The organism is Haemophilus parahaemolyticus (assembly GCF_018373095.1).
GTDB lineage: Bacteria > Pseudomonadota > Gammaproteobacteria > Enterobacterales > Pasteurellaceae > Haemophilus_A > Haemophilus_A parahaemolyticus_A.
The window spans coordinates 1-42,567 of sequence record NZ_JAHAHT010000005.1; the positions used below are offsets into that span (position 1 = coordinate 1).

Consider the following 42,567-nt stretch of genomic DNA (forward strand, 5'->3'; position numbering starts at 1 on the left):
ACCAATGAAAATTTGGGGCGTGTTGAAAAGTTATAGGCAATAATTTCTCGGTTAGCCAAGTCCATCAACGGTGAAAAATAAAGCTTTTCTTGCGTAAAATGGAATGAATACCTAACTCGTTCATCAGCTTTAACACCGTTTTATGATTCAAATTAAAACCCATTTGGCGTAATTTACACGTCATGGGGCGATAACCATCTCGTTTTCTGTTCTTTTTATACAGCGATAAGATAGCCTCTTTTACCTCGTGATAATTTCGCTTAATCTCTTTATAGTAAAAGCTTGAGCGAGGCATTTTAGCCACACGAAGTAAATCATTTAACGCGTGGTCTGACTTCAATCTTTCAATGATTTTTCTTTTTTCTGTCGTTGTTTTTGACGGTCGAGCTTCTCCAACTCCTTTAGATAAGCAATCTCCGCACGAGCCAAGGCGAGCTCTCGCTGCAGCTTTTTAAACGCTTTAGGTGAAAAGTCTGTGGTTTCTGGAATTTCAATGTCTTTCTTTTTCATCTTTAGCTTCACTATTTTCGGTGTCTGAAGGTTTGTATGAGGCGATTTTACGCCATCAAGCCCTCTTTCGCGAAATGCTTTTAGCCAATAAATGACGAGAGCGTGGGAAATTTGATGAAGTTTAGCCACCTCACGGATACCATAATTCTGTTCAGTGACGAGTTTGATAATTTTCAAACGAAATTGATAAGAGTAGGACATAATCTGCACCTCAAATTAGGTGTCCAGGTTTTGGGGTGCAGATCATTATGAACCTTAGCGATTAGTAAAATTCTATGCTTTCAACGCTATTTGTTACACGCGTTCCCGCTTTGCCTGCTACAATATCTTGAATCTGGGCAAGTGAGCCAATCGCCGCATCTTTGCCTGTTGCTTTAACGAAGTTGATCACAGCCTGCACTTTTGGCCCCATTGAACCTGCGGCAAACTCAGAAGCCAAGGCTTCGAGTGCTTCTGGGCTGCCTTTAGCGATTTTACGTTGGGTCGGTTTTTGGAAATCAACACAAGCAGCATCCACATCGGTGGCGATAATAAATAAATCGGCATCCAAGTGTGTTGAAATCACCGCCGTCGCTAAATCTTTATCTACCACTGCTTCCACGCCTTGTAATTCGCCTTTTTCATTACGGAAACTTGGCACACCACCACCACCGCCACAAATCACGATTTGATCTTGTGCAAGTAATGCTTTCACCGCTTCAATGCCAGTCACACCGACAGGTTTCGGACTTGGTACAGCACGGCGGAAGTATTGTCCGTCAGCCATCACTGTCCAGCCTTTTTCCGCGGCTAATTTTTCCGCTTCCGCTTGACTATACACCTGGCCAATCGGTTTACTTGGTTTAGCAAACGCAGGATCGTGTTTATCGACAATCACTTGAGTCACTAAGGTTTGCGTTGGGTGTTGAGGAATTAGGTTGGTTAATTCTTGTTGTAACATATAACCAATCATTCCCACGGTTTGTGAAACTAAAATATCTAACGGATAGGGCTCAATTTTCGTATCTTGAGCGTAATAAGCTGCGTGTTGTAACGCAAGTAACCCCACTTGTGGCCCGTTGCCATGTGAAATTACAAGCTCATTATTGGGTTTAATTTTAGCAAGCTGTTCTGCTGCGATGCGAATATTCGCTGCTTGATTTTGTGCCGTCATCGGCTCACCACGTTTTAATAATGCATTGCCACCGAGTGCTACTACGATTTTCATTTTTTCTACCTCTTACGCCAAACTCGCCACCATCACCGCTTTAATTGTATGCATACGGTTTTCCGCTTGTTCAAATGCCACATTTGCTGGTGATTCAAACACATCTTCTGTTACTTCAATGCCATTTGCCAAAGCGGGGTATTTTTCTGCGATTTGCTTACCAATTTTGGTTTCGCTATTGTGGAACGCAGGCAAGCAGTGCATAAATTTCACTTTTGGATTGCCTGTGCGTTTCATCAATTCAGGTGTAACTTGATAAGGCATTAACATATCAATACGTTTACCCCAAGTTTCAAGCGGTTCCCCCATTGACACCCACACATCAGTATGCACGAAATCCACACCTTTCACTGCTGTATCAATATCGTCGGTTACCGTAATGCGAGCACCCGATTCTGCCGCAAATTTTTGGCACATTTCGACCAGCGAATCTTCTGGTAACAATGCTTTTGGTGCACAGATACGCACATCCATTCCTAATTTTGCCCCGATTAACAAGAGTGAATTCCCCACATTGTTACGTGCATCACCAATATAGACGTAACTAATTTGACTCAATGGTTTTTCGCAGTTTTCAATCATTGTGAGCACATCGGCAAGCATTTGTGTTGGGTGGAATTCATCAGTTAAGCCATTAAATACTGGCACGCCTGCATATTCTGCTAACTCATTGACAACTGATTGTTTAAAGCCACGATATTCAATCGCATCATACATTCTACCCAATACGCGAGCGGTATCTTTCATTGATTCTTTATGCCCAATTTGCGAAGAGGTTGGGTCAATATAGGTTACGTGAGCACCTTGATCATAAGCCGCTACTTCAAAAGCACAGCGAGTACGGGTGGAGGTTTTCTCAAAAATTAACGCAATGTTTTTGCCTTTTAAACGAGGCTGCTCTGTGCCAGCATATTTCGCACGTTTTAAATCGCGTGATAAATCTAACAAATACTTAATTTCACGTTCGGTATGGTTCACTAAACTGAGTAAATGTCTATTTTTGAGATTAAATGCCATAATATGTACTCCTGCAATTGTGGATTAAAAAATCGGACTATTCTAGCAAAGCAAACGATTGCTTTCAAATAATACTTTCTTATGAAGAGATTTCATTCTTGAAAAATTATGCATTTATTTTGCATTTTTATTCAATTTAAAGCAAGAAGAATTTTCCAAAAATAAAAAAAACGTACTTACTAAGTACGCTTTAAACCATAGATAAAACTAGTTTTTCATTGACTGAACAGGTGCTGGAATACGCCCGCCACGGTTGACGAACACTTCGCAAGAGCCTTCTTTGACAGGCATAATCGGTGCATAACCAAGCAAGCCGCCGAATTCCACGGTTTCGCCTATGGTTTTACCCGTGACAGGAATAAGGCGCACTGCGGTAGTTTTACTGTTAATCATCCCAATTGCAGCTTCATCAGCTATAATGCCAGAAATAGTGTGAGCAGGAGTATCACCTGGGACAGCAATCATATCCAAGCCCACCGAGCAAACCGCTGTCATCGCTTCCAGTTTATCCAACGTAAGTACGCCACTCTCTGCTGCAACAATCATCCCTTCATCTTCTGAAACAGGAATAAATGCACCACTTAAACCACCAACCGCGCTCGATGCCATCATTCCGCCTTTTTTCACTGCATCGTTAAGCAATGCAAGGGCGGCTGTTGTGCCGTGGGTGCCACATACGCTTAACCCCATCGCTTCCAAAATACGGGCAACAGAATCGCCTACAGCAGGGGTTGGAGCAAGGGAAAGATCCAAAATACCAAATGGAATATTGAGCATTTTAGAAGCTTCTTGCCCAATCAATTCACCTACACGGGTAATTTTAAACGCCGTTTTCTTCACCACTTCCGCCACTTCGGTAAGTGTTGTTGCATGGGAATTTTCTAACGCCTCTTTTACTACACCTGGCCCTGAAACACCAACGTTAATCACTGCATCGGCTTCGCCCGAACCGTGGAATGCCCCCGCCATAAAAGGATTGTCTTCCACGGCATTACAGAACACCACGATTTTGGCACAGCCGAAGCCTTCATGGGTAATTTCAGCGGTTTGCTTAATCATTTCGCCCGCTAATTTCACTGCGTCCATATTGATGCCCGCACGGGTTGAGCCAATATTGATTGAGCTACACACGATGTCGGTAGTTTTCATCGCTTCAGGAATTGAACGAATCAGCACCTCATCAGACGGCGACATCCCTTTTTGCACTAATGCTGAAAAACCGCCGATAAACGACACGCCAATCGCTTTCGCCGCACGGTCGAGGGTTTGGGCAATCGAAACGTAAGAATCCGCTTTGGTCGCTGCCGCAATTTGGGCAATAGGGGTAACAGAAATTCGTTGATTCACAATCGGCACGCCATATTTTGCCGAGAGAATTTTGGCGGTTTCCACCAAATCTTTACCTACTCGGGTGATTTTATTGAAGATATTTTGGTTCAACTCATCAATATCGCTACTGATGCAGTCGTGCAAATCAATGCCAATAGTAATGGTGCGAACATCAAAATGCTGATCCGATACCATTCTAATCGTTTCTAAAATTTCGTTAGATTGAATACTCATCTCGCCCCCTAAATGCGGTGCATCGCTTTAAATATTTGCTCATTTTGCAAGCGAATATCTAATTGTAATACTTTGCTTTTTTCACTACACAGTGCGGCTAATTCAGGGAAAGAAAGTGAACATTGAGCAGTGTCAACAAGGATAATCATCGTAAAATAATTTTCCATCAGCTGCTGGCTAATGTTAAGAATATTAATGTTATTTTCGGCTAAGATCTTCGCAACATCGAATACAATCCCAACACGATCTTGTCCAATAACGGTAATAACTGAATGGCTCATAAAGGTTCCTTTTAGGTAAAATGCAAACAAGCGGTCAAATTTAACCGCTTCTTTACTAGGTTAGCTATTTTAAATTAAACATTAAAAATTCTACCTCGCTTTGCGTTTGTAATTCAAGCAAAGTTTCCTGACTTACTGCCAACGCATCGCCGCTATTTAGTTCCACACCATTGACAGTTAAACTGCCCTAAAATTTCCATATCTTTATGCGGATGCATTCCAAAGCCCATTGTCGGCTGGACAAAATCTTCGTTAATCACCCGTAAATCGGAAAAAGGCATATGATTACAGTCGAAATAATCCGCAAAAGAGGGGGTTTATGAAGAGATTGTTTAGCAAAAATGAATAAAATAAAAAGCGGTCAAATTCTCTTTCATTTTTGCAAAATAGAACAGAAATTTGACCGCTTAAAATCATTAACTTTGAAGTGCTTGCCTTAACTTGCCTTGATTCTCAGCAAGCATTTTTTCGGCTTGGGGTTTATCCACATTGGCTAAAATCATAAGAATAGCAACTTTGGCGTGGTTATCGGCTTGAAGCAAGGTGATTTCTGCGGTTTCTTTGGTGCAATCGGTGGCTTCCATCACGATTTTCACCGCTCTTGCTTTGAGTTTTTCGTTGCTGGCTTGCACATCTACCATCAAGTTCTGGTAGCATTTGCCGATGCGAATCATCGAAGCCGTAGTAAGCATATTAAGCACCAGTTTTTGTGCCGTACCCGATTTCATTCGGCTTGAACCTGTGAGCACTTCCGCACCTACGACGGTTTCAATTACAATATCGGCAATTTGCGACATCGCACAACCTGCGTTGCTGGCAATGGATACCGTAATCGCACCTAATGAGTTGGCATATTCTAACGCACCAATCACATAAGGCGTCCGACCGCTGGCTGCGATGCCAACTAAGACATCTTTTTCGCAAAAATCGACCGCTTGTAAATCGGCTTTGCCTTGCTCGTAGTTGTCTTCCGCCCCTTCGATTGGATGGCGTAGTGCTCGTTCGCCACCTGCAATAATACCTACCACCATTTCAGGAGGAACACCGTAAGTAGGCGGGCATTCAGACGCGTCTAATACGCCTAATCGTCCGCTCGTGCCAGCACCAATATAGACAAGTCGCCCGCCGTTTGTGAATGCGTATTCGATTTTTTCGACTGCTTCGGCTATGTGAGGTAAGCATTTTTCTACTGCCTTAGCAACTAACAGATCTTCTTGATTGATAAGTTGCACTATATCGATTGCTGTCATGCAATCAATGTTAAGAGAACAGGGATTGCGTTGCTCGGTGGTCATCTGAGCAAGCGAATGGAGTAGTGTTGGGTTCATATTATACTCGTTTTACTACCAAGCATTTAATTTGTGGTTATATTATACCCTATTTGGCTAAAAGCATAGAACGGGATGAGATAGGTTGATGTGATGAATATGCAGACAATGATTTTGTGACAGTTCTTTTCATGGCCAGTATCATACGTCGTGATATAACTGACTACGCAAGTATTTTAGGCTAAATGGAACTTTTAGTTCGTATCTCATACAACTTCTAAGATTTTTGTGATCTACTCCACATTTTTCACTTCAATCCTTTGCACTCCAATTCATTCACGATTATTCTTCAATTATTCATCAATCAAGATAAGGAAATACTATGACCAATGCAGAACTCTTTGGCGAAGGTGTCAATTTGATGATTTCTGGTATGGGATTTGTGATGTTCTTCTTATTCATCCTGATCTATGCCGTCGCTTTTATGTCTAAGCTCATCAATCAATATTTTCCCGAACCTATCCCCGCTCCCGTAAGCAAACCTCAAGCGGCAACGCCACCTATTCAAGATGATCTTGAGCGTTTACGCCCTGTGATTGTTGCCGCTATTGCACATCACAGAAGAAAACAAGGTTTATAAATTATCAGAAGGATTTGAATTATGACAACTCAACCCAAAAAAATTGCCATTACTGACGTGGTATTACGCGATGCTCACCAATCTCTTTTCGCAACCCGTTTACGTTTAGATGATATGTTACCGATTGCCGCTGAACTCGACAAAATCGGCTATTGGTCTTTAGAAGCATGGGGCGGTGCAACTTTTGATAGCTGCATTCGTTTTTTAGGCGAAGATCCGTGGGTGCGTTTACGTGAATTGAAAAAAGCGATTCCAAACACTCCATTACAAATGCTTTTACGCGGTCAAAACTTATTGGGCTACCGTCATTACGCAGACGATGTGGTTGATAAATTCGTTGAACGCTCTGTGGCAAATGGTATGGATGTGTTCCGTGTGTTCGATGCGTTAAACGACCCACGCAATATGAGACAAGCCCTACAAGCGGTCAAAAAACAAGGTGCACACGCACAAGGTACGTTGAGCTACACCACTAGCCCTGTACATACATTGCAAACGTGGTTAGAGGTAACAGAGCAACTGCTTGAAATCGGCATCGATTCGCTTGTCATCAAAGATATGTCAGGCATTCTTACCCCGATGGCAGCACAAGAATTAGTGAGTGCCATCAAAAAACAATTCGATGTAGAACTCCACCTACACTGCCACTCCACCACAGGTATGGCGGAAATGGCGTTGCTGAAAGCGATTGAAGCAGGCGTGGATGGCGTAGATACCTCGATTTCTTCAATGTCTGGCACTTACGGACACCCTGCAACAGAATCTATCGTTGCCACCCTGCAAGGCACACCATACGACACAGGTTTGAACATTCCTGCATTAGAAAAAATCTCCGCTTACTTCCGCAATGTGCGTAAAAAATATGCGAAATTTGAAGGACAACTCCGTGGTATCGACAGCCGTATTTTAGTGGCTCAAGTGCCGGGCGGAATGCTTACCAACCTTGAAAACCAACTCCGCCAACAAAATGCCTCTGATAAACTCGATCTTGTGTTGCAAGAAATTCCACGCGTGCGTGAAGAGTTAGGATACATTCCGTTAGTAACACCAACCTCACAAATTGTTGGTACTCAATCGGTAATGAACGTGTTGATGGGCGAACGCTACAAAACTATCGCCAAAGAAACTGCGGGCATTTTAAAAGGCGAATACGGCAAAACCCCAGCCCCAGTTAATGCTGCATTACAAGCTCGTGTGTTAGAAGGTGCTGCACCATTAACCGACCGCCCAGCGGATCATATTGCCCCAGAATGGGATAAATTAGTCGCCGAAGTAACCGCACAAGCCAAAGAAAAAGGTATCACTCTTTCAGGCAACGTAGTGGACGATGTATTAATTGTGGCACTCTTCCAACAAGTGGGCTGGAAATTCTTGGAAAACCGCAATAACCCAGAGGCATTTGAACCGACACCAACAGGTCAAGAATCTGCAAAATCTGCGGAAAAACCAACCGCTTCTCAAGCCCCAGCAGCGAAAGCAGGCGAACCAGCGATTTATACTGTGGAACTCGAAGGCAAAGCCTTTGTGGTAAAAGTGAGCGAAGGCGGCGATATTACTCATATCACACCGACTGCAGCTCCAGCAGCTGAACCACAAGCGGTACAATCTGCACCAAGTTCTGCAAATGCTGAACCTGTGAAAGCCCCAATGGCGGGAACCATCTTAAAGGTAGAAGTGGCAGAAGGTCAGCAAGTAGCTGAAGGCGAGGTGTTGCTCATTCTTGAAGCAATGAAAATGGAAACCCAAATTTGTGCAGCGAAAGCGGGCAGAGTGCAAGGCATTAGCATCAAACAAGGTGACTCTGTGGCAGTTGAACAAGTGATGATGAGTTTGGCGTAGTTTTTAAAATAATGCAGGGTGCGTGAGTTTTCAATTCACGCCCCCTACAAAGAAAAGGACAAAATATGGACAGCATTATTGCACTTTTCCAAGGCATGGGCATTATGCATATGGAGTGGGGGCAAGCGGTGATGATTATCATCAGCCTTGTACTACTCTGGCTGGCGATTGCACGTGGCTTTGAGCCACTTCTGCTCCTGCCGATTGGTTTTGGGGGATTACTCTCGAACATTCCTGAGGCAGGAATGGCGATGACAGCTCTCGATAATCTTTTACACCACGGTACACCTGAGCAATTGGCGATTATTGCCGCTAAAGTGAACAGTCCAAGCATTGATATTCACAGCCTGAAAGAAGCGATTGCCTTAGCCTTGCCTTCCGTTCAAAACGAACTCGAAGTCATCGCAGGCGATATGGGCTATACCGCAGGCGTGTTGGCATTATTTTATAAAGTGTCGATTGGCTATGGCGTGGCTCCTTTAGTGATTTTTATGGGCGTAGGGGCAATGACCGACTTCGGTCCACTACTTTCTAACCCGAAAACCCTACTTTTAGGTGCAGCGGCACAATTTGGGATTTTCTCCACTGTATTAGGGGCATTAGCTCTTAACTGGATTGGCGTGATTGATTTTACTCTACCACAAGCCGCAGCGATCGGCATTATCGGTGGGGCGGACGGTCCAACTGCAATTTACTTAGCAAGTAAACTCGCCCCTGAATTACTGGGTGCAATTGCCGTTGCTGCTTACTCTTATATGGCATTAGTACCGCTCATTCAGCCGCCAATTATGAAAGCATTAACGACAGATGCAGAACGTCGCATTCGTATGGTACAAGGTCGCCAAGTGAGCAAACGTGAGAAAATTCTCTTCCCAATCGTTTTACTCGTGTTAGTCGCACTCTTATTGCCAGATGCTGCTCCATTACTTGGTATGTTCTGTTTCGGTAACTTAATGCGTGTGAGTGGCGTGGTGGAACGCTTAAATGACACAGCTCAAAATGCGTTAATCAACATCGTAACCATCTTCTTAGGCTTATCTGTTGGTGCGAAATTAGTGGCGGATAAATTCCTACAACCACAAACCCTTGGCATTTTGGTGCTTGGCGTGATTGCCTTTGGCATTGGTACTGCAAGCGGTGTATTAATGGCGAAATTGATGAACAAATTCACCAAAGACAAAATCAACCCGCTTATCGGCTCCGCAGGCGTTTCTGCCGTACCAATGGCAGCACGTGTGTCGAATAAAGTTGGTCAAGAATACGACAAACAAAACTTCCTCCTTATGCATGCAATGGGACCAAACGTAGCAGGCGTTATCGGTTCAGCCATTGCCGCTGGGGTGATGTTGAAATATATTTCAGCGATGATGTAATTAGTTGTAGGGTGGGCTTTTAGCCCACCATTCTATAACGCTCTGAACTCATTATTAGTAGGCTAAAAGCCCGCCAACGACATAAGAGAGCTATATTTTTAGACGATTTCGCTATAAAATACCGAATTTTACAACATTAAGGACTAAAAATGACATTCCCAGCTTGCCCAAAATGTAACGGCGAAAATACCTACCACGACACTATCCAATTCGTTTGCCCAGATTGTGCTTATGAATGGACAGGCGAAGAAGTAGCTGAAGACAATGAAGATCAACTCATCGTCAAAGACAGTAACGGTAACTTATTAAGCGATGGCGATGATGTGTTATTGATTAAAGATTTAAAACTCAAAGGCTCATCAGAAGTGTTGAAAAAAGGCACAAAATTCAAAAATATTCGCTTAGTGAACGGCGATCACAACGTAGATTGTGGCAAAATTATGCTGAAATCGGAGTTTTTAAAAAAAGCGTAGTCTTTGATATACAGATACTAACGGCGGACTTTAGTCCGCCATTTTTTTATAAGCAAACATAACTATTTCAAATAATCATTTAAGGAAAGCGGATGAAAATTGGCTTAGTGCTTGAAGGTGGCGCGATGCGAGGTATGTACACTGCAGGTGTGCTGGATACTTTTTTAGATAAAGATTTTTGGGTGGATGGCGTTATCTCAGTTTCAGCAGGGGCATTGTTCGGCGTAAATTACCCTTCTAAACAAAAAGGCCGTGCTATTCGCTACAACAAAAAATTTATGCCAGATGCCAGATATATCAGCCTAAAAAACCTAATTAAAACGGGTAATATTATCAGCAAAGCGTTTGCCTTTTACGACGTGCCATTTAAACAAGATGTTTTTGATAATGCCACTTTCCAACAAACACAGATAGATTTCTACGCCACTATTACCAATCTGAATACAGCTCAGGCAGAATATGTCAAACTGACTGATCCACTGGCTCAAATGGAAGTGCTGAGAGCCACTTCCGCAATGCCTTATGTTTCAATGCCTGTCGAAATCAATGGTGTACCTTACCTTGACGGTGCGATTGCCGACTCCATCCCACTTGAGCAAATGAAAAAAATGGGCTACGACAAAATCATCGTGGTGCTTACTCGCACGCTTGATTACCGAAAATCCAAGCCTAATCCGCTACTTGCCAAACTTTGGTATCGTAAATATCCTAAATTTGCGGACGCAGTAAACAACCGCTATGCGATGTATAACAAGCAAGTCGAAAATGTAATTGAACAAGCCGAAAAAGGCGAGATTTTTGTGATCCGCCCTTCTGTTGATTTAAACATAAAACGAATTGAAAAAGATCCGAATAAACTCCAAGCCATGTATGATTTAGGTGTAAGTGATATGCAACGAGAATGGGAAAATTTGCAGGCGTTTTTAGAGAAATAGATAACGAGAAAGCTAGTACAAAATTCCCTCTTTTCATTTATAGATGAAAGGAAATTGATTATAAAATCAGCTTAAAATTACTACATTTAATTTGGCAATTAAAAATACGAGGCTAGGTAAAAATAAATTGCAAAAAAGTACGGTGAATTTCATCGTACTTTTTTTGTATAATAAAAGAAAAACGGAGGAAAAACGTGCAATTCAAAAGTGCAAGAGAAGGCTTATTTTTAGCAGGGCTGTACAACTTTATCGCTATCTTAGGCTTCACCCAATTTTTTACTGATACTACTTTAATAGATAACGACCCAATTGTTTTCTCGTGGCTCGGACAAATCTCAATTTTGTTGTGGGGTTTAGCATATTGGTCGGTTGCTAAACATTTTTGGCAAGTGCCTGTCTTGCTTTGGATTTTCTGCGTAGAAAAATTGGTTTATTTCGGTGCTTGGTTACATTGGTTGCTCACCACTCCAGAAAAATTAGATGTGCTTGCGGGGCAATCAATGGTTTATTTCTGCTTTTTTGCCAGTTACGGTTTCGGTTATTTCCTCTTTGCTATTTTCTTTGCAAGAGTGGCAGTGAGGAGTATGAAAGGAAAATTTAAGTAACAAAAGGGTGGAAAACCACCCTATTATTTTTACTAGATTGAATTATCAATTTAGCTGTTCTTTATTTTTATCCACTTTCACCACGCCACTTAACTTGGTTAATCGTTGAATAACCACGTAAAGATGAGCATTATCAGTAACCGAAATTTGCAATTTCACTTGATAATTACCGTTTTCAATTGGGTAACTTTGCACCGAACCAATGTTACTATTAAGAGATGCAATGGTATTGGTAAGGCTTGCCAACACACCTGGTTGGTCTTTAATTTCCAACACCAATTCCACGTTAATCTCTGTAGGCTCTTCGGTTTCTAAAGCTTGATCCAAAGCATCAAGCTGTTTTAAGGCTTGTTTGATTTTCGAACGTGCTTTAGCACTCACTGCAAAATTCAACCAGCTTGAGCTTGGATAACGACCTGTTTCAGTTAAAATTTCAATCGTTTGACCAGATTGTAACGGTTGTGAGATTGGGTATGGCTGACGATCCACAATCGCACCCACACAGTGATCACCAATATCTGAATGCACCGCATAAGCGAAGTCGATAGCGGTCGATTTTGCAGGCAATTCTACAATTCTACCTTTTGGCGTGAAGACGTAAATGTCGTTTGAGAACAGCTCCGATTTCACGCTTTCGATAAACTCTTCTGCATTGCCTGCACTTTGTTGCAATTCGATGATGCTTTGTAACCATTTTTGCGCTTTTTGTTGCACGCTGGTTGCGTGAATTTGCTCATCGTTATATTGCCAGAATGCTGCCACACCAAGTTCTGCCATTTGATCCATCTCTTCGGTGCGAATTTGCACTTCAATCGGCAGACCTTTATGCCCAATCATTGAGGTATGGATCGATTGATAGCCGTTACTTTTCGGCACGGCAATGTAGTCTCGCACTTGGTATGGACGAGGTTTATACAGAGCGTGCACCCGCCCCAATGCTCGATAGCAATTATCCACATCATCTACCACCACGCGGAACGCATAAATATCCAAAATTGAACGGAAACGTTGATCGCGTTGGCGGAGCTTGTGATAAAGGGTGTAAAGATGTTTTTCACGCCCATAAATACGCGCAGGAATACCTGCTTCTTTCAAGCGGCTTTCCAATTCGTGCGAAATAGTCGCAAGCAAGTCTTGGCGCGTACCGCGTGCCATTTCAATTGCCATTTTCAGCACGTTATAACGGTGCGGATACATCGCTTTGAAACAGAGATCTTCTAACTCGTTTTTCAGATGCGTAATACCTAAACGATGGGCGAGTGGGCTGTAAATTTCGAGCGTCTCTTTGGCAATGCGTACGCGCTTATCAGGGCGGAGTGAACCCAGCGTACGCATATTGTGCGTTCGGTCAGCAAGTTTGATTAACACCACACGAATGTCTTTAGTCATCGCCAAAATCATCTTGCGGAAGTTCTCCACTTGTGCTTCTTGGCGAGTGCGGAATTTTAATTTATCGAGTTTAGAAACCCCTTGCACAATTTCGGCAACGTTCTTGCCAAATTCAGCTGCAAGTTGTTCTTCGGTATAAGGCGTATCCTCAATTACATCATGTAAAAGCGCCGCCATCACGGCTTCGTGGTCGAGTTTCATTTCCGCAATAATGCCTGCAACGGCAACAGGGTGCGTAATGTAGGGTTCACCGCTTGAGCGAGTCTGCCCCTCATGAGCGTCTCTCGCAACAACAAAAGCACGTTTGACCAGCTCAATTTTATCGGCTGGCAAATACTGACGAATTATGCGATCTAATGGTTCAAAAAGATACACGATACCCCCAACACTAAAAATGGATAATGGACAATAAATTGCAATTGATATGGTTAATTTAACCGCTTGCGTTTTAATTGTCCATTATCCATTTCAGGAATTTATAAATTTTAATTAAGCATTTGCTTGAACGTCTGCTAAGAATGAAATTGCTTCTTTTTCTGCGATATCTTGTTGAACAGCTTGTTGATTATCAAACTGATCCATAATTTCACCATTGATTAAGCCTTCTTCAATTTCTCTTAAAGCAATTACAGTTGGCTTATCATTTTCTTCTGGCACTAATGCCTCACGAGTGTGAAGCTGGATTTGTCTTGCACGACGTGCTGCAATTAAAATTAAATCAAAACGGTTGCCGATCATCTCAGCAGCTTCTTGAACAGTTACACGAGCCATTTGTTACTCCAACGATTTGCGATTCTGGGAATTATAGTTTATTAGTATATAAAGGGGTAAGATTATACAAAAAATAGGCTAAAGTGACAATCGGTAAGTAAAGTTACGCAATTAATTTTCTCAATAATATCGTACTTTCTCAAAAATTTGGCTTTTTAGACGGTTCATTTTTCTTTATTTCAGCAAAAATCGTAGGGCAAAACCAAGCCGTTTTTCGTTCGGCTACCTCTGTTTATTCTTTTCTATTACGATTCAATCGGTGCAAAATATCTTCGTTAAATAACTTGCCCAACGATACTACGTGATGGTTATTAGTGCCTTCACTGTCACTTTTCCGCATTGATTTGCTTTGTGATAGCAGGGCAAGCGGTCAATTTGTTGATCTGAGATTGAGAAAAGAATTGAAAAAGTAAATTAGGGCGTGAGGGTTATGATCTTCACCTCCTATCTATTAAGATTGATTAGAAAATAAGTTAATTACCAGCACCCCGCCGATAATTAACGCCATTCCAATTACACTCGGTAAATCTGGTTTTTGCCCAAAAACGAGCATAGCCACCAAGGTGGTAAGAACAATTCCCACCCCAGACCAAACCGCATAGACAATACCAAGCGGAAGCGTTTTAGTGATCATAGAAAGTAGATATAACGCCACTACAAATGCAACAATAGAAATTACAGTTGGAAGTGGTTTAGTGAAACCATTGCTTGCTTTAATGCAATTTGAACCGAGTACTTCGATTACAATAGCAAAACCTAATAAAATCCAAGGGTTCATGGGTTCCTTATAAAATCAAATTTAAATATATACGATTTTTATGAATATCTTTTTAATAAGCTCCATCACGTCTTAAAACAACATTCACTGTTTTAAATAAAATCACGAAATCATTCCAAAGCGACCAGTTTTTAACATACCACGCATCTAAATAAACACGAGTAGCATAATCAACATCATTTCTACCGCTCACTTGCCATAAGCCAGAAAGCCCTGGGCGAATCATTTGGTAGTAAATTACATCATCGCCGTAGTATTTCAACTCTTGTCTTGTAATTGGACGAGGACCGACTAAGCTCATTTCACCTTTAAATACATTCCATAATTGAGGTAGTTCATCAAGGCTGGTTTTACGCAAAATGTTACCAATTGGGGTAATGCGTGGATCGTTTTTGAGCTTGAATTCTTTGTTCCACTGCCTACGAGCCTCTGGATCTTTGGCTAATAATTCTCGCAGCACTTGCTGAGAATTGACTACCATCGTGCGGAATTTATAGCATTTGAACACCTTACGATCTCTTCCTACCCGCACTTGGTTATAAACGGCTTTTCCGCCATCTTTACGAATGATCAAGAATAAAGCAAAGAACAATGGCGAAAAGAGCAATAGCAGCAATCCAGAAACTATAATATCAAAACTACGCTTTACAAAACGTGTTGAACGTTTGGCGAGATTATTTGGAATACGCAACATAATAGTTTCAGAGCTGAAGAAATGCGAAATTTCTGCCCCGTAAAGCGGAATACCTTGCAAAGAAGGGATAATAGATACATTACGGAAATTCAATGTAGACAATTTTTTCACCCAATAGGCAAGTAAATCGGCTTCATGGTATTCTAAAGCAATAAACACCTTTTCATAGCGTGGCAATTGCTTTAAAAACGCCTGTTCAGAAATAAAATCTAGATGCTTTGCTATTAATCCAATATTTTGTTTGGAAACAAAGGCTTGCACTTTATAGCCTAGATTGCTTTCATATTGAATAGCTCGATAAGCACGCATGGCATTACACCCTATACCGATAATGACACAGGGCATTTCCCACAAGCGACTGAATTTGAGGATCTTTTTACAAATGATTCTAAACAATGGGAAACAAAGAAATAACACAGCATAAACACTAACCCAACTTTCAACTGGATCTGGCACTTTTGCGAAAACCAATAACGCTAAATTTACCAATGCAATCACAAAAAGTGAAAAATAAACATCTTTCAACTCGTCCCAGAATGGTTTGCGATAAGTGTAGTGACGATAAACAACCCATAAAATGCTGACACTAGCAAGCATCGCTAAACCAAAAGACCCTGCGCGATAAATAGAACCTTTGAGTTCTAAAATATCACTCGAAAAATCATTGAGAGGAGAAATCCAATAGCCTACAGAAATGGCAAAAACAAAGGAAAAAAAATCGGTACAAACCAGGCTGATTTTATTGATCAGCGGTGCTGAACGTTGTGTTTTTGTCATCTTTCCAATATCCCTTGTGCATACTGAATGCCTTACGCCACGCATAAGGCAGTTTGTGGTAATGATAACCTAATTTAAAGCCAACCCATTTGGCAAATGTAGAGAACATTGCTTTGGGTAGTAAGTGCGGTGCATTGTTGAAGAGAAATTGTAGCTCAGAAAGTACAAACCTTTTCCCCTCAGAAGCAGCCCTACCAAATTTTTGTTGAATCCATTGCTGTTCTTGCTGAAATACACCCGTATCAAAATAACGTTGGAATTCTTGTTTTAGTGTATAGTTATGACTGTGAAATACTGTTGCCTCAGCGCAGTAAGCAACTTTATATCCCGATAAAATCATTTTTGCCGTCAAATACATATCTTCCGCTAAAATAGTGTTATCCGGGAATCCACCTAATTCCTCAAAAACTGATAGACGATAGGCAGCAAAAGAATTTGACATAAATGCTGCTTTTATTCCAAGTGTTGGAATATCTGCCTGTGATTTAACTTTTGATTCAGGCGGATAATTAAAATAGCGGGCATGGGTGGCTAACATTGTTGCATTATGATGTGGTAACTGTCGACCACAAACAGCGGCCACCTTAGAGTCTACAAAGGGAGCGAGTAAATTTGCTAACGAATCTGGCGATGCTAAAATTGCATCTTGAGTCATAAACACCACTACATCAGTAAAACTTTTGCCAAATTCAACCGCTTGATTACGAGTTCTACCATGATTAAAGGCCGATTGCGGAATAGAATAGACTAAAAATCCTGCCTCTTCCGCTAAATTTACCGTATTATCAGAAGAGGAAGAATCAATCACAATTACTTTATCAGCTTTTAAGGATTGGGATTGATAGGCTGCGATCCAATCTTGCCATTGATTGCCAGCATTATAGGTTGGTACACATAATACAAATTGAAGAGCGGTCATTTTTCGTCCTTATTTTACCAAAAGGGATAATAGCCACTGCTTTAATTTTGGCACACTTTGGTATTCTCTTTTTGAAGAGGGAGGTAAACAATGTGGCTTGCCATATTGTGTAGCAAATTGTTCAAACATTTTAACTTGCCGGATTGCCTGGCGAATATTTTTCCAGTAAGACTTAAATCGAATAAAATAATAAAATAGACGCAACTTATGGTTAAACACCCCCACTTGATTTTGGCAATGTTGACGATAATCTAGTAAAGACTTATCTATAAATTGTGTTTCACCATAATAACGCGCTAACAGTGCCAACCACCAATCGTGCATATAAAGCTCAGAAAGTCGAATATAAGATAAAGAATCTAGTGCTAGATTACGTAAAGCACGATTGATCATACAGGCGGCACCTTGCACACAGTTTTTATATAAAATTGAATCATCACTTAAACATTTCGCACTTAAAGCCTGATAAGCAAAAAAACTTGGCGAAATTTCATTATTTTGCTCATCAACCAAACACGCATCACTAAAGATGAGCATTGGAATAGCATTATTTTTCTGCTTAGCAATTTTAGCAAATTCAACTACTTTATTTATATGCCAAATATCATCTTGATCTGCTAAAAAGGTAAAATCTGCTTCGCTATATTTTAGTGCAAATAAAAAATTAGCAATCACTCCTTTTCTCGGACCTTGCATAATGTCATAAGCAGTAAAATTAGCATCAGCAAAGGTATTTCTGATAACAGAAAGCGTCTCATCACAAGATCCATCATCAGACACAATAATTTTCTGCGGCAAAATGGGTTGAGATAAAATGCTTTTTAATTGTGAAGATATAAAAGATGCACCGTTGAAGGTGCATACAATTACGTCATATTTTAATGCCTTATCCATATGATTTTTTTATTTTGATAAAAAATAATAGATTATTTAGCTTCCCTGTTATGTAATTAACCAATGGATAGACTAAGTAACCATAAAAAAAACTTAATGTTATTACAGTTATTAATATAGAAAATTTCACAAAATTATTTGAGTGAGCGACATCAAATGCACTATAAAAAAGTAATAGCATTTGATGATGAACTAAAAATGCTAGAAAGCTGTAACGAGATAACTGACTAAAAAGTTCCCTCATATATTTAGGAATAAAAATTATATCAAATACGCTAGATGTAATAACAAAGAAAGAAATCCCAACCATAATAAGCACAAAGTGATATGGTATTTTATCTAGTAAAATTGATGTATTTACTAGGATAGCTAGAGCAACAACTGTCAAAATTCCTCTTAGCAACTTGTCTTTTCTAATATTTTGAGCAAAACAAATACCAAAAAAGAACTCTGGTAATCGCATCAGAGGGTTTATTGGCTCCCACATTTCAAATATAGACCCATATTTTATGTGCAAAGAAGCAACTAATCCTATTAAAAGGAGAAATGATAACAAAGGCTTTTTTAAACCATATAGAAATAAGAATGGAAAAAATATATATGTTATTAACATATATCCAGTATACCATTCACCAACCAAGTAGAAAGTAGGAAACTTATAAAGGAATAGTCCATCTAAACCGATTATTGTTAACAAGAACCTAATACCTGGAACATCTTCACCTATTGGCTTACTCAATAATATAAATAATAACGCAACAGCAGCATAACTAAGCCAATACGAAGGATAAATAGCTAGAAATCGCTTTCTTATATAAGAGGTTAGAGAAAAATTTTCTTTAGCTGACAGCCCCAAACCAAAACCAGAAGATATAATAAAGAGAGATACTGCGATATCTCCAACATTCATTCCTAAAAATTTTAGTCCAAAAAATAACGGAGCATTATTATCTGCATAAAAAGAATGCATATCCAAATGAAATAACATTACAGCAATGCAAGAAATAACTTTGATAAAATCAATATAGAAAAATTTTTCCTTCATAAATTTCTACCTATTTTTTCCCCCACACAGCCATGGAATCATAAGGGCGAGCAGGGAAAACATTATATTTAGGCTTAATTTTCAGGTTATGTACTGCAATAAACTCTTCTACTGCTGTTCGTAAGCTCTTTGGTTTACCTGAGCAACAGTTAAATATACCAGACTGTTTGCTTGAAATTCTTTCTTCTATTTGTGTCGAAAGCTCTTCAATATCAATAAAATCATAAAGCATTTCACCACTATTCAATGGGAAAAACTCTTGTCCTTCATCTTCAGCCTTTAAGATCTTTGTAAAAATAGAATTACTAAAACGATCATCTCCTGTAATATAATAAAAGCGTAACCACTGTAAATTTAATTCAGGAGTTACACTAGCAAAATCAAACATTGCTTGGCGTAAGAAGTTTTTTGCAATTCCATAAGGATTTCTAGGATTACAAGGTGTATTTTCATCAATAGGTCCAACAAAGTATCCGACCTCATGCATTGTTCCTGCAACAGAGATATTTTTTATACCTAATTCTGTCATAGATGTGAGAAATTCATAATGTTTCATCACGTTAGCTAAATGAGATGGGTCTCGATGATTAAACCCAGCCTGCCAAGCCAAATGCAATAAACATTCTGCATCTTTAACTAAGTCACATTTTTTATCTTGAGATAAAGCGAAGATATTCCCATAAAATAAGCTTGCTCCATCTAAAAAATGATGGGGTGTTTCTCCATCAAAAAGCATTGCTGTGACTTGATGTCCTTTATCTAATAAACCTCTTACAACATTTCTACCGATATAACCATTGGCTCCAGTTACAATAATATTCATTGAATTAATGTCCTCTTAATTTATGATAATAGTGTCTTAATTTTCTATATGGCATACGTGTTACTTTGGATAATTTAGGATAATTACCTAATACATGATTTTTTAATAGGCGTACCACATTAATTATAAAATAACGGCTAATATTTGGATTTCCAGATGAAATATTATTTCCCACCATATATTTAGCATTATGAGCCAGACTAATTTGATATGAAATGTCTCCATTAGAAAGATTACTTACTAATCTCTGCATTTTATATTCTAACTTAGTGTAATTAAGCTCCATCATTTCTGACGACATAATGTTACATGCTAAGTAACCTGCATCATGAGCGGTATAAGCTAATAAACGTTCTAGGACATGAGCCAACGAGCCATCACAATGCATTGGCTCTTTATTAAACTCTTCAAACTTCCAGTTATATTTAAAAAGTTTACGCAATGCCTTTGGTCTGAACCAAAACATAGTACCGTATGCAGCAAATGGAGAAATGTCATCAAATGGAATTTTAACACCAACCTTTTCTGCTATTTTTATAGCTAATTCCCTATTAGTAAACCAAGCATGACCTAAAGTAGGATGACCTATATGCACCATTGAAGGCATTGCAAATCCTATTGATTTATTTTTATCTAAGTAATTTAATACCTTAGATGTATAAGCTTTATCTTTTAAAAGATTTAGATACATCATCTCTTTAAAGTGTTGAGACATATTATGAGAATTTTGTGGTGATTTTTTAGAATGTAATCGACAAATCCAATCATATTCATTTGATAAAACTTCTTCTTTACATGTAATAAAAAGAGATGACATATCTCTACCACGATTTTGCTCTACTACTTTTACATTAATTGATTTTGCACCACTAGATTGTAATATTGAATTAGATTCAATCTTACATTTATTTTCTGTACTAGAAGTAGTAATAAGTAAATCATAAGAACAAGGTATATTTTTAGTATAACCAACGATTTCATCGAGCATATCTGGATAATAAATATGCGCAATAACCAAAATTTTAATATCGGATCTTACTTTTTCTTCACATTGTGAATCAAAAACTTTCAATAAAGTTAGGTTAGTCGAAAGATCCTTAGGTTTAGTTGTTCTAAGTATATTTTTAAATATAAGAGTCGTATCATAATCAGAGTTATTTTCAATATACTCTATACTTCTACGTAAAAATAAGCATTCTACGTCATGATAAAGCGGATCATGAAAAAAAGGTCTTCTTTTTAGTATAGGACAACGGTGTTTTAACGTATCTTCTATTGATAGAAAAGTTGGGTAATTTACGGAAAAATCATCTGAATCAATATAAACAGAATAATTATATCCTTTTGTTAAGAAATGATTAGTAAACCTAGATTCATGCATTAATACTGAATCAGTATATGAATGAATCATAGGCATATTCTTCCAATAATCTTGGAACTCATGAGAGACTAATAAAGTTTTTCTAATTGCAATAAAATGCGATTGAATATGTTTAGGTAAAATACCTGTTCCCGTATAAGGATTTGGTTTTATTTCAGCATGATCAGAAATCCCCCAGAAATCAACATCTTGCTTTTCTGACCACTCAAATAATTCTGAGAATGGGAAAATAGGCGCAAAGAAAGTATAATTTAATAAAATAACTTCATCATATTCAGCTAGTTTCTCAAAGCCAATTTTCTCAATTGCCTCTTTATATCCCCAGACATCAAATCCTACATTTTCTCGGCACATAATATAATCTGTGCAATGTTGAATCTTTTTACGTGAATCAACAGTTAATCCTGAATTTGAAATAAACCAAATGTCTTGGACAAACTCTTTTAGTTTTTCTAGTTTATACGGGATATAATCATCTACGATTCCATCGTGATCATAGAATAAATAAATTGCTAATCTTTTCATTTTTTTCCTTCGATTTAGTTATTAACGATAAAAGATATATATTCTTGAGAAACAGAATAAGTATCCCCTATAGCCCTTACTTCACCATTATCAATCCAGATAGCGTTAGAGCATAACTCTTTAACTTGCTCAATTGAATGAGATACAAACAATAATGTTGTGCCATTGCTCAACAAATGTTCCATTCTCTCTTTACACTTTTGTTGAAAGGCAAAATCACCTACGGCTAATACTTCATCAACAATCAAAATATCAGGTTTCTGCACTGTTGCAATAGCAAATCCTAATCTAGCAGACATACCTGAAGAAAAATTCTTAATAGGAACATCAATAAAATCATTTAATTCTGCAAAGTCAACAATCGCTTGGAAATGAGATTCAATAAATCTTTTACTATAGCCTAATAATGCCCCATTAAGAAAAATATTTTCTCTTGCTGTCAATTCCGGATCAAAGCCAGCTCCTAATTCAATTAATGGTGAAATAGAGCCATTGACTGTTACATTTCCTTGGTAAGGTCTGATAATTCCTGAAATTAATTTAAGTAAAGTAGATTTCCCTGAACCATTCTTCCCAATTAATCCCCAAGACTCCCCTCGTTTTACAGTAAAATTAATATTTTTAAGTGCCAAGAACTCTTGAAACATTAGCTCTCGTTTTAACATCTTAATAATATATTCTTTTAAACCACTAATACTTTCAGCTGATTTATTAAATCTTACTGTAGCATTTTTTACTTCGATCACTATATCATTCATAATTATTTAGATATAAAGTATAAATTCATTTTCTTTACGATTGAAAAACCAAATACCGACTAATAATAGAATTATCGATATAATAAAACCTTGAGATAAAGACTCCATTGACAAACTCTGCCCATTTAGAATTACATTTCTAAACTGCTCAACATAATTCACCATAGGATTAAGGTTATCATACCACCAACGATATTCTTGAGAAATAATAGACACAGGATAAATTATAGGGGTTAAATACATCCAAATAGAAGTAAAAACACCCCATAAATATTGAATATCTCTAAAAAATACAGTTGAAGCCGATAAAATGAATCCTAATCCTAAACTAAAAATATAAAGCTCTAAGAAAATTATGGGAACCCATAAAACATTCAATGTAATTTCTACTTGGGTAAAAATCATCACAAGAATTAGGGCTATCATTGCAAACAGCATATTAACTAATGAGCTTGTTATTTTAGATAAAACAAAAATATACTTTGGTACATATGTCTTTTTAATTAAAGAAGCATTATGAACAATAGCTGTGACTGAACTAGAGGTCGCCTCTGAAACAAAACCAAAAATTAATTGTCCTGTAAGAAGATAGGCTGAAAAATTAGGAATATCGAATTTAAATAAGTTTGAAAAAACCACTGTTAATACAATCATCATTAACAAAGGATTTAAAATACTCCAAATATAGCCTAAATAACTTCTTCTATATTTTAGTTTTATATCCTTAAGAACCAACTGCTTCAATAATTCGATATATTTAATTTGATTTACAAATAATTTCATAAACAATATCTTATTTAAATTTCACAGCATCCTTTAAAATTTTTCCAGCTAAATCTTTTGCTGACAAACTCGGTTCGCTCTCTAAAGGCCATTCAATACCGACGGTCTCATCATTCCAAATTAAGGAATGCTCTGCTTTAGGATTATAGTAATCAGTACATTTATAGGTAAATTCAGCTTCATCAGTTAAAACATAAAAGCCATGTGCAAACCCTTCAGGTACCCAAAGCTGACGTTTATTTTCAGCAGATAAAATTTCACCTACCCATTGTCCAAATGTAGGAGAGAATTCCCGCATATCAACGGCAACATCAAATACAGCTCCAGATACTACACGCACTAATTTACCTTGTGTATTTTCAGTTTGATAATGTAATCCACGTAATACTCCTTTTACCGATTTTGAATGATTTTCTTGTACAAAAGTACGATCTGCTATATTTTGTTTAAACCATTCATCACGGAAGGTTTCCATAAAGAAACCACGTTCATCACCAAACACTTGAGGTTCTAATAATTTTACATCGGGAATTTTAGTATCAATAACTTTCATTATGAATCCTTATATTTTCTTATTCTGCATAAGCCTTAATATTTTTCAATGCTTTTTGCCAATCACTTGGCTTAACTCCAAACGCTTGCTGAATTTTAGTTAAATCTAAGCAAGTATTGGCTGGACGTTTAGCTAGGGTTGGATAATCCGCAGTCGTAATATCATTTACAAAAGGAATTTTCTCTAACACATTTTGTGAAACAGCCTCAGCTAAAATAGCTTTAGCAAAATCACACCAACTAACATATGGCACTCCACTAAAATGATAAATGCCATATTCGATACTTTCGCCTCTAATAATTTTTTCAGCAATCTGAACTAATGTACTAGCAATATCTCCAGCATAAGTTGGCCCACCAATTTGATCCGCAACAACGTTTAATGTATCGTGTTTTCTGGCTAAGTGAAGCATAGTTTTCACAAAATTATTGCCATGTTCGCCAAAAACCCAAGAAGTACGCAAAATGATCACTCTTGAAACAAGGGAAAGAAGCACCTTATCTCCCTCTGCCTTACTTTTGCCATAAGCACTTAAGGGACAAGTAATATCGGTTTCTGTATATTTACCTTTTTTATATCCATCAAATACATAATCAGTAGATATATGCAAGATAGTTGCATTAACTCTATTTGCAGCCTCAGCTAAATATTTTAACCCTTTAACATTAACATCATGAACTAGTGACTCTTCTGTTTCAGCTCTATCCACATGCGTGTAAGCTGCCCCATTAATAATAATATTCGGCTTAAACGAATCAACCAAAGACAGTACAGTATTTTTATTCGTGATATCAAGCTCGTTATGTTTTAAAGCTAATATATCATGACCGTTTTCGAGCCTTAACCTTTGTGTCAAAGCGAAACCTATTTGTCCATTTGCCCCTGTGATTAGGAATTTTGCCACACTATTTTTTTTCCTTAATTATTCTAAGCAAGTATTGCCCATACTCATTTTTTGCCATTGGTTTCGCTAGTTGTTCCACTTGTTCAGACGTGAGCCAACCATTACGCCATGCGATTTCTTCTAAACATGCTACTTGCAAACCTTGCACCTTTTCAATGGTACGAACAAATGAAGCCGCTTCATGTAAACTTTCGTGTGTACCCGTATCTAACCAAGCAAAACCTCGCCCAAGCAATTGCACGTTGAGTGAGCCATCGTTTAAATACATTTCGTTAAGAGTAGTAATCTCTAATTCTCCACGAGCAGAGGGCTTGACTTGTTTTGCAAATTCCACCACACGGTTATCATAAAAATATAAACCTGTTACAGCATAGTTTGATTTTGGTTGAGCTGGTTTTTCTTCAATCGAAACCGCTTTGAAGTTTTCATCAAATTCCACTACACCAAAGCGCTCAGGATCTTTCACTAAATATCCAAATACTGTGGCACCGTGGGGCTGTTTAACTGCCTCTTGCAACATTTGACTGAAGTGTTGACCGTAGAAAATGTTATCTCCAAGTACTAAGCAACAACTATCACCATTAATAAACTCTTCACCAATAAGAAATGCTTGAGCTAAACCATCTGGGCTTGGTTGAATTGCGTACTGTAAATTCACACCAAAATCTGAACCATCACCTAATAAGCGCTTGAAACTTTCATTATCTTCAGGGGTAGTAATAATAAGAACATCACGAATACCCGCTAACATTAATACTGAAAGTGGATAGTAAATCATCGGTTTATCATAAACAGGCAAAAGTTGCTTAGATACGCCTCGAGTAATAGGATAAAGGCGAGTACCAGAACCGCCTGCCAGAATAATACCTTTCATAAGAGAACCTTTAAAAGAGCGGGCCGATATTCTTAGATTTTTGCAAATCATTAGAAAAACTTCACCGCTTGTTAATAATTAGTTACCTAAACGTTCACGGTTATATGAGCCATCTAATACACGACTCCACCATTTTTGATTATTTAAGTACCATTCCACCGTTTTGCGAATACCTGATTCAAAAGTTTCTTGTGGCTTCCAACCTAATTCTCGGCCAATTTTGGCTGCATCAATCGCATAGCGCACATCATGACCAAGGCGATCTTTCACATAGGTAATAAGATCTTCATATTTTGCTACACCTTCTGGTTTATTTGGCACTAACTCTTCTAATAAACTGCAAATAGTACGTACTACATCAATATTTGCTTTCTCATTATGCCCACCAATATTATATGTTTCACCTACCTTACCTTCTGTTACGACTTTATATAATGCACGCGCATGATCTTCTACAAATAACCAGTCTCGAATTTGTTGACCATTTCCATAAACTGGTAATGGTTTTCCATCTAGTGCATTTAAAATCATTAATGGGATAAGTTTTTCAGGAAAATGAAATGGACCATAGTTATTTGAACAGTTAGTCACAATCGTTGGTAAACCATAAGTACGCAGCCATGCACGCACTAAGTGATCACTTGAAGCTTTAGATGCTGAATAAGGACTGCTAGGTGCATAAGGTGTAGTTTCAGTAAACAAATCATCCGTGCCTTCTAAATCACCATAGACTTCATCGGTTGAAATATGGTGGAAACGGAATGCCACTTTTTTCTCATCGCTTAATGTATTCCAATAGGCTCGAGCTGCTTCTAATAGCGTGTAAGTACCTACGATATTTGTTTCGATAAAAACTGCTGGCCCATCAATAGAACGGTCAACATGGCTTTCTGCCGCTAAGTGCATCACCGCATCTGGTTGATGATGTTCAAATACACGTGCCAATGCTTTTGCATCACAAATATCCACTTGCTCAAACGCATAACGTGGATGATTTTCCACCGTTTCTAGGGATTCTAAATTACCAGCATAGGTCAATTTATCAACGTTTACTACGCTGTCTTGCGTGTTTTCAATAATATGGCGAACTACTGCAGAGCCGATAAAGCCTGCACCGCCTGTCACGAGAATTTTCATTATGTTACCTTTAATAAGAAATGACATCAAACAGCTTTTATTTTACCTGATATTAGAGGATAATGCTGCAATTATTTTATTAGAATAAGTGAGAACAATTAATGAGCGATATCCAAATTCCTCTTATCTTTACAGATGCTGCGGCGAGAAAGGTGAAGAGTTTAATTGAAGGGGAAGATAATCCAAATCTACGTTTGCGTGTGTATATCACAGGTGGTGGCTGCAGCGGGTTCCAATATGGGTTTACCTTTGACGATCAAGTTAATGAGGGAGATTTAACCATTGAAAACCAAAATGTCAGTTTAGTGGTGGATCCAATGAGTTTGCAATATTTGATTGGTGGTACAGTAGATTACACCGAAGGGCTAGATGGTTCGCGTTTTGTGGTGCAGAATCCGAATGCGAGTTCAACCTGTGGCTGTGGTTCTTCTTTCAGCATTTAATTTGCTTTTTTTAACCAAAAGAGACCACTTATATGAGAGATATTTATCCATACAAGCGGTCTTTTACTTATAACCAATATCTACTAAACTGAAGTATCATCATCTGATTTTTGATATTTATAATGAATCCGCCATAACATTCTGGCATCTAAATTGCTGGATGCAATCATAGTGAGAAAAACAGCGGAACCAAAGAAAAACGCTGCATCGCCAACCGAAAAACTCAAAATATTACCCCGTTCTAACAGCGACATCATCAACGCTAATACAAACAAATCCAACATCGACCAACGCCCTACAAAGTGAACGTAATGGAGTAATTTCATTTGAAGATGGATAGGATGCTTCCATTTGTAGTGAATAGCTAGCAATAAGTAGAACAAAATGGCGACTTTGCTAAACGGCACAGCGATACTTGCGACAAATACAATTGCGGCAACCGCATAACTGCCCATTTTCATAAAGGTAATCACGCCCGACATTAACGTATCCGCAGACACTGAGCCAGCAAGCCCTGTGGCTGAAATCGGCAGCAGGTTGGCAGGAATCATCATAATCGCACCAGCAATCAGTGCCGCCCAAACACGTTGTAATTTGATTTTATCCGGCACATCTAAATTACTTTCACAACGAGGGCAGCGATGGCGACCTTTTAAATCGATAATGTTCTCATCAAATGTAAAATCACACACTGGGCATAGCGAAGGCGGATGCGGATAATCCGACGCAAGCGGCCGACATTCTGGATAAAAATACGCCCACGCTTGTTTGAGATCGATTTTGCTAAATAACAAGGTAATGAGTAGCGTTGCAAGCACAAAAGCAGAAAGATGGATGCTAAACTCAATGCTGGCGTAGTCCTTGATTTTAAATGCGGCTACGGCAAGTGCTACAAAATAGACATCAAACATTACCCACTCTTGGATTTTGCCAAGAAAAATCAGCGTATAGCGAGGGCGCCGCCCAATTAAATGTTGAGCTGTTATTGTTAAAATTAGCAATACAAAGGCAATAGGGGCAACAACCGAACAGAGCAAAATCATAAATGCGGTGTAAGCGTAGCCTTCTACTGCCATTTTCCACACACCGCCCCAAATAGTTGCGTGCACAGGCACGCCGAGCAAGTCAATACTCATCAGAGGAAATGTAAGTGCAAAAGGGAGCAAAATAAGCACTGCAAGCGCAATAACGGCACAGCGGCGTAAATTCCACGCATTGCCCTTTTCGAGCGTATGATGGCAGTTCGGACAATTTGCAATATGGTTATAGAGCAGATGCGGAACTTTCACCAAGGTTTCACATTCGGTACATTGTTCAAGGGTTAATTTCTGTATTTTCATTCCGTTATTATAAAACAAAACGCCCCAAACATTTGCTTAGGGCGTAAAATTATTGCCTAAAGATTAAACTTTTTTCACTTGTGCACGTTTACCTAAAATTACTGATAAACCAAACGCAACTATGAATGAAATCACCATACCGATTGAGTACATTGCAAGGCTATCTGGTTTGATAGAAGCCACCCCCAAGAAGCCTGCTGCACCTAAAGCAATCGCTTTTACGTTAAATGCTGCAATGAATGCACTTGCTAAGCCTGAACCGATCATTGCAGAGATGAATGCGTGGCGATAGCGTAAGTTAACACCAAACATCGCTGGCTCTGTAATACCTAATAAGGCAGATACGCCAGATGGAATCGCTAAACCACGGACTTTGGCATCTTTCATTGTAAACGCCACGCCTAAACACGCCGCACCTTGTGCGATGTTAGACATTGCTGCGATTGGGAAAATGAACGTACCGCCAGTGTGTGCAATGTCCGCTAATAATTGGGTTTCTACCGCAATAAAGGTTTGATGCATACCCGTGATAACGATTGGAGCGTAAAATGTACCGAAGATTGCACCGCCTACAAAACCTAAGCTGTTATATAACCAAGTTAAGCCTGAAGAAATTAAGCTACCTGCTTCACGTCCGAATGGACCGATAACGGTGAATGCCAAGAAACCAGCGATGAATAAAGAGAACATCGGAGTCACCAGGTTATCTAAATATGAAGGTACAAATTTGCGGAAGCCTTTTTCAAGGGTTGCAAGCACCCAAGCTGAAATGATTGTTGGGATTACCGTGCCTTGATAGCCCACTTTTTCGATTTCTAAACCCAGTACGTTCCAGTATTTGATGTTACCTTCCATTAAGGTTTTCGCATAGTTCCAACCATCTGCTAATGCAGGGTGAACTAAAAGCATACCAAGTGCCGCCCCTAAGAATGGATTGCCGCCAAATTTACGGGTTGCCGAGAAACCGAGTAATACAGGTAAGAAGACGAAAGGTGCGTTCGCGATGGTGTTAATGAAATCCACTAAGTCCGACACATCAGGGTATTTGGTGACAACTGAATGCCCTTCCCAGAAGAAGCCGACCGAGGTTAGCATCGAGTGGATACCCATCAGCAAACCGCCTGCCACGATAGCAGGAATGATTGGTACGAAAATATCCGCTAAACCTTTCACCAAACGTTGTAATAATGGTTGGTTTGCAGCCCCTGCTGCAGCTACTTCAGAGGTTGACATATCACCAATGCCCATCTGTTTTTGCATTTCAGCGTGTACTTTGTTTACCGTGCCCGAACCAAAAATGATTTGATACTGACCGCTGGTAGAAAATTGACCTTTCACGCCTTCGATATTTTCGATAGCTTCTTTATCAACTTTAGACTCATCAGCAAGCGTTAAACGCAAGCGAGTTGCACAGTGTGCGAGAGTGGTAATATTCTCTTTACCACCCAATTTTGCGATGGTTTGTTCCGCAATTTTAGGGAAGTTCATAACGACCTCTTTTGATGAAAAATAAAACGTAGCTATTCTAACTAAAACGGTTTAGCCAAAAAAGAAGAAAGTGTTGTAAATGTGATTTAGTTCACAATTTTTGCAAAAATCTGGAAAAATTAGATTGCAAAGTAAATCTATTTTTCCAGTTTTAACCCAATATCTAAAGTGGTGATAAATATTTTATTCTCTCGCTTCTTTGTTATGAATTATCAACAGATCCTAGGGTTAGTTTGTTAGCTTAAAAAAATCCCCAAACTAAATAGCAAATTGGTGATTAACGCTAATCCTGCCATCTGCCCTAAAATTGGGCGGAGTTCTATAGGGGCTTGATGGCGATATACAAATAAACCGTGTTTCATTAAAAGTGGTACAGCAAGCAAGAAGAAGTAGTTATACCAATGCTCGAAATTGAGAATCGCAAAAATCAGGTAAGAAACGACCGCTAGTACTAATAGAATCGCGTGGTAAATGCGTCCGTTTTTCGAGCCAATGCGTACGATTAACGTATTTTTACCCACTTTACGGTCTTGGTTAATATCGCGGAGATTGTTGATATTAAGCACAGAAACCGAGAGTAATCCGCAGCCAAAGGCAGGAATAAAAATCATCGCTGGCAAGCTGTGGGCTTGCAAATAGAACACACCAATTACCGCCACAAAACCGAAGAAAATCAGCACGAATAAATCGCCTAAACCTAAGTAACCGTAAGCTTTTTTACCGACCGTGTAAGTGATAGCGGCAACAATCGAAATCACGCCTAGCCCTAAGAAGACCAACAGATCTTCAATCCCTTCATAAGCGTAGAAACTTAAAGCAGCCCCAGAAAGGAAAGAAAGCACGCTTAATACGATAACCGCCATTTTAAGCTGTTCGCCTGTAATGGCACCGTGTTGAATGGCACGTAATGGCCCGATGCGTTCTGCGGTGTCTGAGCCTTTCACGTGGTCACCGTAGTCATTCGCAAAATTAGAGAGTACTTGCAATAAAATGGTGGTAATAAAGGCAAGTAGGGTGGTGATCAAATCAAATTTGCCTGCCCAATAAGCGAGTGCTGAGCCGATAATAATAGAAGCCAAGGCAAGCGGTAAAGTCTTCGGGCGAGCCGTGCTAAACCAGATGGCAAAGGTAGAATTTTTGTTCATTTTGATGGTTTCGTTTAGAATGGATAAAAGAAAAACGTAGTTTAGCAAAAAAGAGAAATGATGTGTAATCCAATCAGTTTAAGCCCTGTAGCGGTAGTTGAAAGCCCCTATGATGAGAAATTTTCCGTACCTCGCCAGCCTAACTTAGTGCAAGAAGGTAAGGGCATTTTACGTCTACTTCCGCCTTACAACACGCCCGATGCAGTGCGAGGAATTAAGCAATTTAGTCATTTATGGCTGATTTTTCAGTTCCACCAAATTCCCGAACGTGAATGGCACGCGACCGTTCGTCCGCCTCGTTTAGGCGGTAATGAACGTGTGGGTGTGTTTGCTTCTCGTGCCACACATCGCCCAAATCCACTTGGATTATCGAAAGTAAAATTAGAACGAGTTGAATGCAAAAATGGCGAAGTATTGTTGCATTTGGGCAGCGTTGATTTAGTAAACGGTACACCCATATTTGACATCAAACCTTATATTCATTACGCCGACAGCGAGCCTGAAGCCATCTCTGGCTTTGCCCAAGAAAAACCGCAAGCAAAATTAAGCGTTACATTTCTGCCTGAAGCGGAACAAGCGGTCAAGAAAGCTAAAAACTTTGCAAAATTTGGCATAAATCAACCGCTTACATTTATCCACGATGTAATTGCACAAGATCCGCGTCCTGCTTATCAACAAGGGAAAAAGTCAGATCGGATTTATGGTATGAATTTGGCAGGCTATAATGTACGATGGAAAATTGATGAACAGAATTTCACAAAAGCGGTGGTGATTGGCATAGAGGAGGGGAACTTTTAGTGTTCCCCGATTTCGATTGTTTAGGTTCTTGCCGAATACACTTTAAACTTAGTAGATTTTGCCACCACTTCGTGCTTGCCGAACGCACTGTCTAGCAAGTCTGGATAAGGCAAAAAGGCATTCGCTACAATGCGTAATTCCCCGCCTTTGGTTAAATGGTTTTTCGCTTGTAAAATCAAATTTTCGACCGCTTGATAAGCCGTATCCACACCATCATGGAATGGCGGGTTGGAAACAATTAGGTCAAATCGCCCTTCAATATGCGAGAATACATCGCTTGCCAACACTTCGCCGTCCAATGCATTCTCCTCCAAAGTACGTTTACTTGACGCAATTGCCATTGCGTGAATATCGCTCATCGTCAGCTTAATTTTCGGGAACTGTTTTTTCAAACTCGCCCCAATTATGCCAGCCCCACAACCTAAATCCAGCACTTTACCTTTTAAGCCGTCAGCTTTATGGAAGGTGGAAAGTAACAGATTTGTGCCGCCATCCAATTCTGCCGAGCTAAATACCGCTGGCAAAGCAGAAATTGTTAAATCGTTGAGTACGTAGCTTTTCCAGAATTTTTCTACATTGAAAGTCGGTACACTTTTCAATTCAAAATGGTACAAACCACATCGGCGGGCTGAGTCAATTTTGGCAATATTACCGAACGGTTCGAGCATTTTTTCGACCGAACGCACGCCTGCACGGTTTTCGCCAATAATCAGCAATTCTTGCCCGACTTCTGCTTGAGCCAGCCATTCTAACAATTGATATTGGCATTCCTGCTTGTTCTTTGCCCAATAATACACGGCTAAGTCCGCTTTTTTGCTGTTTTCCATACCAAATTCGACCGCTTGTCGTGAATGGGCATAGTCAAAATAGCTACTAAACACGGTAATATTTTTGGTATCTTTTAAACTTTGGGCAAAATCATCACGCACATAACCAAAAAACAGTACTGTTTTTTCAACAAATAGAGGCAAATGGCGAGCTAACACTTCGCTTTCAAGAGAGAACATAATTTCCTTTCCTTTAAAAATAATTTCCGCATTTTACTCAGTTTTGCTACTATTCCCTATCAATTTTTTACGAGAACAAGATGAATAGACGAGATTTATTATTGCAGGCAATGGGCGTGACACAATGGCAGTTGGTTAAGCCACAAGTGCTCAAAGGCGATGCTCAAATTCGGTTAGATCAAGCGGTCAAATTAGTAGTGATTTGTGAAGAAGAACAACAAAAAAGCAGGCTTTTTCAAGACTTGCTTTTTGCGCTTTCATTGCAATCGAATGAATTTTACTGGGTAAATCACGAGCAATTTCAGCGAATCTGTTTCGAACATAAGCCATTTTTCTTGGTGGTAGAAGCCGAAGAGCAAGCGGTCAGAATTCAGGAAAAATGTGCAAATCAACCGCAGTTGAATCTTGCCAGTTGGGCAGAATTATTGAATGCAGAGACCAAAAGGCGGTTATGGAAAGTGCTGGATGCAGCTTTTCAGAAGTTATAAACCGCATTCACTAATTCACATATTTACTTTATTTTCACATCCTTATTCTTTTTTTAAAAGTTTGGAGCAAAAATATAAAATTTCGCTCCGTTTTTCCTATTTATTTTGGCAAATCTAAAAGAGAATTAATGGCTTTTCTTGTATAAGACTTCTCTTTTATCTTTCCTTTTAAATTTTTTATTCAAAAAAAATAAATATTTCAATTAAAACATCATAAATGTCCTAATTTAAAATAAAGTAAACGTTCGCTTAAGACATTTCACTTGGCTGAAAACGATCAAATCTTGGTCGACTTTGCTTATATTTTTCTTTAAAATGGGGAAAGTTTGACTGAATATTTTTGAAAGTGTAAAGCCTATCAATAAAAATATTAAGTAAATTATTTTCTATCCCCCTCTATCTCTACAACCTTTTAAAAGGAAATCTACATATGAAACCAGATTTTAAAACCACAGCAGTGGCTATTTTAGTAGCCTTAGGTGTAACCGCCTGTAAATCTGATACGAAACGTGAAACAGCAGCAATGCAAATCAATCAACAAGCTCAACAAGCCGCAGATCAGTCCCATTTAGAAGCTGAGCAAAAAGCGAAAGATGAAGCTGCTCGTAAAGCAAAAGCAGCGGAAGAAAAAGCTCGCATTGAAAAAGAAAAAGCCGAGTTAGCCGCAAAACACGCGGCTGAAGCTAAGGCTAAAGCAGAGCAAGAAGCTGAAGAAAAAGCACAAGAACAAGCTCGTTTAGATGCAGAGCGTAAAGCACAAGAAGAAGCTGCTCGTAAAGCAAAAGCAGCAGAAGAAAAAGCCCGTTTAGAGCGTGAAGCGGCAGAAAAAGCAGCACTCGCGAAAAAAGCAGAAGCAGACCGTTTGAAAGCAGAAGCGGAAGCTAAAGCACAAGAACAAGCTCGTTTAGACGCAGAGCGTAAAGCACAAGAACAAGCAGAGCGTGAAGCAAAAGCAGCAGAAGAAAAAGCCCGTTTAGAGCGTGAAGCGGCAGAAAAAGAAGTACTCGCAAAAAAAGCAGAAGCAGACCGTCTTGCGGCTGAAGAAAAAACCCGCCTTGAGGAAGAAAAATTAGCCAAAGAGCAACTTGAAAAAGAAGCCAATAAGGAAAAAGTAAGAATTGAAGCTGAGTTGGCACAGATTCCTATGGCTGGAAAAATACCTTGGGAAATTAAATTAAATATCAGAACTGTAATAGAACCCCATTCAGATATTGAAAGTTGGATGGTTGAGGAGGCTCGAGATTTAGTATCACTTCCTGAACCATATAAAGGGGAAACTCTTGAATATAACTCTCCATTTGCAACCTTACCATTAATTGATTCCAATCATGAAATTAATTTTACCGAAATAACTAAAAAAGATATTCATAACGGAGGAAAATATCTTGGTAAGCACGAAGGAAGTTGGTCAGATCCAGCAATTAATGGTGTTATTGTAACAACAGAAAATAGAGTAACTAATGATAAGGTACTAAATGGAGCATATATTGGCAAAAAAGAACCATTAGATGGTATTTCAATTGATGATAAATCAAATACAATTAATTATATTTTTATAAATAATCCATATTCTACTTATGGTGTATTATTTACTAATGAACATGATCAAAAACATTTTTACAAGGGTATAAAAACCCAAATATATGGTTCTCTATATGAACAAGTTAACGAAGATACGAGTGAAATTAAATATATAGATAGCTTAAAAGGAGATGTTACTTATAAAGGCGATGTTATAGCAACTATTACTCGAGGTATTCCTGGTTCAGAATATGGAACAATTCAGGATCTGCCAAAAGTAGATGGTAAAATAACATTGAATGCCCATTTTGGTTCTTTTAAGGAAGAAAATAGTATAAAAGGGCAATTAGTCAGTAATACTGTTGGCACTATAGATTTATTACCTACAACGCCTCATCAAACTTATACAAATACTCATTATGGTAATACATTTTCAGGAAAAGTAGAAAAACTTGATAATGGTAAAGATATGATTTTAGGAGGATATAACGGTGTACTTGTAGGTAAAGACGGGCAGGATATTGTAGGTCAAGTAGGGTTTAAATATTATCTTGACTATGTTAGTGGTTCATACGACCCTAATTGGAAATTTCAGGCTGACAAAGATGGCAAAAACCCCATTGCCCAATACGACGCTGTATTCGGTGCAACCAAACAGCCAAAATAAGATTCATTCCTGACTGATAAGAGCTTGTGGATGTATACTACGACATCCACAAACCTTAATATTAAATGGACAAATAAAATGAAATTTACCAAAACACTTTTTACAACAGCACTGCTCGGTTTTTCTTTGGCAGCGTGTCAGTCTTATGCTGTTGAGACAAAAGACTCATCAAGCCAACTACAACAAATGCAACAAGCTATAACAGCTAAACAGCAAGGTGATTACCAAACCGCCCTTAAACTGTGGCAACCTTTAGCAAAACAGGGAAATTCACTAGCACAATTTTCTTTAGGTGTACTGTATTTTAAAGGGGAGGGTGTAAAACAAGACTATACAGAAGCGGCACAATGGCTTAAAAAAGCTGCCGAACAAGGTAATTCAACTGCTCAGTTTATGCTGGGAGCAATATATAGAGATGGGCTAGGCACAAAACAAAATTATATTGAAGCAGCAAAATGGTTTCACAAAGCTACCGAACTGAATAACGAAGGAGCTCAACTTGAGTTAAGTTATTTATATGCCGATGGAAATGGTGTAAAAAAAGATTATATTGAATCAATCAAATGGCTTAAAAAATCCGCTGAACAGGGTTATGACCAAGCTCAGTTTAAGTTAGCAGCGGCATATTATAATGGGGAAGGTGTAAAACAAGATAAAATGAAAGCCAAAGAATGGCTTCGTAAATCTTGTGATAAAGGACTTTCCGTTGGCTGCGAAGTTTACCATAAAATAGAGCGAGGCGAATTGTAGTAAAATATATTCAACTAAAATGCCTCATTCTTTTAGCATGGAGCTCTTTCATAATTTGTATAAGTACCTGTTTCAAAACGAGAAACAGGTAATGAATCGTTTTTTTAAAACGGTAATATTTGCAAAATAATCTGCAAATGCTACCGCTTGTTTTTTATTAATTAATATTTTTTCTTAATCAAATAGTGCCCGATATAACCAACAATCAAACCAATTACCGCAAATGGTAGCCATTCCATTGAGTAAGATTTGAAAGGTAGACTGTCGGTAAAACCTGTGCCGATAACGGATAAAATCGAGATGATAGTCACAAATCCCAACGCTAAACGTTGCCCTAATAATGGAATGCGATGCAAGGCGTTAATGCCAAGCACTAAGATCACTGTCATCGCAATTGGATAGAGGATTAACAACATCGGTACGGATTTTTCGATTACCGCTTTTAAACCAAGGTTTGCAATGGCAAAGCTGATCACACAGAACAGAATCACGTAAGTACGGTAGCTAATTTTCGGGAAAACTTCGCTAAAGTATTCGCCGACTGAGGTACATAAACCCACTGCAGTGGTTAAGCACGCAAGTGAAACGATAACCCCTAACACCATTCGTCCGTATTCGCCAAAGGCTTGTTGGGCTGCGTTATTGAGGATATAAGTACCGAGGTCTTGTTTGCGTTCTGCAAGCGCGGTCAAAGTTTCTGGGGTCAGTTGTGCGTGGTTGCCAATCCAACCAATAGAGAAGTAGATAAATCCTAATGCAACTGCTGCAATAATGCCTGCAAAAATGGTCTGTTTAATCAATGCCGATGGGCTAACGCCTTTGGCTTTAATCGCATTTAACACAATGACTGAGAAGGCTAATGAAGCCAATGCGTCCATCGTGAAATAGCCTTCAATTACCCCTTTAAAGACCCAAGACTCCTCTTGTGCAGTTACTGCAACAGGTGGCTGGTCAAATAAGAAAAAGGCACGGACAACCAAAGAGATAATAATTAAAATCAATGCTGGCGTTAAAATTGCTCCCACACGATCTACCATTTTTGACGGGTTGAGACTTAACCACATTGTGATCGCAAAATAAAAAAGCGTGAAGATAAATAGCAGTAAATTGCTCACATCTTCACCCAAAAATGGCACAACCGCCATCTCAAATGCGGTCGCACCTGTGCGCGGACCAGCAAAGAATGGACCAATTGAAAGATAAATTGCCGCTAAAAAAATCAGCGAGAACCAAGGATGGATGCGGTTTAGTGCCGCTTTGTAGCCGCCTTCATAAAAGGCACTGACAATAATCCCCAGTAAAGGTAAGCCTACTCCCGTAGTGATAAAGCCTAAAATAGACGAAAAGAAATGTTCTCCGCTCTCAAAGCCAAGCTTAGGTGGAAAAATAAGATTGCCAGCTCCGAAAAAGATGGCAAAGAGCATAAAGCCAACAACGAATGTATTTTTAGTCATAATTACACACACAAATAAAAAGTAAAAAATAAAAGGGAATAAAAGCAAAAAACCGAATTTTGCATTTATTGAGGGCAATAATAGCAAAATTCGGTATAAATTGAACCGCTTGTTTGGGCAAATTTCCGTAAATTATAGCGTTGGTAGGTATTTTAAAAATCTCACCGCTTATTTTTATAAGCTAGATTATTTACCTAAATTACTAAAGAAATTCTTCACGCTATTTAAAAAGCCTTCTTGCTGAGGGCGATGTTTCCCTTTGCCATCAAAACTTTCTTCCAATTTACGCAGAAGTTCTTTTTGTTCTTCGCTTAATTTTACTGGTGTTTCAACAATCACTTTGCAGATTAAATCACCTGCGTAGCCACCTCTAGGGCTTGCCACCCCTTTGCCACGCACACGGAAGAGTTTACCCGTTTGTGTTTCTGCTGGGATTTTGAGTTTCAACTTACCTTCTAAAGTTGGCACTTCAATCTCTCCGCCTAATGCAGCTTGAGTGAAGCTAATTGGCACTTCGCAGTAAAGGTTTGAACCATCACGTTCAAAAATTTCATGGTCACGAACATGAATCACTACATATAAATCGCCCGCTGGTGCGCCATTTTCCCCTGCAGCCCCTTCGCCTGATAAGCGTAATTGGTTACCCGTGTCTACACCTGCTGGAATCGTGACCGATAGGTTTTTCGCTTTTTGAACACGTCCATCACCGTGGCAAGATTTACATGGTTTCTCGATTTTTTTACCTGTGCCGTGACAAGTTGGGCATAAGCCTTCAGTCACGAAGAAGCCTTGTTGACGGCGTACTCGACCTGTGCCGTGGCAGTGTGAACAGGTTTCTACTTTAGAATCTTTTTCTGCACCAGTACCGTGGCAAGTATCGCACTCAGCTAATGTAGAAAGACGAATATCTTTTTTACAGCCTTTTACAGCTTCTTCTAAGGTGATTTCAATGTCGTAACGTAAATCATCGCCACGCACCACACGTTGACGGCGACCGCCTCCGCCAAAACCGCCTCCAAACATTTCGCTGAAGATGTCTTCAAAGCCGCCGAAACCGCCACCGAAGCCACCAAAACCGCCGCCACCAGCGCCACCGCCTTGTTCAAAGGCTGCATGACCATATTGGTCGTAAGCTGCACGTTTTTCAGCGTCGCTTAGTACTTCATAAGCTTCGTTGATCTCTTTAAATTTTTCTTCTGCATCTTTGCTGCCTTGGTTTTTGTCGGGATGATGTTTAGACGCTAAACGTTTATACGCACGTTTGATGTCGTTCTCACTCGCCCCTTTTTGTAAACCAAGGACTTCGTAGTAATCTTTTTTTGCCATAGTATTTTATTTGATTTGTAAATTTTACTGAAATTTGACTACTTATATAAGTTTATACTATTCCAACTCTGTTAAACCAACTATTATTCTGCCCTAACAGAATAGAAATCTATGATTTTAGGATAAATAGTTTCCCAGCTTAGGGATAAATTCCACAATAGAATTCAATAGACTTATCGATTTCGCAGCATGTTCTATAAATGTACCATATAATGTTTTATATTTATCTGTATTTTTATTCTTATCCATTTCTTCAATGATACTTATAAGATCTTTTATTATCTCCTTATCTTCATTGCTCTCTTTTAATTTATTTTTCACTTCATCAAAAATACTTAAAGATTGATAACTTACTGATTGTTGCAAATAATCACCACTGTTATGATTAGCCATATTTTGAATACTTCCAATATTATAAACTGTCGCTTCTCTATTACTTAATTCATTAAAATCTTTAATCATTTCTTTATCTACCATTATTAATTTTATATTTTCAAGATGTTCTTGAATTTTTCTAATGATTTTTATCAAATCATGCTTTTGACAAAAAGGTAAAAGAATTCCTTTTGCTTTGCATATAATTATTTGATGTTCAGGTAAGTTGAAATAAACATTACCAGATGTAAGTCTTTTATCTCTAGTATATTGGTTTCCTGAAAATCTTTTTAGAAATGACTTTTCATAATCTTTATGTTCAAAAACCTTAAATTTTTCAAGTTCATCTATCAGTCTACCTAGATAAGAATCTTTAGAAACTATATTTTGAGAATGAATGATAGAAAGCACAGAATCTTTACATTCACTTAAAAGCACTCGAAGTTCATTAGATATTCCAATAATAACATTTATTTTATCTTCATCAAATGAATCCAATATTCTATTTTGAATACTACCTCGTTCATATTCGACCCAATCCCCTACACTATCAAACCCGAATTGTTTTAAAGAATATTCTCTTTGTAATCCCCATTCTTGATTAAAGAAACATCCAACAGGAGGTTTTTGAAAATCTCTATAATACACATTAGAGTGGTAACCAAAGATAGAACCAGACCAAGATTCTTCATATTTATTGGCTTCAGATATTAAGTTGTTAATAATGGAAATATTAATTTCTTCAGTATTTTCAAGCCGTTGTGCTATTTCTTCTAACTTATTAATTATTAGCATATATTTCCTTTTTACTGGGAGTTTATTTGATAAGCTATAGCTATGCTTCAAAATATTGATATTGCTTAACAATAGAGTTAAATTCTCTCGATTCTTACTATGCTAAATACACTAAAAGGGCGTGTTTCCACGCCCTTTATTTATGCTCGAAGAGCTGTGAAATTATTTGTTGTCTTTCACTTCTTCAAATTCAGCATCTACCACGCCATCATCTTTTGCTGATGATTGTTGCGGTTGTTCGCCCGCTTGTGCTTTTGCTTGCGCTGCTTGCATAAGTGGTTCAGACGCTTTGATTAATGCTTCAATTTTTGCTTCAATCTCTGCTTTGTCTTCGCCTTTTGCTGCCGTTTCAAGTTCGTTCACCGCTGCTTCAATTTTCTCTTTGTCTGAAGCGGCTAACGCATCACCTGCTTCGGTAATTTGTTTGCGAGTTGCGTGTGCGATACCATCTGCTTGGTTACGTGCTTGCACTAACTCTTCAAATTTACGGTCTGCATCTGCGTTCACTTCTGCATCACGCACCATTTGTTGAATTTCTTCATCAGATAAACCTGAAGACGCTTGAATGCGGATTTGTTGCTCTTTACCCGTATTTTTATCTTTTGCAGATACGTTGATTACGCCGTTTGCATCGATATCAAATGTTACTTCAATTTGTGGCATACCACGCGGTGCAGGATTAATACCCTCTAGGTTGAATTGACCTAAAGATTTATTGTCTGCCGCACGTTTACGCTCGCCTTGAAGAACGTGAATGGTTACCGCACTTTGGTTATCTTCCGCAGTTGAGAACACTTGCGATTTTTTAGTTGGAATCGTGGTGTTTTTCTCAATTAAGGTTGTCATCACCCCCCCCATGGTTTCGATACCAAGTGATAATGGGGTTACGTCTAATAATAGAACGTCTTTCACATCACCTTTTAATACACCACCTTGAACCGCAGCACCAATTGCCACCGCTTCATCTGGGTTTACGTCTTTACGAGCTTCTTTACCGAAGAATTCAGCCACTTTTTGTTGTACTAACGGCATACGAGTTTGACCACCCACGAGAATGATATCGTGGATTTCGTTTACACTCTTACCTGCATCTTTTAATACTGCTTTTAATGAGTCAATTGAGCTTGCTACTAAGTCTTCAACTAATGCTTCTAATTTCGCACGGGTTACGCTGATTGCTAAGTGTTTAGGACCTGTTGCATCTGCTGTGATATACGGAAGATTCACTTCTGTAGATTGTGCTGATGAAAGTTCGATTTTCGCTTTTTCAGCTGCTTCTTTCACACGTTGTAATGCCATTGGGTCGTTACGTAAATCAACGCCTTGCTCTTTTTTGAACTCATCAATAATGTAGTCGATGACACGGTTATCGAAGTCTTCACCACCTAAGTGAGTGTTACCACCTGTTGCTAATACTTCGAAAGTTTGTTCACCATCGAAGTTATCAATTTCGATGATTGAAATATCGAATGTACCACCACCTAAGTCATAAACTGCGATCACTTGGTTCTCTTTGCTTGAACCTAAACCAAATGCTAACGCAGCCGCTGTCGGTTCATTGATGATACGTTTAACATCTAAACCTGCGATTTTACCTGCATCAATCGTTGCTTGACGTTGTGCATCGTTAAAGTATGCAGGAACGGTAATTACCGCTTCTGTTACAGACTCGCCCAAGAAATCTTCTGCCGTTTTTTTCATTTTTTTCAATACTTCAGCAGAAATTTGCGGTGGTGCTAATTTATCACCTTTTACATTTACCCACGCATCGCCGTTATCTGCACGCACGATTTCGAAAGGCATAATTTTAATATCGCGTTGAACTTCTTCGCTTTCAAAACGACGACCAATTAAACGTTTAATTGCGAATAATGTATTTTTCGGGTTAGTGATTGCTTGACGTTTTGCTGGCTGACCAACTAAGGTTTCATTATCTGTATAAGCAATGATTGAAGGGGTTGTACGTGCACCTTCTGCATTTTCAATTACGCGCGCTTTGTCGCCGTCCATTACAGCTACACAAGAGTTTGTTGTACCTAAATCAATACCAATAATTTTTCCCATTTTGTACTCCTAGTAAAAATTTTAAAATTCGGGGTAAGGCTTGTAGCCCTATTTATTACGAATTGTAAGATGTGGATATTCTTTCGCATTTCAAGAGAAAATTTTAAAAATTTTTTATTTCTTAAAGTGCGGTGATTTCCGTTCTTGTTTTCAAGATAAGTCTCACATGATGAACTTCAAGGGGAAAACA

At 38.8% G+C, this 42,567-nt stretch carries 42 protein-coding genes and 1 pseudogene; 11 read left to right on the top strand and 32 right to left on the bottom strand.

The genetic code is table 11. The annotated features are described in order from the left end of the window. Window positions 1-64: 64 nt before the first annotated feature. The 9 genes and pseudogenes from KH943_RS01300 to murQ form a co-directional block, all read right to left on the bottom strand. Complete coding sequence (locus tag KH943_RS01300; protein WP_304106628.1) at window positions 65-295, bottom strand: IS3 family transposase; 231 nt, start codon at window positions 293-295, stop codon at window positions 65-67. Between the two features lie 41 nt (window positions 296-336). Further along, window positions 337-711, bottom strand: a complete 375-nt coding sequence (locus KH943_RS01305) for a transposase (protein WP_304106553.1) — start codon at window positions 709-711, stop codon at window positions 337-339. A 61-nt stretch (window positions 712-772) separates the two neighbouring features. After that, complete coding sequence (gene arcC, locus KH943_RS01310; protein ID WP_304106555.1) at window positions 773-1,717, bottom strand: carbamate kinase; 945 nt, start codon at window positions 1,715-1,717, stop codon at window positions 773-775. A gap of 12 nt (window positions 1,718-1,729) precedes the next feature. Further along, complete coding sequence (locus KH943_RS01315) at window positions 1,730-2,734, bottom strand: ornithine carbamoyltransferase (RefSeq protein ID WP_005708293.1); 1,005 nt, start codon at window positions 2,732-2,734, stop codon at window positions 1,730-1,732. 207 nt (window positions 2,735-2,941) lie between these two features. Further along, window positions 2,942-4,297: a PFL family protein gene (locus tag KH943_RS01320; RefSeq protein ID WP_304106559.1), complete on the bottom strand. Its 1,356-nt coding sequence runs from the start codon at window positions 4,295-4,297 to the stop codon at window positions 2,942-2,944. Window positions 4,298-4,305: 8 nt separating this feature from the next. Next, window positions 4,306-4,578 carry an ACT domain-containing protein gene (locus KH943_RS01325; RefSeq protein ID WP_304106561.1) on the bottom strand — a complete coding sequence of 91 codons (273 nt, stop codon included), beginning with the start codon at window positions 4,576-4,578 and terminating at the stop codon, window positions 4,306-4,308. Between the two features lie 64 nt (window positions 4,579-4,642). Continuing rightward, window positions 4,643-4,744, bottom strand: coding sequence for a hypothetical protein (locus tag KH943_RS10115; RefSeq protein WP_368493484.1), 102 nt, complete (start codon window positions 4,742-4,744; stop codon window positions 4,643-4,645). A 22-nt stretch (window positions 4,745-4,766) separates the two neighbouring features. Beyond that, window positions 4,767-4,895: pseudogene (locus KH943_RS01330) on the bottom strand (pirin family protein); the annotation flags it as partial. 99 nt (window positions 4,896-4,994) lie between these two features. Continuing rightward, window positions 4,995-5,906 (bottom strand): N-acetylmuramic acid 6-phosphate etherase, encoded by a 912-nt coding sequence (murQ, locus tag KH943_RS01335; protein WP_304106563.1) that lies wholly within the window; start codon window positions 5,904-5,906, stop codon window positions 4,995-4,997. Between the two features lie 322 nt (window positions 5,907-6,228). On the opposite strand from murQ, the gene KH943_RS01340 reads away from it, so the two are divergent. The 6 genes from KH943_RS01340 (at window position 6,229) to KH943_RS01365 (ending at window position 11,711) form a co-directional block, all read left to right on the top strand. Next, window positions 6,229-6,486, top strand: a complete 258-nt coding sequence (locus tag KH943_RS01340; protein WP_005707211.1) for an oxaloacetate decarboxylase subunit gamma — start codon at window positions 6,229-6,231, stop codon at window positions 6,484-6,486. A 21-nt stretch (window positions 6,487-6,507) separates the two neighbouring features. Next, a complete protein-coding gene (gene oadA, locus KH943_RS01345; RefSeq protein ID WP_304106565.1) occupies window positions 6,508-8,325 on the top strand; it encodes a sodium-extruding oxaloacetate decarboxylase subunit alpha in 1,818 nt (605 codons plus the stop codon). A gap of 65 nt (window positions 8,326-8,390) precedes the next feature. Continuing rightward, entirely contained in the window at window positions 8,391-9,698 is a 1,308-nt protein-coding gene (locus KH943_RS01350; protein ID WP_304106567.1) for a sodium ion-translocating decarboxylase subunit beta, read from the top strand. A 149-nt stretch (window positions 9,699-9,847) separates the two neighbouring features. Then, window positions 9,848-10,171 carry a zinc ribbon domain-containing protein YjdM gene (locus KH943_RS01355; protein ID WP_304106568.1) on the top strand — a complete coding sequence of 108 codons (324 nt, stop codon included), beginning with the start codon at window positions 9,848-9,850 and terminating at the stop codon, window positions 10,169-10,171. Window positions 10,172-10,263: 92 nt separating this feature from the next. Then, complete coding sequence (locus KH943_RS01360) at window positions 10,264-11,106, top strand: patatin-like phospholipase family protein (RefSeq protein ID WP_304106570.1); 843 nt, start codon at window positions 10,264-10,266, stop codon at window positions 11,104-11,106. Between the two features lie 194 nt (window positions 11,107-11,300). Beyond that, window positions 11,301-11,711 carry a hypothetical protein gene (locus KH943_RS01365; RefSeq protein WP_304106572.1) on the top strand — a complete coding sequence of 137 codons (411 nt, stop codon included), beginning with the start codon at window positions 11,301-11,303 and terminating at the stop codon, window positions 11,709-11,711. A 45-nt stretch (window positions 11,712-11,756) separates the two neighbouring features. Here the strand turns inward: KH943_RS01365 and KH943_RS01370 are convergent, their stop codons facing one another. The 15 genes from KH943_RS01370 to rffG all read right to left on the bottom strand — a co-directional run bounded on the left by KH943_RS01370 (window position 11,757) and on the right by rffG (window position 26,716). Beyond that, a complete protein-coding gene (locus tag KH943_RS01370; protein ID WP_304106574.1) occupies window positions 11,757-13,475 on the bottom strand; it encodes a RelA/SpoT family protein in 1,719 nt (572 codons plus the stop codon). 114 nt (window positions 13,476-13,589) lie between these two features. Beyond that, entirely contained in the window at window positions 13,590-13,871 is a 282-nt protein-coding gene (gene rpoZ, locus KH943_RS01375) for a DNA-directed RNA polymerase subunit omega (RefSeq protein ID WP_304106576.1), read from the bottom strand. Between the two features lie 451 nt (window positions 13,872-14,322). Further along, the gene (locus KH943_RS01380) at window positions 14,323-14,649 is read right to left on the bottom strand and encodes a DMT family transporter (RefSeq protein WP_304106578.1); all 327 of its coding nucleotides are present in this window, start codon (window positions 14,647-14,649) and stop codon (window positions 14,323-14,325) included. 52 nt (window positions 14,650-14,701) lie between these two features. Next, complete coding sequence (wbaP, locus tag KH943_RS01385; protein WP_304106580.1) at window positions 14,702-16,120, bottom strand: undecaprenyl-phosphate galactose phosphotransferase WbaP; 1,419 nt, start codon at window positions 16,118-16,120, stop codon at window positions 14,702-14,704. After that, a complete protein-coding gene (locus KH943_RS01390) occupies window positions 16,083-17,039 on the bottom strand; it encodes a glycosyltransferase family 2 protein (protein ID WP_304106583.1) in 957 nt (318 codons plus the stop codon). The genes wbaP and KH943_RS01390 overlap by 38 nt, the downstream gene beginning before the upstream one ends. A 9-nt stretch (window positions 17,040-17,048) precedes the next feature. After that, the gene (locus KH943_RS01395) at window positions 17,049-17,933 is read right to left on the bottom strand and encodes a glycosyltransferase family 2 protein (protein ID WP_304106585.1); all 885 of its coding nucleotides are present in this window, start codon (window positions 17,931-17,933) and stop codon (window positions 17,049-17,051) included. Beyond that, window positions 17,926-18,978 carry an acyltransferase family protein gene (locus tag KH943_RS01400; RefSeq protein WP_304106586.1) on the bottom strand — a complete coding sequence of 351 codons (1,053 nt, stop codon included), beginning with the start codon at window positions 18,976-18,978 and terminating at the stop codon, window positions 17,926-17,928. Before KH943_RS01400 ends, KH943_RS01395 begins: the two co-directional genes overlap by 8 nt. A gap of 10 nt (window positions 18,979-18,988) precedes the next feature. Continuing rightward, on the bottom strand, window positions 18,989-19,801 hold the full coding sequence (locus tag KH943_RS01405; RefSeq protein ID WP_304106588.1) for an NAD-dependent epimerase/dehydratase family protein: 813 nt from the start codon (window positions 19,799-19,801) through the stop codon (window positions 18,989-18,991). Window positions 19,802-19,805: 4 nt separating this feature from the next. After that, on the bottom strand, window positions 19,806-21,707 hold the full coding sequence (locus KH943_RS01410; protein ID WP_304106590.1) for a rhamnan synthesis F family protein: 1,902 nt from the start codon (window positions 21,705-21,707) through the stop codon (window positions 19,806-19,808). A 14-nt stretch (window positions 21,708-21,721) separates the two neighbouring features. Next, the gene (locus KH943_RS01415) at window positions 21,722-22,465 is read right to left on the bottom strand and encodes an ABC transporter ATP-binding protein (protein WP_304106592.1); all 744 of its coding nucleotides are present in this window, start codon (window positions 22,463-22,465) and stop codon (window positions 21,722-21,724) included. Window positions 22,466-22,471: 6 nt separating this feature from the next. Then, window positions 22,472-23,248 carry an ABC transporter permease gene (locus tag KH943_RS01420; protein ID WP_304106594.1) on the bottom strand — a complete coding sequence of 259 codons (777 nt, stop codon included), beginning with the start codon at window positions 23,246-23,248 and terminating at the stop codon, window positions 22,472-22,474. A gap of 10 nt (window positions 23,249-23,258) precedes the next feature. Further along, on the bottom strand, window positions 23,259-23,801 hold the full coding sequence (gene rfbC / locus KH943_RS01425) for a dTDP-4-dehydrorhamnose 3,5-epimerase (RefSeq protein ID WP_304106597.1): 543 nt from the start codon (window positions 23,799-23,801) through the stop codon (window positions 23,259-23,261). Between the two features lie 19 nt (window positions 23,802-23,820). Further along, entirely contained in the window at window positions 23,821-24,705 is an 885-nt protein-coding gene (rfbD, locus tag KH943_RS01430; protein ID WP_304106599.1) for a dTDP-4-dehydrorhamnose reductase, read from the bottom strand. Window position 24,706: 1 nt separating this feature from the next. Continuing rightward, the gene (rfbA, locus tag KH943_RS01435; protein ID WP_304106601.1) at window positions 24,707-25,579 is read right to left on the bottom strand and encodes a glucose-1-phosphate thymidylyltransferase RfbA; all 873 of its coding nucleotides are present in this window, start codon (window positions 25,577-25,579) and stop codon (window positions 24,707-24,709) included. Window positions 25,580-25,657: 78 nt separating this feature from the next. Beyond that, complete coding sequence (rffG, locus tag KH943_RS01440) at window positions 25,658-26,716, bottom strand: dTDP-glucose 4,6-dehydratase (RefSeq protein WP_304106603.1); 1,059 nt, start codon at window positions 26,714-26,716, stop codon at window positions 25,658-25,660. Window positions 26,717-26,817: 101 nt separating this feature from the next. On the opposite strand from rffG, the gene erpA reads away from it, so the two are divergent. Continuing rightward, window positions 26,818-27,159: an iron-sulfur cluster insertion protein ErpA gene (gene erpA, locus KH943_RS01445; protein ID WP_304106605.1), complete on the top strand. Its 342-nt coding sequence runs from the start codon at window positions 26,818-26,820 to the stop codon at window positions 27,157-27,159. Between the two features lie 83 nt (window positions 27,160-27,242). Here the strand turns inward: erpA and KH943_RS01450 are convergent, their stop codons facing one another. From KH943_RS01450 to KH943_RS01460, 3 genes are all read right to left on the bottom strand, one after another. Beyond that, window positions 27,243-28,499, bottom strand: a complete 1,257-nt coding sequence (locus KH943_RS01450; protein ID WP_304106608.1) for a paraquat-inducible protein A — start codon at window positions 28,497-28,499, stop codon at window positions 27,243-27,245. A 63-nt stretch (window positions 28,500-28,562) separates the two neighbouring features. Then, a complete protein-coding gene (locus KH943_RS01455) occupies window positions 28,563-29,987 on the bottom strand; it encodes a sucrose-specific PTS transporter subunit IIBC (protein WP_304106610.1) in 1,425 nt (474 codons plus the stop codon). Between the two features lie 236 nt (window positions 29,988-30,223). Then, window positions 30,224-31,132: a 1,4-dihydroxy-2-naphthoate polyprenyltransferase gene (locus KH943_RS01460; RefSeq protein ID WP_304106612.1), complete on the bottom strand. Its 909-nt coding sequence runs from the start codon at window positions 31,130-31,132 to the stop codon at window positions 30,224-30,226. Window positions 31,133-31,192: 60 nt separating this feature from the next. Between KH943_RS01460 and tsaA the strand changes: the two genes are divergently transcribed. Continuing rightward, entirely contained in the window at window positions 31,193-31,930 is a 738-nt protein-coding gene (tsaA, locus tag KH943_RS01465; protein ID WP_304106630.1) for a tRNA (N6-threonylcarbamoyladenosine(37)-N6)-methyltransferase TrmO, read from the top strand. 20 nt (window positions 31,931-31,950) lie between these two features. Here tsaA and rsmC read toward each other — a convergent pair whose 3' ends face one another. Beyond that, window positions 31,951-32,937 carry a 16S rRNA (guanine(1207)-N(2))-methyltransferase RsmC gene (gene rsmC, locus KH943_RS01470; protein ID WP_304106614.1) on the bottom strand — a complete coding sequence of 329 codons (987 nt, stop codon included), beginning with the start codon at window positions 32,935-32,937 and terminating at the stop codon, window positions 31,951-31,953. Between the two features lie 80 nt (window positions 32,938-33,017). Here rsmC and KH943_RS01475 point away from each other — a divergent pair, with 80 nt between their 5' ends. From KH943_RS01475 to KH943_RS01485, 3 genes are all read left to right on the top strand, one after another. Beyond that, entirely contained in the window at window positions 33,018-33,425 is a 408-nt protein-coding gene (locus KH943_RS01475; RefSeq protein ID WP_304106616.1) for a DNA polymerase III subunit psi, read from the top strand. 430 nt (window positions 33,426-33,855) lie between these two features. Continuing rightward, window positions 33,856-35,613 (top strand): hypothetical protein, encoded by a 1,758-nt coding sequence (locus tag KH943_RS01480; RefSeq protein ID WP_304106618.1) that lies wholly within the window; start codon window positions 33,856-33,858, stop codon window positions 35,611-35,613. A gap of 78 nt (window positions 35,614-35,691) precedes the next feature. Then, window positions 35,692-36,363: a tetratricopeptide repeat protein gene (locus KH943_RS01485; protein WP_304106620.1), complete on the top strand. Its 672-nt coding sequence runs from the start codon at window positions 35,692-35,694 to the stop codon at window positions 36,361-36,363. Between the two features lie 161 nt (window positions 36,364-36,524). On the opposite strand, the gene brnQ is transcribed toward KH943_RS01485, so the two are convergent. The 4 genes from brnQ to dnaK all read right to left on the bottom strand — a co-directional run bounded on the left by brnQ (window position 36,525) and on the right by dnaK (window position 42,377). Further along, window positions 36,525-37,817 carry a branched-chain amino acid transport system II carrier protein gene (gene brnQ, locus KH943_RS01490; protein ID WP_304106622.1) on the bottom strand — a complete coding sequence of 431 codons (1,293 nt, stop codon included), beginning with the start codon at window positions 37,815-37,817 and terminating at the stop codon, window positions 36,525-36,527. 186 nt (window positions 37,818-38,003) lie between these two features. Then, window positions 38,004-39,143, bottom strand: coding sequence for a molecular chaperone DnaJ (gene dnaJ / locus KH943_RS01495; protein WP_304106623.1), 1,140 nt, complete (start codon window positions 39,141-39,143; stop codon window positions 38,004-38,006). 117 nt (window positions 39,144-39,260) lie between these two features. Continuing rightward, window positions 39,261-40,313, bottom strand: a complete 1,053-nt coding sequence (locus tag KH943_RS01500) for a hypothetical protein (protein ID WP_304106625.1) — start codon at window positions 40,311-40,313, stop codon at window positions 39,261-39,263. Between the two features lie 162 nt (window positions 40,314-40,475). Continuing rightward, complete coding sequence (dnaK, locus tag KH943_RS01505) at window positions 40,476-42,377, bottom strand: molecular chaperone DnaK (protein WP_304106627.1); 1,902 nt, start codon at window positions 42,375-42,377, stop codon at window positions 40,476-40,478. Window positions 42,378-42,567: the final 190 nt, after the last annotated feature.

Excerpts from the sequence above, each read along its gene's own strand:
- KH943_RS01300 (WP_304106628.1), bottom strand. The coding sequence starts at position 295 with ATGCCTCGCTCAAGCTTTTACTATAAAGAGATTAAGCGAAATTATCAC.
- KH943_RS01305 (WP_304106553.1), bottom strand. The coding sequence starts at position 711 with ATGTCCTACTCTTATCAATTTCGTTTGAAAATTATCAAACTCGTCACT.
- arcC (WP_304106555.1), bottom strand. The coding sequence starts at position 1,717 with ATGAAAATCGTAGTAGCACTCGGTGGCAATGCATTATTAAAACGTGGT.
- KH943_RS01315 (WP_005708293.1), bottom strand. The coding sequence starts at position 2,734 with ATGGCATTTAATCTCAAAAATAGACATTTACTCAGTTTAGTGAACCAT.
- KH943_RS01320 (WP_304106559.1), bottom strand. The coding sequence starts at position 4,297 with ATGAGTATTCAATCTAACGAAATTTTAGAAACGATTAGAATGGTATCG.
- KH943_RS01325 (WP_304106561.1), bottom strand. The coding sequence starts at position 4,578 with ATGAGCCATTCAGTTATTACCGTTATTGGACAAGATCGTGTTGGGATT.
- murQ (WP_304106563.1), bottom strand. The coding sequence starts at position 5,906 with ATGAACCCAACACTACTCCATTCGCTTGCTCAGATGACCACCGAGCAA.
- KH943_RS01340 (WP_005707211.1), top strand. The coding sequence starts at position 6,229 with ATGACCAATGCAGAACTCTTTGGCGAAGGTGTCAATTTGATGATTTCT.
- oadA (WP_304106565.1), top strand. The coding sequence starts at position 6,508 with ATGACAACTCAACCCAAAAAAATTGCCATTACTGACGTGGTATTACGC.
- KH943_RS01350 (WP_304106567.1), top strand. The coding sequence starts at position 8,391 with ATGGACAGCATTATTGCACTTTTCCAAGGCATGGGCATTATGCATATG.
- KH943_RS01355 (WP_304106568.1), top strand. The coding sequence starts at position 9,848 with ATGACATTCCCAGCTTGCCCAAAATGTAACGGCGAAAATACCTACCAC.
- KH943_RS01360 (WP_304106570.1), top strand. The coding sequence starts at position 10,264 with ATGAAAATTGGCTTAGTGCTTGAAGGTGGCGCGATGCGAGGTATGTAC.
- rpoZ (WP_304106576.1), bottom strand. The coding sequence starts at position 13,871 with ATGGCTCGTGTAACTGTTCAAGAAGCTGCTGAGATGATCGGCAACCGT.
- KH943_RS01380 (WP_304106578.1), bottom strand. The coding sequence starts at position 14,649 with ATGAACCCTTGGATTTTATTAGGTTTTGCTATTGTAATCGAAGTACTC.
- wbaP (WP_304106580.1), bottom strand. The coding sequence starts at position 16,120 with ATGACAAAAACACAACGTTCAGCACCGCTGATCAATAAAATCAGCCTG.
- KH943_RS01390 (WP_304106583.1), bottom strand. The coding sequence starts at position 17,039 with ATGACCGCTCTTCAATTTGTATTATGTGTACCAACCTATAATGCTGGC.
- KH943_RS01395 (WP_304106585.1), bottom strand. The coding sequence starts at position 17,933 with ATGGATAAGGCATTAAAATATGACGTAATTGTATGCACCTTCAACGGT.
- KH943_RS01400 (WP_304106586.1), bottom strand. The coding sequence starts at position 18,978 with ATGAAGGAAAAATTTTTCTATATTGATTTTATCAAAGTTATTTCTTGC.
- KH943_RS01405 (WP_304106588.1), bottom strand. The coding sequence starts at position 19,801 with ATGAATATTATTGTAACTGGAGCCAATGGTTATATCGGTAGAAATGTT.
- KH943_RS01410 (WP_304106590.1), bottom strand. The coding sequence starts at position 21,707 with ATGAAAAGATTAGCAATTTATTTATTCTATGATCACGATGGAATCGTA.
- KH943_RS01415 (WP_304106592.1), bottom strand. The coding sequence starts at position 22,465 with ATGAATGATATAGTGATCGAAGTAAAAAATGCTACAGTAAGATTTAAT.
- KH943_RS01420 (WP_304106594.1), bottom strand. The coding sequence starts at position 23,248 with ATGAAATTATTTGTAAATCAAATTAAATATATCGAATTATTGAAGCAG.
- rfbC (WP_304106597.1), bottom strand. The coding sequence starts at position 23,801 with ATGAAAGTTATTGATACTAAAATTCCCGATGTAAAATTATTAGAACCT.
- rfbA (WP_304106601.1), bottom strand. The coding sequence starts at position 25,579 with ATGAAAGGTATTATTCTGGCAGGCGGTTCTGGTACTCGCCTTTATCCT.
- rffG (WP_304106603.1), bottom strand. The coding sequence starts at position 26,716 with ATGAAAATTCTCGTGACAGGCGGTGCAGGCTTTATCGGCTCTGCAGTA.
- erpA (WP_304106605.1), top strand. The coding sequence starts at position 26,818 with ATGAGCGATATCCAAATTCCTCTTATCTTTACAGATGCTGCGGCGAGA.
- KH943_RS01450 (WP_304106608.1), bottom strand. The coding sequence starts at position 28,499 with ATGAAAATACAGAAATTAACCCTTGAACAATGTACCGAATGTGAAACC.
- KH943_RS01455 (WP_304106610.1), bottom strand. The coding sequence starts at position 29,987 with ATGAACTTCCCTAAAATTGCGGAACAAACCATCGCAAAATTGGGTGGT.
- KH943_RS01460 (WP_304106612.1), bottom strand. The coding sequence starts at position 31,132 with ATGAACAAAAATTCTACCTTTGCCATCTGGTTTAGCACGGCTCGCCCG.
- tsaA (WP_304106630.1), top strand. The coding sequence starts at position 31,193 with ATGTGTAATCCAATCAGTTTAAGCCCTGTAGCGGTAGTTGAAAGCCCC.
- rsmC (WP_304106614.1), bottom strand. The coding sequence starts at position 32,937 with ATGTTCTCTCTTGAAAGCGAAGTGTTAGCTCGCCATTTGCCTCTATTT.
- KH943_RS01475 (WP_304106616.1), top strand. The coding sequence starts at position 33,018 with ATGAATAGACGAGATTTATTATTGCAGGCAATGGGCGTGACACAATGG.
- KH943_RS01480 (WP_304106618.1), top strand. The coding sequence starts at position 33,856 with ATGAAACCAGATTTTAAAACCACAGCAGTGGCTATTTTAGTAGCCTTA.
- KH943_RS01485 (WP_304106620.1), top strand. The coding sequence starts at position 35,692 with ATGAAATTTACCAAAACACTTTTTACAACAGCACTGCTCGGTTTTTCT.
- brnQ (WP_304106622.1), bottom strand. The coding sequence starts at position 37,817 with ATGACTAAAAATACATTCGTTGTTGGCTTTATGCTCTTTGCCATCTTT.
- dnaJ (WP_304106623.1), bottom strand. The coding sequence starts at position 39,143 with ATGGCAAAAAAAGATTACTACGAAGTCCTTGGTTTACAAAAAGGGGCG.
- KH943_RS01500 (WP_304106625.1), bottom strand. The coding sequence starts at position 40,313 with ATGCTAATAATTAATAAGTTAGAAGAAATAGCACAACGGCTTGAAAAT.
- dnaK (WP_304106627.1), bottom strand. The coding sequence starts at position 42,377 with ATGGGAAAAATTATTGGTATTGATTTAGGTACAACAAACTCTTGTGTA.